Raw genomic sequence first — 57,671 nt, 5'->3', positions numbered from 1 at the left:
ATAATATTTCACATATAAAATCTGTGTCCAGTGTGCACAGACACAAATCCCGTATGTGAAAATTTTTCACACTTTTTTCTTATCTTAAATTATCTTAAAGCACAACCATCTTGGACGGCTCGTCTCTCTTTGCTACCGACAGGTCAAAATCAAGGTCTTTTAATCCCATCTCCTCCCACAACTGACATTTTACTGCTTCAAATGCAAGCTGCGGATAGTTGTTTTCTTTTGACAGATGTGCAAGAAATGCATATTTTAAATTTTTATTTATCACCTTGCACAGCAAACTTCCTGAATCTTCATTTGATAAATGACCGTATTCACTCAATATCCTACGCTTAAGCTTATACGGATATTTTCCGGCTTCAAGCATACTTATATCATGGTTTGCCTCAATAAACAAAACATCTGTATCTTTTAAATGGTCTATCGTATAATCATCATACTTTCCCAGATCAGTAGCTATGCTCGTCTTATGTCCCTCCGCCGTAAGCGTATATCCTACCGGGTCTGCGGCATCATGCGATGTTGAAAATGGCATTACTGTTATCGCTCCCATAGATACCGGCTCATCAGCGTGTACCTCAAAAAGATGATTCATTGAAATAATGCCTTTTTTATCCTTAAGCCTTATTGCATCGAGCGTTCCACCTGTTGCATAGACAGGTGTATCAAACATCTTGACCATCATATTTATACCCTGAATATGATCACTATGTTCATGTGTTACAAATATTCCGTCTAGCTGTTCAGGAGCAACACTAATCTTTTTAAGACCTTCGACTATCCTTTTACGGCTCACTCCCGCATCTATCAGAATATTTGTGTCACCACTGCCAACATATGTACAGTTTCCACTGCTGCCGCTGGCAATACTGCATACTCTCATTTCTACCTCATTTCTATGCTATATCCCATCTTTTATTCTTCGTTCTCACGCATAGCAAGTCTGTGCAAAGCACAAATCTTGAGTGTGAAAATTTTAATTTCATACTACCCACTGAATTACAACAGCATCACCATCATTTACCGGTGTCATAAAATCTCCATGAACACCATTTACCATTGTTTCAAGGTGGTCGCCATGAGCTACTGAGGTATCTACAGGATAAAAATCGAGTACATCTACAAGAATATATCTTTCTTTTCCCTTCATGATAACAGTGTCACCATTTACGGTAATCGTAATATCATCTACCCCTGCCCGTCCGTTCCTGGCAGTCGATGCAGCATTTTCTTTTTCTGCCGGCTGTCCGTTTTCTAAAACCGATACGGAAGCTGTTTCTTCCTCAGGCTGTACTGTCACTTTCTCATCAGCTATTTCTTTTTTAATATTTTCCATGAAGTTTTTCTGTTCCCCGGCTGTCTCCCCTCCGGTACTGTGAGTCTCGATTTCATTAGCATCCACTCTGCCTGTTTCATCTGTCTTATGTATGTTTTCTTTCAATGTGCTATCATACTTATCATTAACAGTATTATTATCTGATGCTATTTCATTTATTGAATACACAACATCTGTCGGGAACTCAGGTTCACCGTATTTTGCATATAATTCATTATAATTAGGTTCTTCTTTTTTTATCTCGCAGAGAATAGAAAAATTGTCATAAACCTTTGTGTTCATATCAGCAGGAACATTGTTTACATACACCTTTCCGCTATAGATAATGTCCATAAATTCAAATACCTGTTTCAATGTATAATAATCAAGGAACCATATGTCATCACCATCTTTTATATCATAAAATCCTGAAACAAGTTCACCATTTACCGCAACATATCTTGGGCAGACAACTTCCTTATTATTGAATGTAAATTTAATAGTCGATTTATACTCTGGAATATCCTCTATCTCCAAAACAGCATCTTCTCCAACCGTTGACGGCTTTATATCGATTTTTGCATTTTGAATAACCGGTGTATTTATCCCTGCTTCGGCACCATTCATCTTTATCACGCAGGCTTCTCCATGCTTTCCACGAGCCATACGCTTCTCACCGTTCACATTGTAAATAATGCTTTTTCCCCGTTTAGGGAAAAGATCCTCGTTTGGAAATCCGATGCTCATAGCAGCATCTATAATTGCCAGCTTACCATTATCATACAACTTGACTCTCTCATCATTTATATTCACAAATATAAAGTTATTTCGCTGTTCATAATAATTAAGACAGATTCCGACCGGAGTCACAAGAAGTGAATCAACCTTTATATCGTCCTGCATGAATTTAATATTTCCCATAACTTCTGAACCCCTGAGTGCAACTCTTTCTTTCGGAAGTTCAAGAAACTCAGCAAGACTTTCCACAAAGCCTCTGATTTTTCCACCGCCACCTACTACAAAGACCGCACTGACTGACTTTCCACCGTTAAGTTCTATAATCTTACCAGCAATGCTCTTTGTAATTGACTGCACAGCATCTTTCACCACATCCGCTATCTCATCAGATGAAATCTTATATGGCAGTCCCATTATATCGTTAAATTCAACTTCTTCCTGCTCGGTACTCTTGCATTTAAGGGCATCTGCCTCATTAAAATCCGTCAGATAATGTTTTGCAAGGCACTCCGTTATCTCATCGCCGGCACTTGGAATCATGCCATATGCAATAATGCTTCCATCCTTTGTAATGGAAATATCGGATGTTCCTGCTCCTACATCGACAAGTGCGATATTTAATAATCGAAACCTCTCAGGTATTGCAACATTTATAGCTGCTATTGGCTCCAATGTAAGATTTGCAACATATAATCCGGCTCTCTCAACAGCAGTATAAAGTCCGTCAACTACTTCATCAGGAAGGAATGTTGCAATAATCTCACAAGAAATCTTATTACATTTATGTCCCTCAAGATTTGTTATCGCATATCCGTTCTGATAATAATGTTTTACTGAGTAACCAACACAATAAAATTTTATATCATCACTATTTTGTTCTTCTCTAAGCTTTTCATAAGCATTTTCTACACCGAGCATATCAAGTGTATATATTTTCTCAGTCGTAACAACCGTTTCTGAATTAAAATCTATCTCTGCCTCTGCCTCAACAGTCTTGAGCACTCGACCGGCGGCTGCTATACACACATCTTTGTATGTACGCCCGGTCATATACTCAAGTCTGTCACGGATTTCACTGATAGTAGATGCAACCATGTTTATATCATGTATCTGTCCATCCATCATGGCTCTTGTTTCATGTTCTTTTGATGTCTGTGCAACTACGGTAAATCCCTTTGTATCTCTGTAACCTATCGTTCCAACAATACTTCTCGTTCCTATATCAAGACCAAAAACGAGCTGCTCCGGGACACCTTCCATATTTACCTTTTTTACCTCGACATTTCCTGTCTCATCTATCACTATGGAACCCCCTTAATTATCACAATTATCAATATTTTACCAAATAAACAGACATAATACAAGTCTTAAACTCATCCCTTTGCCACACAAAAAGTAACAGTTCATCCTTTTATTATCCACACTATAAATGTGTATGATTACCTTTTTATTTAACCTTTACCGTAACTAATTCTGCTTTTTCAAGTGATGCACAATATACGACTATCGTAACTTTTCCTTTCTTTTTAGCGTGTATCATACCTGTTTCGTCAACCTGCACAACTTTCTTATTTGAAGATACATAAGTTATATTAGGATTATAGGCATTCTTAGGTAATAATGATACTTTTATTCTTGCATATTTTCCTTTTTTCAATGTAATTTTATTTTTAGCCACATTAAAATCGTTAAGTCCTGTAATTTTATCCCATAATACGATATGAATCTTACAACGCACTGCTTTTAAACCTTTTACCTTGGCTGTCACCGTGCAGACTCCCGGTTTTTCTGTGACAACATGAATCGTACCACTTTCATCTACCGTAACAATTTTCTTATCTGACGATTTCCATTTGATGCCCGATATGGCAGCTCCAAATGGCTGAATTCCATATTTCATACTATAATCATCATATGGTGAAAGATATATATCATTATATTGGAATATAAACTTTTTGACAGTATTTGCCTTAGTTTTCTTTTTCCACTTTGCATATAATGTCACTTTCTTATCTGTCAATGTTGTTAAATCATTCTTATCAAACTTAATCTCATATGTTTTTTTGCCCGCTTTTTGTTTATAGTACCATCCACAAAAAATATATCCCTTCTTAGTCGGTTCTTTAGGCAGTTCAACTCCAGTGTCAAATATATAATCTACCGTTGCATATGTTTTTCCATTCACCATAAATACAAACTGTCTGCTTGCACAATAATCATTTATTGAAGAAATATTTTTGTCTATCCAGTCTATTCTCTCACGAATCCACTGTTTTAATCTCTGTTCCTCAGAATCATATGTTATCTTTGCCATATTTTCTGTCGTTTTTCCAATATTCTCATCAATCTTCATGTCATTCACAATATCTTTCAACACATCGTTATTTTCCAGTATATCATCCTGTGAATACATTTTGTTGACATAATAATTCGCTTTTTGTGAAGCATATTGTTTTTGCGAATATGTATCTATGATTCCTCCGTCCTTTATTCCCTCCAACAGTTTTTCTTTTATATAAGGCCATCTTGCCACAAATTTTTTTCTAAATTTTTCATTAGCAAACAACTTTGTAAACCATGCATTTCTATCAAGATTTAAACCTTCAACGCTGTTAGATGTATATTCTGTTGCTCCCCATGCAACATAATCAAAATCCCATAATGGTCCCCAGTATAGTTTTCCATCTCTTTTTTTATATAGGTATGTACTTCCTGATATAAACGCATCACCATTTAACGAAAATTCCTGTACCCAGTAATAGTCTATCGCTGAATCAACATCCATGTAATCTTCATAAGAAACTCCCTTACTGTCTTTAAATCCCCTTCCATATATGGCCGCCTCCGTCTGTTTAAGATAATCTGATATATAGTTATACTGTTCAATATTTGTATAATCTTCAAAATCAGGACTTTCTATTGCAAATGCCATTCCTTTATCCGTTGTTATATTCATCCTATCATCTGCCTTTTCACATGAGAGAAGATAACCGCCTGTTATCGCAGAGCCGCTTGTTACAGCCTTTGATTCATCATCAGCAGACAAATCATCAATATTTACCCTGTTTTTTCCGACGCGTACCTGCTCAGACAGATAATAACTACCAAGATATTTTCCGTTCATAACGACATTTACAAACTCACATTTCGGAGTATATTCAAGTCCGAGCACATTCCCAAGCCAATATGTAAATTTGTTTCTGAGCATTGATATGTCATAATAATTTGCGAGAAGTATCCAGTGTTTGTCAGAACCCATTCCTAACAAATCAGCCTTTTTGTCAAGTTTTAATTTGTATGGTTTTTTGTCAGGTCCCCAGGTTGAATTACCTCTGCCCCTTATATAATCAAGCTCATAAGTCTTTGTAGAAAGTTTCTTATCGGTATATTCTGATTTATACCCTTTAGGAATATCAACAGTCATATTTCCATAACACTCTGTTTGGTGATTTGGATCACCGTTCATTGCAGCTATCGGTGTCTTTGACTCATCAATATCAAGATCGATCATCGGAATATCTTCATCCAATACAAATGTATATTTTAATAATATTTTCAGACTCTTACCTTTATATTCATTTCCATTATTATCCGTAAATTTAAAATATATTTTATGTTTTCCCTTTATCTCATCGGATATTTTTATACATCTATTGTCATCTGTACTCCACGCATTTTTTCTGTTTTGTCTTGTCAGCTTAACTTTTGCAAAACTCTTTGTCGAATCATCTAAATATAAAGAAAGCGTCACATCTCTTTTTCTCTCAGATGTACCTGAAAAAACAAGATATCCGCTTTTATCAGAAAAATCTATCTCTTTTGAAAGCATAAATCTGGCATTTTCAATTTCTTCGGTTTTTCCATCAACAAACAAGCCGTCTGTCTTGTTATCTTTCGACAAAGTCACTTTAGAATTGTCTGTACTAAACTCTTTTGAGTCATAAAGCTCCGTAAAATCAACTTTTTCTCCGGTTTTAATATAATTTTCCCCAGCCTTTGCATAATGTGATACGAAAAATACACTTACAACTGCTAACGCCGTCGTAATCCCTCTTGTTAAAATTTTTCTTTTTTTCATAAAAAAACACTCCTTTCAGATACAGATGCTGATTAGGCGGCTATGAAACATAAACAGCCCCTCGTTAAGGATATGTTAGCATAGACACATTTTTGACACAATATATCTGAAAGAAATGTAATTAATTCTTAAGTATTAACTTCCATAATAGCGTTATATATTTTCTATCTGCCAGTCGATTGGCTCTACTCCGTTTTCTTTAAGAAATTCATTTGTCTGACTGAAATGCCTGCATCCGTAAAATCCTCTGTAAGCTGAAAGCGGACTTGGATGCGGTGCTTTTAATATTAGATGTTTCGGATTTGTAAGCATAGGAATCTTACTCTGTGCAGGTCTGCCCCACAAAAGATATACTATAGGTCTGTCCTGCTCATTTACCGCATTTATGACAGCATCGGTAAAATGTTCCCATCCTTTATTCTGGTGTGAATTTGCCTGGTGAGCCCTTACCGTAAGCACCGTGTTTAACATAAGCACCCCCTGATCCGCCCATTTTTTGAGGTAACCGTTGTTTGGTATATAACAGCCGAGATCGTCATGCAATTCCTTGTATATATTTTGAAGCGACGGCGGTATCTCCTTCTGACTCGGCGGCACTGAAAAGCTAAGTCCGTGTGCCTGATTTACATTGTGATACGGGTCCTGTCCCAAAATCACTACTTTCACTTTTGACAATGGGGTAAAATGAAACGCATTGAATATATCATCTGCCGGTGGATATACAACAACTCTGCTGTACTCAGTCTTAACAAACTCGAACAAATCTTTATAATATGTTTTCGCAAACTCCGGCTTTAAAGCCGGAAGCCAGTCATTATCAATCATTCCCATAACTTTCTTCCTCTTTTCTGTAAATATGTTTAGAGTCTGACACTTATACCCTCTTCTCTAAGATACTTTTTCACCTCATTTATCTCAAGTTCTTTGTAGTGAAAAAGTGATGCTGCAAGCACTGCATCTGCATTTCCCTCTGTAAACGCTTCTTTAAAATGTTCAAGTTTTCCTGCTCCGCCTGATGCGATTACAGGTATATTTACATTGTCAGAAACAGTTCTTGTAAGTTCAATATCATATCCGTCTTTTGTTCCATCACAATCCATACTTGTGAGCAATATCTCACCGGCACCAAGTTCATACGCTTTCATAGCCCACTCAATAGCATCTATCCCCATATCAACACGACCACCATTCTTAAAGATGTTCCAGCCTTTGCCATCCTCTCTCCTTTTCGCATCAATGGCAACGACAACACACTGGCTTCCAAATTTCATAGCCGCTTCAGATATAAGTTCAGGATTTAATATTGCAGCAGAATTTACGGCAACCTTGTCAGCTCCCTCTCTTAAAACAGCCTTAAAATCATCAACTGTCCTTATACCACCACCGACTGTAAATGGAATAAACACCGTTTCCGCTACTCTCCTTACCATATCTATCTTAGTCGCTCTCGCATCAGAAGATGCCGTTATATCAAGAAATACAAGTTCGTCTGCACCCGCTTTCCCATAAGCAGCACCAACAGTAACCGGGTCACCCGCATCTTTAAGATCAACAAAATTTACACCTTTAACAACTCTGCCGTTATTTACATCCAAACATGGAATTATTCTCTTTGTAAACATATATCTACCAAGCCTTTCCTTTGCTGCCTAATCACACCTGTAGTGCAACAGACCACTTTCTTTTCTGTTTCCAATTTCTGCACGATTTAATTTTTTAAACAACTATTTTTACACAACTAAGTATATAATGCTGCCTTGAATTTTTGCATTTACATTACCGTCTGTTTTAACTATCGCATCACATTTTATAATTCACAAAAATTCTTTAATATCTGCAATCCGACATCACCGCTTTTTTCCGGATGAAACTGGCAGGCAAATATATTGCCATGCTCAACAGATGCATGAATGTGTGTTATGTAATCGGTAGTTGCTGCTACATCGTTTTCATTTTCTGCCTGAAGATAATATGAATGAACAAAGTAAACATATGAATTGTCAGAAACACCTTTGAAAAGTCTGCTCCCATCTTTTATCTTAATTGAATTCCATCCCATGTGAGGAATTTTGTACCCATCTTTTTCTGGAAATTTGACTATCTTTCCCGGAAGAAGCCCAAGACCTTTTACGCCCGGTCCCTCCTCACTGCTCTCAAACATAAGCTGAAGTCCGAGACATATTCCTAAAAACGGTTTATTTTCTTTAACTATCTCATGTATTACCTCAACAAGACCAAATTTATTAAGTTTCTCCATCGCATCACCGAAAGCACCCACTCCCGGCAAGATAACTTTATCCGCTTTAAGAAGTTCATTTCTGTCTCTTGTGACTACACACTCCTCACCGAGATATAACAAAGCTTTCTCAACACTCTTAAGATTTCCTGCATCATAATCAATAATTGCTATCATTTCTGTATATCACCTCTGCTGTCATTATTTTGTATGTTAAAAGTGTACCACATACGGGTGGTGTTGTCGATATGATAATTTCTGTACGATAAAGAAATACTTTTGACTATGTTCTCTGCTTTTTCAAACAAAAAAACTCACCGACTTTTTTATACCGGTGAGTTTTTATTTATTTACTTAGCTGCAATAGCATTAACTTTGCTTGTATATTCACTGCTGCCTAAGCTAAGAATATCATATGCCTGTGACTTTGACAGACCAAATTCATCTGACAAAATATCAAGTATCTTATCATAAACACTCGCAAGGTCGTTTTCTATCTCAAGGTCATATGCAGTCTTTTTATTTGCATCATATTTCTTAAGTCCCATAAGAAGAGCGTCCAATGCTTCAGGATATTTTTTGACATTTTCATAGTTCTGATAGGAATCAAGAGCATGCTGAACTTTCATAACAGTCACAATCTTTTTATACTGCTCAGGATTTTTTTCCTTCATGTTTGTCCCTACAGCAGATTCATATGCCTGCGAATATCTGTGCATTTCAAAGTAATTTGTAGCTTTCTTCTTATCCAAACCGCTTCCAAAACTGTTTGTACCGATAATTATTCCGGCGAGTATTATAACTCCAAATACAGCTACTATTGAAACTCCAACCTTGTTAAGTTTTCCTACTACTTCATTTGCAGCAGCTTCTCTTTCGGCTTCTTTCTGTGCCTGCTTTTCCGCCTTCTTTGCCGCTTTTTCCTCCGCTTTTTTCGCTTTTGCTGCAGCTTTCGCCTCTGCCTTTTCAGCCTTCAGCTTTTCTTTTTCTTCCTTTTGCTTTGCTTTCTCAGCAGCCTTTTCTTCTTTTACTTTTTCGGCTTCTTCTTTTTTAGCAGCCTCTTCTTCTTCCTGTTTTTTCTCTGCTTCTGCTATCTCATCCGTGACTACATTTCCAAAAACTTTTTTGAAAATGCTCTGCTTTTCACCATCATCTTCCTTTTCTTCATTCTGAGGGAGTATATTGGATATGTCCTCCTCTTCTTGCATAGGTATATCAGGAATCTCTGATATATCAGGAATTTCTTCATTAGAAACGCTGTCAAGGCTTATAACATCATCAGATGTTGAGTCATCACTAAGCATCCCCAACAAATCAGAAAGATCATCCGTTTTCTGTCCATCACCTGCATCTGACTCTGACTCATTATTTTTTTTCGGCTGTTCTTCTGTATCGTCACCTATAGAACCATTTGCATCAAAATCGTCCAAAAGACCTCCGAGCATATCATCTATAGAACCTGATTCGTCATCAGCTGTTCCATCTTCTGTAAGTGACATTATGTCATTATCTGACTGTTCCTCGTCTGCTCCGTCCTCTGAGAGCGACATTATATCTGCATCTGACTGTTCCTCGTCTGCTCCGTCCTCTGTAAGTGACATTATATCATTATCAGGCTGTTCTTCGTCTGCTCCGTCCTCTGAGAGTGACATTATATCTGCGTCTGACTGTTCTTCATCTGCCCCATCTTCTGAGAGCGACATTATATCTGCGTCTGACTGTTCTTCATCTGCTCCGTCCTCTGAGAGTGACATTATATCTGCACCCGACTGTTCAGCTTCTGCATCTGATTGAGTTTCTATCTCAGCATCTTTTTCTGCTGCAATATCTTCTGACACCTGCGGTTCTTCGACAGTACTATCATCCGTCGCATTATTATCGTCATCTTTTATCTCCGGATATGTAGTTTTTATATCTGACCCGTCAGATAATTCCGATGCTATTCCATCGTCTTCTGAAAAATCTATGTCAGGAAGTGGTATATCAATATCGTCTTCTGACTCATCCTGATGTCCGGACTCATCAAAATCAATAGTTGAAGCCACATCCGAAACTCCTGACAGATCGTCCATATTATCCAACTCATCTATCTGTGGTAATCCCTCAAGTGCTGAAAGATCATCATATTCTGCAAAATCTTCATCTCCTGAATTGTCGCCAATATCCGGATTATCTTCCTGTAAACCTTCCTTTTCAATATTATCTTCTTCTCTCAATCCAATTATCTCCTTGCTTGATTTACCTATTTGGTCTATTCATTTCCAACCAATTTGTCAATAGCAGCAACAAGCTGGCCGATTTCCGGTTTGGAAAGCTGTGCATCCGCACCGAGCTGTTCGCCTTTTATCTTCATTTCCTGATTTACAAGTGATGAGAATATAACTACAGGTATATGATTCATATCACCATTTTCTTTAACCAGCTTGGTAAGACGATGACCATCCATCTGAGGCATCTCAATATCTGTTATAATACATGATACTTTTGAATCAAGATCACCACTTGCATTATATTCCTGAAGTTTATCCCAGCACTCCTTACCATTTGCTGTTGTTGTCAGATTTGTATATCCTGCCTGTTCAAGACAGTTTACTATCATCTTGCTAAGTAATTGTGAATCCTCTGCTATAAGTATAGGTGTTTCATTCCTTGTTCTGTGTGGCATTCTCTCAACATCTGACATTCTAAGTCCCGTCTCAGGATTTATATCTGCTACGATTTTTTCAAAATCAAGAATGATTATAAGTTTTCCATCTATTCTGACAATTCCTGTTGCCATGCCCTCTCCGCCTGTATTTACTGTTGAATCCGGCTTAACTATATCTGACCATGACACTCTATGTATTCCCAAAACACCATTTACATGAAATGCCGTATTTAATTTATTGAAATTTGTAACTATATACATATCTCCTGTCGGTGTTTCAGGCTTTGGCAGATGAAGACACTCTGCAAGATCTATAATTGAGATAATCTCATCTCTCGGCATAAATATACCTTCTATGCGTGGATCAGCATTCGGTACAGGCGTAGGTGTCTGAAAAGAAATAATCTCCCTTATTTTTGCGACATTTATTCCATAGTAATTGTTTGCAACACGAAACTCTAATATTTCCAGTTCATTTGTTCCACTCTCTAATAAGATTCCTGTTTCCATATCCTTACCTCCAATATCTTTTCACATTTGTAAGTTTATTTATTTAATATTTACCTGTGCCATCATATCTTTGTTGGTTACTTCCAAAAGAACATTTTTCAACTTTGTACCCGAAGGAATTTCAAATACAAGTATCGAATTTACACTTTTTCCTCCAGCTACAGTTTTCTTTATAAAATGAATGTCCTCGTTTGCAATAGTTAAAAGCGGAGTGTCCATATCTTTACCATCAACATTTAAAACATATGAACTCTTATTTTTTGTCATATCAATCTTTTTGTTTTGTCCGGAAGTATTTTTAAATTTTATATTAACAACAAACAGCTTTTTACCCTTGTGTGCTGATATATCTGATACCCCCGTGCTGATAGCACTGTCATAGTTATAACCGGTTACTTTTGCTTTAAATCCAGATAAATTCATAGCATCACTAAGTGATACCGACTTTTGCTGCGGCTCTGATGACTCCGTTGGATTATCTGAATTTAAAGGTGTGACCGGCTGCATGGTACTACCTATCTCCGGCGAAGCTGTCGGTTTCGGAACTGCTGTCGGCTGTATCTGAGGAGTTGCCGTCGGTTCTTCCTGATAATTATCATTGTCTAACTTCATATTATATGTATAATTTTTATCACTCTTTAACAGACTATCTGCCATATACTCTGCTATCGCATTATTCTGATCTTCTGTCAATGTCTGAACACTCGCACATCCTGTCAGACAAACTGCCGTGGCTGCTGCCACAATGAACATCCCTTTTCTCATATTGTCCCTCCGTGCTTTATACACATTGCAAATGAGTATTCTTACTTACTGTCCACATTTTGCTGTGAACTGTAATGATTTTCCGTCATTACCACCCATTTTTCATCTTTTTATATAATACCACATTTGTGACATTATCGTCAACGAATATGTGCTCCATTATTAATTTTCTATATCAAGCTCAAACCAGAACTCTACTCCATCCTCATGATTGAGTACACCGCACTTTTGATTCATTGATTCCATTATTGCCTTTACGATTGACAAACCTATGCCGCTTCCACCGTACTCTCTTGTTCTCGCTTTATCTACTTTATAAAACTTTATCCATATTTTGTCGAGTTCCTCCTCCGGAATACATTTTCCGGTGTTAAAGACGCTGACTCTAACAACTTTATCCGTTTTTTTCAGGCTTACTTTTATTTTTTTCTCGCCATCAACATGATTTATCGCATTGCTGACATAATTCGTAACTACTTCTTCTATCATATATTCATCAGCCCAAACATAAATCTGCGGATAATCATCTATCTCTATCTGTGCCTCTTTTTGTTTTGCAAGAAGAGTTGCTGAATTTATTACCGTCCTTACAACCTGAACAATATCAAAATGTTCAAAATTCACCTGGTTATTTCCAAACTCTATCTGATTTAATGTGAGAAGCTTCTTTACCATCTTATTCATTTTATCAGCCTCGTCCATTATAACTTCGCAATAAAATTCCCTGCTCTCACTGTCATCATTTATATTATCATAAAGACCTTCCGCATATCCCTGTATAAGTGCAATAGGTGTTTTAAGTTCATGTGATACATTTGATAGGAACTCTTTACGCATTTCGTCTATCTGTATCTTCTTTTCAATATCCTTTTGCAATTCATTGTTTGCTGTCTTTAATTCTGAAATCTTTTCTTCTAGATTTTCCGACAATGTATTTATGCTGCTGCCCAGTACACCTATCTCATCATGTTCTTTAACCGGATATCTTACTTCAAAATTAAAATCTGCCATCTTCTGTGCTATCTCTGTCAGTTTTCTGATTGGCTTCGTAAAATTATTTCCTATAAATACCATCAGAATCACACCGGATATTATAACACCAACACCGACATAAAGAAGAAATGAATTAAATATACCTATATTTTCTGCCATGCTCTGATAGTTCGTACTTACATATACAAAGGCTCCCGAATCAAGCTTGCCAAAAAGTTCAATATAATATGAACCTATCCTCTCATCAAGTACCTTATATACACAATATTCATTTTTCACATCAATAAGATTACGCTTTTTATCCCTGACATAATAACTTTGTGAATCCTCAATACCAACAACATAATCTTTAGTTTTGTCTATAATGTTCTGCCTTTGAAATTCAGTAATAACTTTTTCACTTGGATAATCATATTGATAATATACTTTTCCAAAAAAATTGTTCAGTCTGAATATATACACACTGGATGTGTTATTCGCAGACATTATTTCAAGATTAAGCGTCGAATCGTCCGATAATCCTGTCGACTCTCCACTACTGTAATCCTTATCTTTATTTACTATTGAATTTGCTTCCTCATAGCATTCTTCAAGCATTGATACTTTGCTGTGCTGATAATAAGAGGGCAGAAAAAACCTGTTCATAAACCATATTGCCGCCAATGTAAATCCCAACATTCCTATCATTATCAATATAAGCTTAGTACGTATGGATTTAATCCCATAAAATCTTTTTTGTCTTTTCAACTCCATACCTGACACCTCCGTTAAAAGCTATATTGCAAATTTCCTAAGATACTTCAAATTTATATCCCATTCCCCAGATTGTCTTTATGTATTCTCCTTTTTCGCCAAGCTTACTACGCAATTTTTTTACATGGGTATCTATTGTCCTTGCATCTCCGAAATAATCATAATTCCATACATTATTTAAAATGCGTTCTCTCGACAGTGCAACACCCTGGTTTGTCACAAAATATGTAAGCAGTTCAAACTCTTTGAAACTTAATTCAATTTGCTTTCCATCAATCTTAACCTCATGTGCAGACTGGTTTATACAAATTCCACCTACCTCTATATCTCCATCATCAAGAGCATTTGTTCTTCTTAGTATTGCCTCAACCCTTGCAACAAGAATCTTAGGACTAAATGGTTTTGAAATATATTCGTCTACGCCAAGTTCAAAGCCAAGAAGTTCATCTTTTTCGTCACTTTTTGCCGTAAGCATTATTATAGGTACCTGAGAATATTTCCTTATTTCTCTTACAACTTCCCAGCCATCCATTTTAGGCATCATAACATCGAGCAGTATAAGTGCTATATCTTTATTTTCATAAAACTTATCTACAGCCTCTTCTCCGTCACCTGCTTCTAAAACATCGAAATTACTTTTAACTAAGAAGTCCTTGACAAGCTTTCTCATTCTCGCTTCATCATCAACAACCATAATTTTCAATTTTTCCATAATAACCCTCTTTTCTGCATATGTTTTTGATACCGGTAAAATTTTACCCTTACTTATTTTTCAATCTTTCTTCTTTTTCCTGTATCTCTTTTTCTCTCTTATCTAGTGCTTTTTCTTTATCACTTAAATCCTGCTCCCATTTTTCATACTTGTCGATTAATTCATTTTCCATATTTGATTTATAATCAGTGAAATATGTAAATACAGAATACTTTGACTTCACTGTTATGAATATGACTGCTATAAGCAATATGCATAAAAAAACAATAGCCATATTTTTTATTTTTTTTCCTGCTTTTTCCGCTTCATAAGCATTTTTATATTTCTCCACATTTTTTTCCAGCACATCTTTGTCCGTAATACTTTTCCCTGACATTTTTTCTTTAACTCTCGGCACAACCGGTACATATGCCAGTTGGTTTTCTTTAACTATTCCTGAAGAAAGAAGTCTTTTTCGCATATTTTCTATAAATTCAAGTCCAATAACCGTCTGAAACGACTTTTTTTCCACAGCTTTATTATATATTTTTAAGACTGCTTTCATATCAGACATATTTGAATTTGCGACAAGATATTCTATAGTTTCTTTTTCCTTGCATGCTCTCTCATAGTCTTTTCTTGTTGAAAACACAAATCCGTCAAGTATAAATCTTTTATCATCTCTCATACTTTATCCCCCATGTCTGCACACTATGCTTTTAAACTGTCAAACTTATCATTGTAAACAGTTTTAATTTTTTCCATATAATTATATCATAAATTTGTGTTTATCCGGTGATTATTTTGACAATTTCCTCAACTTTTGAAACAATATAATCGGCACCCGCATCTTCTAACTCACCTGATTTTGCAAAGCCATAATAAACACCAAGAACATCTATTCCACAATTATGTGCTCCTACTACATCATGTTTTCGGTCACCTACCATAAGCACTGATTCCTTTTCAGCATCCGTTATCCCAAGTCTTTTTAAAGTTTCCTCTATAACACTCTGTTTTGTATTTCTGACCGCATCAAATGTGCTTCCTGTTATTTCTTTAAAATATTTCTTCAGCCCGAAATGTTCAATAATCCTTTTTGCTGTCTCCTCTGGCTTAGATGTTGCTACTGCCAGTATATACCCGTTTTCTTTTAATGTCTTTAACATTTTTTCAATTCCATCATACGGCTCATTTTCAAAAAGTCCGGTAACATTATATCTCTCCCTGAACTTTGTCGTTGCCGCTTCTGCTTCTTTTTCTGACATTTTGCTTATTGTCATAAATCCTTCCGTAAGCGGCGGACCTATAAATTCAAGCAGTCTGTCAGTTTCAGGAATTTCCCATCTGGCTGCTTCTAATGCATATTTAACACAATTTGTTATTCCCTTACTTGAATCAGTAATTGTACCGTCAAGGTCGAATAAAATATATTTATACATAAATTTATACCTCATTTTGTTTTTTTCAATACTTCATATAAAATAAAAAGAGCCCGGGAAGGCTCTTTTTATCGGATAACTCGTGTTATCCAGCGTATAATAGGGTGGGAGTAGAAAGTTTTCACTTTCTGAAACAAAATTATAATCATTAAATATGTCCAAATTATGTCCAAATTGTTAATATGTCGTTCATATTTTAGTTTTTATTAAATTATTTTTATATTTGTTGTTAAATTGTATAAAATCAACCAAAAATGTGTACTACTCAACATTTTTTGATTGATTTTTGTTAAAAATTGTGCAATACTGTTTTAGGAATGTTTTACAATTTTTGTGTATCTTTAATATATATTTTGGGATATTTACATAGATATACATTATATTTAATCTTTTACCGGATACAAACATTCAAAATATTATATATTTATTCAGGAGGTTTTTTTACAATGGCGTTAAAAAATCAGTATCTTATTGACTTACTTGAAACAGTAAAAAAGAGAAATGCAGGCGAGCCTGAATTTATCCAGGCAGTTATGGAAGTATTTACTTCACTTGAACCTGTTGTTGAAAAAAGACCTGACTTAGTAGAAGCAGGTGTATTTGAAAGAATCGTTGAGCCTGAAAGACAGATCATTTTCCGTGTACCTTGGGTAGATGACAATGGTAAAGTACAGGTAAACAGAGGTTTCCGTATCCAGTTCAACTCTGCTATCGGACCATACAAGGGAGGTCTTAGACTTCATCCTTCAGTTTACAGTGGTATCATTAAATTCTTAGGTTTTGAGCAGATCTTCAAAAACTCACTTACAACACTCCCTATGGGTGGTGGTAAAGGTGGTTCCGACTTCAATCCTAAGGGTAAGAGCGATGGAGAAGTTATGCGTTTCTGCCAAAGCTTCATGACAGAACTTTGCAAACATATCGGTCCTGACTGTGATGTTCCTGCTGGTGATATCGGAACAGGTGCAAGAGAAATCGGTTATATGTTTGGACAGTACAAGAGACTCCGCAATGAGTGGTCTGGTGTTCTTACAGGAAAAGGACTTACATACGGTGGTTCTTTAGCACGTACAGAAGCAACAGGATTTGGTCTTTGCTATTTCACAAATGAAATGCTCAAGGCTAATGGTAAGAGTTTCAAGGATCAGACAGTTGTTATCTCAGGTTCAGGTAATGTAGCTATCTATGCTACAAAGAAAGCTACAGAATTTGGTGCAAAAGTTGTTGCTTTATCTGATTCAAACGGATATGTTTATGATCCTGATGGAATCGAGCTTGAAATAGTTCAGCAGATTAAAGAAGTTGAAAGAGGACGTATCAAAGAGTATGTTGACAGAACATCCCACAAGAATGCTACATATACAGAAGGATGCAAGGGTATCTGGAGCATTAAGTGTGATATCGCACTTCCATGTGCTACTCAGAATGAGATTGATGGCGAAAGTGCAAAACTCTTAGCTGAAAACGGATGCTACGCAGTATCTGAGGGTGCTAATATGCCTTCTACTCCTGAAGCTATTGATGTTTATTTTGCAAACAATATGCTTTATGGACCAGCTAAAGCTGCAAATGCAGGTGGTGTTGCAACATCAGGTCTTGAGATGAGCCAGAACTCTGAGAGACTTTCATGGACATTTGAAGAAGTTGACAGTAAACTTCACAACATCATGAAGGAAATCTTCAAGTCTTGTGACGAAGCTGCTAAAGAATTTGGTATGCCTGGTAACTACATGGCAGGTGCTAATATTGCCGGATTCCTTAAAGTCGCTGAAGCAATGAAGGCTCAGGGATGCTGCTAATCATTTAGCTTTTCTCATATATTAATATAAAAAAACAAGCTCCTCATTATAAATATTGAGGGGCTTGTTTTTTTATTACATGAGCAATTATCCTATTTATATTTATTTTTTTCTCTTTACATTTCATTCTATACTTCTTTTTCTCTATTTATTTTTTACTTACATTTTGTTCTATTTTTATTTTCATCTTTACTTGTCATTTTATTTTTTTAACTTACCACTTATCTTTGATGTGATTAAGATAGTGCATCCTGTCTTTCTCATACTTAGCTTTTGTTTCCTTATCTCTTGCCTGCTTTGATATGGCAAATTTTCTCCGCTGTGCTTCTTCATTTTTAAAAATATTCATAATCCCTTTACTTGTATCTTCGATACATTCTTTGCAATATCTCCCTATCGGAAAAAGTGCACCGCACCTCTCGCATCTTGCCGCCTCTTTTAATTCCCCAGGCATTTCAAGTCTGCCTTTCTCAAGAAGCATATCTATTACTTCAAGTTTTACCCCAGTCTCCACTGAAATCTCAACTGCTGGTGCCGGACCATTTTCATCAATATATTTTTTTATCAATCCAAAATCATCATAATAATCTATATGACATCTTTGACATACATATCTTCCACTTCCTTTAAAATACAATCTTGCTCCACATCTTTCACATTTTGTCGGAATATTCTTTTCTATTTGCTCCAATATATCGTCTCTGTCGTATCCCATTTTTTACGCTCCCTTGTAAACTTTAATCGTCAAACTATCGTACGCTTACGCATCTAAATAGCTCTCATTTTTAAGCCTATCTAGTATATAATTGACCGTATCCCCGCAGAATTTAAGTATGCTATTATAATCAAGAAATTTACTATTTTCTTCAATATGTTTTTCTTCAAAAAAATACTTTATTATCCATCTGCGGCTCTTGTCAAGCTCCTCTTTTGTTATCATATTTTTTATATAATAATCTCTAGTTTCTCTCAATATCTTTTCTGCCTCTGAAAGCTCCGGCATCTCTTTAACAAGTTTAAAATCAACAAGATCCGTATCCTTGTTAAAATATACAAAAGTTTCTCTATCACGCTCTGTCAGACCTATTTTACTAATATTTTGAAAATATTTTGGTCTTTCGTATAAAATAAACCTTTTGTCTGTCATCATGTGAGTAATATAACCAAGATATAGTCCTGATGCCACTCTTTCATCCTCGCAATGCTCTCTCCAAAAGTCAGCCATTCTTTTTTCAAACAACTTTATCGTTCCGTTTTTCCCAAAATCACCATCGGGTATTCCATCCCTAAAATGTGTATGAAGCTTCATGTTCCTCTCATAATTTTTTCTTTCCATTATCCCATCAGGACATATGTTACCCGCAATAAACATATTTTTATCAAAATGAATATTGCTGCCGTCTGCCAATCTTATCTTATAACCATTTTTTTTGATATTTTCAGCAATCCTGACTGCGATAACAAGATGAATCATCGTTCCTGCCATTGTCATTCATCCTTCCTTCTTATTAATGCTATTGATTTCCATTTATTAACACATAGTCATATGGACATTCGCACTCCACTATTCTACTTGCTCATAACACTATTTGGTTATTTACTTAGCATCACTTATGTTATTATCTATCCTCCTAAACACCGTGTCAATGTTTTATCTTCTCAACATACGCTCTATCAATGCTCCTCCATTCTCATTAAGCCACTTTTTATAATTTTTGTAATCAGGCATATACCTTTCAACTTCCTTCCAAAACTTTTTGGAATGGTTCATCTGCTTTAAATGACAAAGCTCATGCACGACTACATAATCCAGCACCTTGTCAGGCATGAGCATTAAAAGACAATTAAAATTCAAATTTCCTTTATTGCTGCAGCTTCCCCATCTTGTTTTTTGGTTTCTTATCGTAATCCTGCCATAAGTTATTCCCATTATCTCTGCATAATATTTTACTTTGTCAGGAATTACCGACAATGCTTTTTGACATAATTTCTCTATATCTGCATTTGTAAGTGCCGGTTCTTTTTTCTGCTTTTTAATTTCTTCTGCCTTAAAATACATCTGTACAAGGTGCTTCTTTATCCAATTCTGTTTCTCCTCAACAAATTTCATGATTTCATTTTGAGGTATTTTCTCAGGGGCTCTCACAACAACTCTCATATCCGGTCTTATTTCTATTGCAAGCATTTTTCTTTTACTTCTTATTACTTCTATATGTGTTTTATCATCTAAATCCATTTTTTATATTTGTTCTCCATCTCCAGCATATGCATATTATTGATAGTTTTTTTGTAACAAAAAAAGTCCTGATAATATCAATATTTTCAAGACTTTCCATTTAAGCTGAAAATGGGACTCGAACCCACGACCCCTTCATTACGAGTGAAGTGCTCTACCAACTGAGCTATTTCAGCACTGCCTTAATAGTTTACCTTATTTTTCTGTTTAGGTCAAGTATCTTTTAAATATTTTATAACATATTTTTAATTATTTTTTCAATTCTATGATTTCCTGCTCGGTAAGTTTCCGGTAATTTCCCTTTTTAAGTTTGCTGTCAAGAATAAGACTTCCCATGCTCACCCTTTTCAGATATGTAACTGTCTTGCCAAGTTTTTTCATCATTCTCTTGACCTGGTGAAATTTTCCTTCATGTATTGTCAGATAACATGATGATATATTATTCTGAATATCTGTTTTTAATATTTCCATTTTTGCAGGAATTGTATTTTTCTCTTCACCTATATCAAGACCTTTTTCCACTGCATCCACATCAGCATCATCAAGTATTCCTGAAACTTCAACATAGTATGTTTTTTCCACATGATTTTTGGGAGCTAATAATCTGTGAGCCAGTTCTCCGTCATTTGTTATAAGTAAAAGTCCCTCTGTATCTATGTCTAACCTCCCTACAGGAAACAGGTCCTTTTTTTCCGATGAACTTATTATATCCACAACTGTCTTATGCTCCCTATCTGTTGTTGCCGATACAAATCCTTTGGGCTTATTCAACATATAATATTCATACTTATTATATTTAATCTGCCTGCCATCTACCCTGACTATTGATAATTTCTCGTCAATTTTAGTTTCAGGCTTTTTTACCTCATTTCCATCTACAGTTACACTTCCTGTTCTCACTATCTTTTTTACTTCACTTCTTGTCCAGCCGGACATTTCAGAAAGGAACTTGTCTAATCTTATCATGTCAGTCTCCTAAATCGGGCTGAACACTCATGTCCAGCCCGGTTCACTTCAAATTTACTCATTGTTGCATAGTTTTGACTGCCGAAGTCAAGCTTGCAATAAATAACAAATCAATGATATGCCATTTTTACAGTCTGTCATAAAGTTCGGCATACTTCTGTGCTGACTGTCCCCATGAAAAGTCTTTAGCCATTCCTCTGTCAATAATCTTATTCCACTCGCGTTTACGGTTAAAATATACATCCTTGGCATAACGGATAGTATTTAACATCTCATGAGCATTATAATTGCAGAATGAAAAACCTGTTCCAGTTCCCTCATATTCATTGTAAGGTTCTACAGTGTCTTTAAGACCACCAGTCTCACGCACGATAGGAACTGTTCCATATCTAAGACTCATCAACTGACTAAGTCCACATGGTTCAAAAAGTGACGGCATCAGAAATGCATCACAAGCCGCATATATCTTATGTGAACGCTCATTTGAATAATAAATATTCGCTGACACTCTGTCATGATACTTCCACTCAAAATGACGGAATAAATGCTCATATTTTTCTTCACCTGTTCCAAGCACGACAAGCTGAGTATCCTCCGCACAGATTTCTTCTATGACATAATCTACAAGATCAAGACCTTTCTGGTCTGTAAGTCTTGAAACTATTCCTATCATAAACTTCTTATCATTTTCCTCAAGTCCAAGCTCTCTCTGTAAAGCCCTCTTATTCTTTATCTTTTCGCGTCTAAATGTTTTTACAGAATAATTTTTGTAAATCAAAGGATCTGTTTCCGGATTATACTCATCATAATCAAGACCATTTACAATACCTACAAGCGAATTTTCTCTCGCACGCATAAGTCCGTCAAGTTTTTCACCGTAAAACGGCATCTTTATCTCCTCTGCATATGAATCACTGACTGTTGTTACCAGATCAGCATAAACAATTCCACCTTTAAGATAATTTGCATCTCCATATGCTTCAAGTTTGTCCGATGTAAAAAACGAAGGTTTTATCCCTGTTATATCCTTAACCTTTTGCAAATCCCATACACCCTGAAATTTAAGATTATGTATAGTCATTATTGTCTTAATATTCGTATAGAACGGATTTTCCTGAAACATATCATGAAGATATACAGGAATGAGTCCTGTCTGCCAGTCATGACAATGAATAACATCCGGATGAAAATCAAGACTTGGAAGTGATGACAATGCAGCCTTGCAAAAAAATGCAAACTTCTCAATATCTTCGTGTATATAACCGTATGGTTTTGGTCCTGCAAAATAAAATTCATTATCTATAAAATAAAATGTAATGCCATTATGCTGCAGTTCCATGATTCCAACATACTGTTTACGCCATGCCAGGTCTATGTAAAAATGTGTTTTGTAAACCATCTTGTTTTTCCACTCATCCGGAATACATGCATATTTGGGAATCATAACCCTTACATCGTACTTTTTCTTATCAAAACATTTAGGCAGTGAACCGACTACATCTGCCAATCCTCCCGTCTTGATAAACGGAGTACTCTCCGATGCTACAAATAAAATATTCTTCAATACAACCAACCTCCTTTGCCAATGTTTATATATATTATAAACCAAATCAGCGGCTCTGAAAAGTATTTTATCTGTTAAACTATCATTTTCCTGTTCATTTTATATTCAAGGCGTATTTTATCAGAAATCAATGCGACAAACTCTGAGTTGGTAGGTTTACCTTTGCCCGAACTTACTGTGTATCCAAATAATTCTTCGATTGTATCAACTTTTCCCCTGCTCCATGCCACCTCTATAGCATGTCTTATCGCTCTCTCTACACGGCTTGATGTAGTCTTATGATTTTTTGCTATCGTTGGATATAATCTCTTAGTAATCGCACCAAGCATCTCATCATCATTAACTGACATTATTATTGCATCTCTTAGATACTGATACCCCTTTATATGTGCCGGTACTCCTATCTCATGGATTATATCTGTTACATCTGCTTCAAGATTATATGATTTCTTTAACATGTTTTTTCCATTTTCATATACTGTATTTATCACATGATTTTGTGCACTCTCCTCGTTTACTGCCGTTCTAATTCTCGAAAGTACCATCTGAGTATCAAACGGCTTTAAAATATAATATGCTGCACCAAGTGCAAACGCATTTTCCGTTACGCTTTCCTGGCTGACAGCCGAAATAACAATTATCTTTGGAACCGAAGTTATTTTTTTCTTCTCTTTAAGTCTCTCCATAACACCGAGTCCGTCAAGTCTTGGCATTATAAGATCAAGTAAGACGACATCCGGATTATGGATTTCGATTTTTTTAAGTGCCTCCTCACCATCTGCTGCTGTCGCAATCACATCCATATCTGTTTCTTTTGTAATAGCATCCTTAAGTAAATTTACAATTCTACTGTTATCGTCAACTACTAATACTTTGATGTTGTCCATATTTACCTCCAAATTCGACTTTTTGTTTTTCTTCTTCTAGATATTATGCCCTATCACATCATAATTCAACGATAAACACGCTCTACATTTCGACCTTTAAATGCTGTTTTTCTTACACTTTACTATATATCTTCATGTTATTACATAATCTGACAACATCATTCTACTATTTACATCAAATCAATATTTCACGAAAGCATCCTTTCAATAAAAATCCCATATCCCTTTACCGGGTCATTTACAAAAACATGAGTAACAGCACCTATAATCTTTCCATTCTGTATGATTGGTGAACCACTCATCCCCTGCACGATACCGCCCGTTTTATTTAAAAGTCTCTCATCAGTAACTTTTATTACCATATCCTTATTTTCTTTTGAATTTTGATATACACTACACACCTCGACTTCATATTTATCTGTTACTTTGTCTAACTGACATAATATATATGCCTTTCCTTTTTTTATCTCCTGCTTTAATGCAATGGGAAGTGCAGTTTTTTTCTGATATATATAAGCTGTCTCACCGGCTGTTATTTTTCCCTTTATACCTGAATTTGTATTGCTTATGATGCTTCCCAGACGGCATCTGTCAGACAATTCCACGCTTCCTGATATTTGTCCGGGACTTCCTTTTTTGCTCGGTATAACCGTGCTTACATCTGCCTTATATAACCCTCCTGCCGATATATCTACTAAAAGTCCCGTATCTGCATCTGCTATGCCATGACCTAAAGCGGCATACATATTATCCTTAGTAACATATGTTATCGTTCCTATCCCCTCTGTATCTTCTCTAAGCCATGTCCCTATCTTAAATTTTCCGTCATCCGCTTCAATACACTTCATCTTTACGAATATATTTTCATTTCCTCTGCGGATTTTCATCCGTATTGAAGCTTTATCTTTGTTTTGCAATATACTTTCTATATCATCTATTGATGAAACTTTCTTTCCATCGACCTGGTATATATAATCACCCGTCTGAAGTATATTTTTTGCCGGACTGTACTCAACACCATCCTTTCCACGCACATTTGCCGTCCCAAGAACCATTACTCCCCTCGCATTTACATAAATGCCTACCGCCCGTCCCGACGGCATTAGTTTTTGTTCTTTGACGACATTAAACTTAATATTCTTATAATGTATAATGCCAAACAGCTTAAGTTCTGCTTTGCAGCTTCCATAACTTTTTCCCGCTGTCACTCTCATCATACCGTCCGTTCCCGGATTGCTCATAACTTTTATGCAGGTATTTGAAGTATTTTCACATTTAACAGGAAGATTAAAATCAAATGATTGCTCAGAATTTGCAACTATGTTTATATCTGTAGGTATTTTACGGTCAAGATACCAAATATAGTATAATACCGATACAACTATATCCAATACCAGTACCCCGATAAGAAACAACTGATAATACTTCTTTTTCTGCATCTTTATATCCTCCAACAAAAAGTATATTTCCAATTTTTGTTTTTGAAAATATACAATATTTATATTTGATATAATCCGCAAAATACAAAAAAGTATTCAAAAATATTAAAACTGTTCATTAACATAAAACTGTCCAAAATATTTTCTCGTCTTAAAATGCTGTTATTAAAATATATTTTCTTTCTAAAACTCTTTATGCCGTGCGACTTACTTTTTTATAATTTATTTTTTCAATATCTGCAAGCTGTTTCATCTCTCTTGCACTCTCAAGTACGGCATCGGTAATCTTTGCTCCTCCGAGTATTCTTGCTATCTCCTCTACTATCTCATCACCCTCTAACTGCCTTATGACTGTACTCGTCTTATTTAATAAATTATTTTTTTCAATAAGATAGTTATGATCTGCCATTGCAGCTATCTGTGCAAGGTGTGATATACATATAACCTGATGTGAATGACCTATAAATGCCATCTTTTCAGCTACTTTCTGTGCTGTGCGTCCACTGATACCAACATCTATCTCATCAAATATTAATGTACCTATCGAATCATGTTCGGCTAGAACGGCTTTTATTGCAAGCATGATTCTTGAAAGTTCGCCACCTGATGCAGCCTGACCGATTGGTTTTAAATCTTCACCGGGATTTGTGGAAATCATAAATTCAACTTCATCTTTTCCTTTTGAACTAAACTCATCAAGTTCCCTGACTGCTATTTCAAATTTTACCTGCAGGAAATTTAAGTCTATAAGTGCGTCGGTTATCCTCTTTTCAAGTTCGGCAGAACACTTTTTTCTAATTTTTGAAATACTCTCTCCGAGTTTCTCCAGCTTAATTTTATATATCTCTATCTTCTTTTCGAGATTTGCCCTATATTCTTCGTATGCTTCATATTTTTCAAGTTTATTTTCAAGGTCTTTTGCATAATTTTCAACCAGTTCAGTTGTCGCACCATATTTTGATTTAATTGTCCTGACAAGATCAAGCCTCGTTTCAACTTCTGCAAACTCCTCACCATTTTCATCCATATCAGACGCATATTCCTGCAAATCCCTGTTAAAATCCATGATAAGTTCATCAATATCTGCTATCTGTCTCGCCAGCTCCTTAAGTCTTTCATCATAACCGCTTATCTTTGCTAATATATGGGAACTTCTTCCAAGCATCTGTGACACGCTCTGACTGTCACCGTAAGAATCTTCTACAAGTGAATACACCTCATTTATACCACTCTTTATCTCATTTGCATTTGAAAGATAACGGTATCTCTCCTGAAGCTTTTCCTCCTCACCCTTTACTAAATGTGCCTGTTCTATCTGCTCCAGCTCATACCGTATAAATGATACTTCTCTAAGTCTTTCTTCCTCTGACATTTCTTTTTCTGAATACTTGACAAGCATATCCTTATACTGTCTATACATTTCTGAAAACTCCATGTCTCTCCCACACATTTTTTCTGCCGCATATCTGTCAACAATCTCCATATGTTTATTCTTATACAGTAATGACTGCTGCTCATTCTGGCCATGAATATCTATAAGTATATCGGCAATACTTTTAAGCATAGAAACACTTACCGTCTCACCATTGACCCTGTTTATAGTGCGGCATTTAGTTATCTTTCTAGATATTACTACGACATCCTCCTCTAATGTAATCCCCAGCTTTTCAAGACTGTTTATCTGTTCACTGTCCTCAGCTAAAAATGTAAGTTCCACGAGTGCAAACTCCGTACCTGTCCTGATAATATCCTTTGAAACTTTTCCACCAAGTGCAATATTTATAGAACCGATAATGATGGACTTACCGGCACCGGTCTCTCCTGTAAGAACATTAAGTCCCTCGGAAAATTCAACTTCGATCTCATCAATAATCGCAAGATTTTTCACATGAAGATTAAGTAACATGGATACTCCCCCTTTATATTGTACTGAACATATTTTCGCTCTTGTTATATGGATAATATCACACTGAACGCCCGTTTGTCAAGAACATATTTTCGTTTTAATTCATAACAATTCACCCCCCAAAAAAATTGACAATACTGTGAATAAACTCAACTATTGTCAATTTTTTTCCGCTTAACTGCTGCACACAAAAAGAAAAGTACCACACAAAACTATAAGTTTTATATGATACTTTCCCTTAAATCATATATTAGATATTAATGCGTAATACTTTATTCTTACATCATATCTTATCGTTTATTGTTGTTTACTGAAGAAACATTTATCTGGCATCCTACCTTGCATCCGTTTACATATGCATATATATATGCCGTTCCCGTTCCTTTCGCAACAACCTTACCATTTGTTACTACCGCAACTCGTGTATTTGATGAATACCATGTAACTGTATCTGATGTACCATGAACTATCAATGTCTCTGTATCATACTGTCTGAGATTGAGAACTGACTTGTTCATCGCAACTACATTTACATTTACCGTAGATGTTACACCACTTGTCGCAAGTATTGTGATAGTCGCATTACCTGTTCCTACCGCTGTTATATTACCCTTTCTGTCCACTGTTGCAACTCTCTTATTATCACTTGAGAACTTAATACTATCTGAAGTATCAGATGGAAGCACTGAGTATGACAGCTTCATCTTATCTCCACGCTTCATCGTTACATCCTGCTGTGCAATAACAATACTTGTAACCGGTACAGGCTCAACTACCTTAACAAAACATCTTGCTTTCTTATTGCTTCCATCTGTAGTAGTTGCAGTTATGTACGCATCGCCCTCTGCAATACCCCAGATTTTTCCTGAACTGTTTACCTGAACAATCTTGTTATCTGAACTTGTCCACTTAACACCCTTAACAGATGCAGATGCAGGTTTCAATATAGCATGGAGCTTTTTGCTTCTTCCTACATAACATACTGTATAATTTGTATTAAGTCGGATACTTGATACCCTCCTTATTACTCTTACTTTACAAGAAGCTTTTGCATGAATTGCATCTTTAGTCATTACAGTTACTCTTGCAACTCCGACACGCTTTGCTGTTATCTTACCGCTGCTTGATACTTTTAACACACGCGAATTTGAACTTTTCCATGTTACGCCCGGAAGCTTGCCCGCATTAGATTTAACAGTAGCTTTAAGTTTGTATGACTGATTCAATCCTATACGGATATTACTCTTGTTGAGTTTTACCGTTGTATGAAGTTTTCTTACCTTAACCTTACATTTTGCTGACTGTCTATATTTTGTAAGTGTGCATGTAATAGTACATGTTCCTATCTTTTTAGCCTTAACCTTTCCGGAAGAACTTACTGTCGCAATACTTGTATTTGATGATTTCCATGTTGCAGTTTTGTTTGCTGATTTTGGTTTTATAACCTTTTTTGGAGTAAAACTGTGCCCCAATGCAAGCTCTCTTGTAGAAGGTGACAATTTAAAATCAACTGCCTTTTCTACATGAACTGCTACAGTAGCATTAAAACCTCCATCTTCTGCAGTACACTGAACAATAGCATCTCCCGGTCCGACACCTGTTACAACTCCCTTTGAATCAACAGTAACAACCGTCTCATCAAGAGACTGGTAAATTACATTCTGGTTTGTTGTATCTTCCGGAGTAAACTGAGGTTTTATCGTAAATTTCTTTCCACATACGATATTTTGTGTAACCGGTGTAACTTCAAATCCCGTTGCTGAAACAGGTGCTTTCTCAACCGTTACGATACAGGTTCCCGTCCATACACGGTTATCATTTGTCGTATCTTTATATGTAGCAGTTATTACGGCTGTTCCTTCCTCGACACCAGTCACGACACCATTGGCATCTACTGTTGCTTTTGTCTCATCTGAAGTTGTCCATGTAACATCTCTGTCTGTAACATTTTCAGGTGTAAACACAGGTGTAAGCTGTAATGTCTTTCCAATATAAACAGTATCCTCATTTGGCACTATCGCAAAATCCGTTGCCGATACCTGCGAAGAAGTTACATAGACCATACAGGTTATGGCACCCTCCTGACCTAAATCCTCGGCAACACAGCTAAGCATTGCAACACCTTCTTTGACACCTGTTATAACACCTTCTTTTGACACGGTAAATATTGTCGTGTCTGATGATGAAAATGTAACATTACTGTTTATATTCTCACTTGGTGTAAACTGAACATCTACAGTTTTCGACGAGCCAACTGAAATATACTCAGCCTTTGATCCAAACGCAATAGAAGTAAGCCTGTTTCTTACATTTACTACTATCGTTGCCGATGCTGTCGTGTGATTGTCATCTGACTGTGGGAGAACTGCTGTTGCTTTAATCGAAGTAGTTCCCGGACCTACTGCCGTAATCACTCCTTTATCATTCACTGTAGCTACTTTAGTGTCATCTGAGGTCCATGTCATTCTTGTATCAGATGCGTCTTCAGGTTGATATGATGCAGTTACCGCATATGTATCACCTTTTATCATATTAAGACTTGATACATCGGTTGTTATCTCTGTCATTGGTCGTGACTGGATGATAAGATGACAGGTTGCATACATATTAGCACTCTGCACCCTGATATACACATCCCCTTCTCGTTTCATAGAAACCTTTCCCGATGAATCTATCTCAGCAATATCTGTAGGATTCACATCTGAAAGTGATGTTCCCTCTACACTCCACTTAAAGTCTGTCTCTTTCTCTGTTGTGTCTGATGGGCCAAAAATAGCTTTCATAAATACATATTTTTCTGCAAGTGTAGTCGTATATGTGTCATACTGGACAACTTCTTTTGTTTCCTGATCGACAACACCTATCGCAAGCTCCGTAACAGGCTGCGTTACGGTTATCTCACAAGTCGCATAAACATTATTGTCAGGATTAAGTGCTGTAATCACTGTTTTTCCCGCTTTAAGTGCAGTAAACATTGCTGATGGATTAGTCGTACCTGATATCTGTTCAATAGTACCTACTGACGGATCAGAAGAAAGCCATATAAGATTTCTTTTCTCTGTCAAATCTGTTGCTATAATGCTCTGCTGTCCCTGCTCTATAGTCAGAGTGTCAGGAACCATATGGAATTCTTCTACACTCTTTCTTACTGTTACATTACACTTTGTGGTAAGCGTAACACCGTCAGGACTCGTCCACGAAAGCGTTACCAGCACCGGCGTATTTGCCGGAGTTTCTTTTTTGGCTACTATCGTTGCATACTGCCCGTTAGGTTTAACCGTTATATATTCATTTGAATCATCCGAAGGTTCCCATTTAAACTGACTTGTTTCTGTTGTGACATCTTCGCCAAATGTACCATAGAGCTGCTCACTTGAGCCTATCGCCATATCAATGCTCGACACATTCATTGAGAATGTCTGCATTACAGTTATGTTTACTTTTACTGTTTCTAATGTATCATATTCCGGAATATTTGTATTTGCTGACTGCTGTGGATTTTTTGTCACTATCAATGTTGCTTTTCCTGTCGACTTTGTAGTGATATTCCATGATGCATTATCAAAGTCAATTATTTTACTGCCATCTATTCCTGCTGAAACATCTGTATATATTTTACCGTTAAAGTTTTGCGTCAATCCTTTTAATGAAATATTAAATGCATCTGTCAAGTCATAATGACCACCAATATTTATGGTAACATTTTTTTCTTCATAATTTGTCTTGACCTGTACTCCACCTGCTATATTTACAGGATCACAGTGATATTTTTTTCCTGTTGAAACTTCAAGGTTTTCAAATCCCGGATAAGTATCAGCTACAAAGAACTGTACGACATATGTTTCTGCCTTTGCCTTGAGCTGATATTTTTTAAGTGCAGGATACCATACAAGCTCAGCATCATCCTTATCCTCTGAACCGGTATTTCCAAGTGAATCTCTTATCAATACTTTTTTACCTGTATTGCCACCTACTTCCTTTGAAATAACCCAGATAAGTTTCTGGCTTATAGATTCATTCGGATTACTGTCAAACTTTGCCTGACAGTCAAGGTAATCGCCTGTTTTTACAACAAGTGACTGCGTATAAACATCTGAGTTTACTATCTTTCCGTTTCCGGTACCTGTACCATCCCCTGATTGATATATGACCTCGGGTCTTACATATACCCATATCTCATCTGTATCAGACTTAGTCATATCAGTATCCTGATATGTGACCGTCAGCTTTGCTTTACCCGGACCTGTTGCCACTATACCATTATTATCAATCTTAACAACATCCTTATTACTGGTATTCCAGCTTCCTTTTGTAGCATCACCGAACATAAGATTAAGTTTCTGACTCTGCGAACTATCGGTAGCATCCGTACCAAATTCAAGCTTTGTTTCCGTTTTTCCGTGATAATCCATGATGATTGCTTTACGCTCATCGGTATCAAAAATCTTGCTCATCTCTACACCGGTAGATTTTACGAGATACTCGTTCACGGAGAACATTATGTTTATGGTAAATGTAAATGTTTTTGAAACATTTTTTCCATTTATATTCTCAGTAATGGTAAGCGTCAGACCGACCGTACCATATTGAACTGCCTGAGTGTAAAGTGTACTGTTGATTCCGGTAGTCGTCACTTCAGCACCATAAGTTCCCGGAGTAGAACCAATCTGTAATTTGGTTGAATCCAAACTCTGCCATGTGTATGTCGTATTGCTATCCTGTGCTCCCGATGCACTTAACTGATCCTGTTTTCTACGCATGGTGTATTCCTGACCTGATGTCATCTGTCTGCCGGTGCTGTCAAGAACAACATAATCGCGGTCGTCATCTGCCGCCCTTGATGTAAAATGTGCTTTTGCCGCAAAGCCAACCACAAAAACGAACATAAGCATAACTGTCATTCCCGCCATGGTCTTCCATTTTTTCTTAATCTTATCCTTTAATCGATTCATAGTTCCTCCCCTGACTCAATCCGTCTTTTTATTTCTATCGGCATAAAAAGCACAAATTATTACATTCGGAAAGTGAAACATCCTGCATAAACTTTATGATTATGCACTATGTTTACTCATCCCAGTTATGAAAAACATCCTGTACATCGTCATCTTCATCAAGAAGATCAAGTGTACGATTAAGCTGTCTTATATCATTTTCATCCGTCAATGTGACATAATTTTGTGGAATCATCGTAACTTCAGCACTTGCCATAGGATAATTTTCTTTTTCAAGAACCTCTCTTACTGCTGAAAAATCCTCTGGTGCCGTGATTATCTCATATGCTTCTTCCTCGTCTGAGAAGTCCTCAGCACCCGCATCAAGTGCAAGCATCATAAGCTCATCTGCATCAACTTCTATATCATTGTCCTCAAGTTCCTCTTTAGAAATGATTATCTGTCCCTTCTCATCAAACATATACGATACACACCCCTGCGTTCCTACACTTCCGCTTCCCTTTGTAAAAGCATTACGAACATTACTTGCAGTTCTGTTCTTATTGTCTGTAAGAGCCTTAACTATGATAGCGATACCACTCGGACCATATCCTTCATATGTAACTTCCTCGTAATTTACTCCGTCACCGTCACCTGCTGCCTTTTTGATACCTCTGTCAATAGTATCATTTGGCATATTGTTTGCTTTAGCTTTTGCGATAACATCACGAAGCTTGCTGTTATTTTCAGGATCCGGACCGCCATCTTTAACTGCTACTGCAATCTCTCGACCGATAATAGTAAATATCTTACCTTTTTTAGCGTCGTTTTTCTCCTTTTTATGTTTAATGTTTGCAAATTTTGAATGTCCTGACATTTCTCTATTTTCCTTTCTTTAATAACATAATATGATAATTTTCCACCATAACTAATTTATTTTAGCATTTTTCCGGCACTCTTGCAACCTTTGGCTACTTTTCTTCTTTTAAAAGCCTGTCTATCTTTGTCATGACTACAGGCACTTCACCCACGGAATGAACGGCACACATGACCGTATCGTCTCCTGCTATTGTTCCAACAACACCGGGCACTTCCAAATTGTCTATTGCCGCCGCTATCGCCATTGCCATGCCTGAAATTGTTTTTATAACAAGTATGTTTTCAGCCTGATCCATCCACAAAAAACCGTCTTGCAATACCCTTACATACTTATTGTAAAGATTTGTCTCTTTCTCCTGAAGAAGTGTGTATTTCTGGTGAACACCGTCAACAGACACCTTTGTAAGTTTTAACTCCCTTATGTCTCTTGAAATCGTCGCCTGCGTCACTGTAAAGCCCTCCTGTTCAAGCCTTTCTCCCAGTTCCTCCTGCGTTTCTATCTGATATTTGCCTATCAATTCTATTATCTTTGATCTTCTTTCAAGCTTCATATTCTCCCCCCTGATATTTTTTAGGATTAACCCTGTAAAAAACCAAACTGATTATTACAATTCACCGTTTAACTTTTCTCTCATCCTCTCGTAGAAGCCTATATCTGATAATTTTATCAGCTTCGTTGTCGCATGAGGAACTTCGAGTACAAGCCTGTCACCTGTTGAAAGTTCTCCTATCGTTCTCCCGTCAGCAGTTACCATTGCAAGGTCGACACCTACATCCTTTGTCTGACCTATCTCTAATGTTATATTTTCCGCAGCATCGACAACAAGACTTCTTTTATTTAGGGAATGTGCACATATCGGAGTTACGACCATCGCCTTTAAATTCGGTACCATAACAGGTCCTCCTGCCGAAAGATTGTAGCCTGTCGAACCTGTCGGTGTCGATATTATAAGACCATCTGCACGGTACACATCTGCAAGCTCATTTTCAAGATAAACTTTTACCGTTATAAGCCTGCCGCTGCCCCTTTTGCTTACCACTATATCATTTAACGCATAACATGACGAACGGCTGTCCGGCTGTTTAAAGTATGATATTTCCTTTAGCATCATCCGTGACTCTATCGTATAATCACCCTCAATAAGCTTGTCAAGTGCATCAAATACATCTTTATACTCAACCTCTGTGAGGAAACCGAGATTTCCGGTGTTTACTCCTATTATAGGAAGCTCCGTATGCACAAGGTCTATCGCCGCCTGTATCATCGTTCCGTCACCACCGAGTACAATAGCACATTCCGTCTTGTCGTCTATATGTCTTATATCAGTAAAATGTCTTATTCCTGCCGACTGTGTCAGCTTGTTTTCAAGTATCGTGCATACGCAGGCTTTATTTTCAAGATATTTTTTTATCTCAGATGCCTTCTCATAATTATCCTTTTTATCACTGTTAGTTATAATACAAAAAAATGTCATTTTTTTGCTCATTAGAGACTCTCCTTTGCAGTCGTCATACTTTTTATAAATTTATATATCTAATTTCAGATGTGCCTGCTCTACCGTTTCCTGTGCAAGCTTCTCATATTTTTCACTAAATATTTCCTCTGCCTTGCTTTTTTCTTCCTCGGTAATATCACATACAGTGTCAGTTCTGTTCGTATCCTTTTCTATGTAGAGAAGATATTCTATATTTCCCTCAGGTCCTTTTATAGGTGAAAAGTTAAGTTCAAGTACCTTAAAGCCTATTGCCATAGCGTATATCATGACATTTTGTACTACTTCAAGATGTACTTTTTTATCTCTCACCACACCTTTTTTTCCAACCTTATCCTTTCCGGCTTCAAACTGAGGTTTGATAAGACATACTACTCTGCCGTTATCCGCCAGCAGATTTCTCACCGGAACAAGAACTTTTGTCAGCGAGATAAAAGCTACATCTATTGAAGAAAATCCTATATTATCAGGCACATCCTCATGTGTTACATATCTGATGTTAGTCTTTTCCATTGACACTACTCTCTCGTCCTGCCTCAATTTCCACGCAAGCTGGTTTGTTCCAACATCTATCGCATACACTTTTGCGGCTCCGTTCTGAAGCATACAGTCTGTAAAACCGCCTGTCGATGAACCTACATCCATGCATACCCTGTCTGCAAGCGGCACCTGCCAAAGTTCCATTGCTTTTTCCAATTTGTAACCGCCCCTGCTGACATATTTCATCGGAGTTCCTTTTACTTCAATCTCCACATTCTCATCAAATGTACTTCCTGCCTTATCTTCCCTCTGTTCTTTTACAAACACATTTCCTGTCATTATTATCGCTTTCGCCTTTTCTCTCGATTCCGCAAAACCTCTCTTTACGAGAAGTACATCAAGTCTTTCTTTTTTCTTATGCTCTTTCATGCTGCCTCCAATTAATCATTTACCATTCAAACCTGCTGTATAAATAGTGTGTTGCATCATTGATACAATGCACCTGTAAAATCCATTATTTTTTCTGCTATACCCTCTGCATCTATCTTATATTTCTTCTTTAACATTTCAACACTTCCGTGCTCGATAAATTTATCCGGCAGTGCTATATTTCTTATAAATGGCATCTGCGGTGCATTTTCCTGATACCAATGAGAAACACTCTCTCCAAAGCCGCCTGTGAGGATTCCCTCCTCCATCGTTATTATATAGCGGTGGTTTCTGCCTATATCAGAAAGCATTTCTTCATCAAGTGGTTTTACAAATCTTGCATTTACTATAGTCACATCAATGCCATGCTGCAAAAGTATTTTTCTAACTTTTACAGCAGTTTCTACCATACTTCCGACAGCAAGCAGTGCAATATCAACACCGTCAGTTATTTTTTCACTCTTTCCGTACTCTATTTTTGTGTCATATTCCTTAAGTCCCGTATATGCCTTCCCTCTTGGATACCTTATTGCTATCGGACCGTCAAACCCTGCCGCAAATTCAAGCATTTTTTCTAATTCCAAAACATTTTTAGGTGCCATAACCGTCATATTGGGCATACTGTTAAAATATGATATGTCAAACATTCCCTGATGTGTCTCGCCATCACTTCCGACAAGCCCTGCCCTGTCAACTGCAAATATTACCGGAAGTCTGCCAATACAGACATCATGGAGAATCTGGTCATATGCCCTCTGGAAAAATGTCGAATATATTGCGACAACCGGTTTCATGCCTTTTGAAGCCATGCCTGCCGCAAAAGTAACAGCGTGCTCCTCCGCTATTCCGACATCAAAAAATCTGTCGGGAAATCTTTCTGCCATACGGTTTAGTCCTGTTCCTGACGGCATTGCCGCAGATATTGCAACTATTTTTTCATCTTTATCAGCAAGTTCAACCAGCTTTCTGCTGAACACATAAGTATATGTCAAATATTTTTCTTTATTTTTAAGTGTTCCGTCACTCGGCTTAAAAGGTGCAATTCCATGAAAGGCTGACGGATCTTCCTCAGCCGGAAGATACCCCTTTCCCTTTTTGGTACAGACATGAACTATCACGGCTTTTTGCATTTTTGAGGCACTTTCAAATGCACTTACCATCTGTTTTACATCGTGCCCGTCTATAGGTCCGATATATGTTATCCCCATATCTTCAAACAGCATACCCGGAACAAAAAGTCTTTTGACTGCATCCTTTGCACCCTTGATACTGTCAGCAAGTGCATTTCCTATATGTGATTTTCTCAACTTTGTCTCAACATCCTCTTTAAACTCCGTATAATTGGTGCTTGTCCTGATATTTCCCAGATATTTTGACATTCCACCTACATTTTTAGATATAGACATCTGATTGTCATTGAGAACGATAACCAGATTGGATTTCAATCTCGCCGCATTGTTGAGTGCCTCAAATGCCATTCCTCCCGACAATGCTCCGTCACCTATAACAGCAAATACATTATTTTTTTCTTTTTTAAGTTCCCTTGCTTTTGCCATTCCTATTGCGAGACTTATAGATGTTGAACTGTGTCCCGTATCAAATGCGTCACAATTACTTTCACTTCTCTTTGGAAATCCACTCATTCCTCCAAACTGTCTGAGTGTGTCAAACCCCTCTTTTCTGCCTGTAAGAAGTTTGTGCGTATAACTCTGATGCCCTACATCCCACACCAGACTATCATTTGGAAAATCAAGACATAAGTGAAGTGCCATTGTAAGCTCGACTGCACCGAGATTTGACGCAAGATGACCGCCTGTCATGCTTATCTTGTGAACTAAAAACTGCCTTATCTCTTTTGCGAGCAGCCTGTACTCTCTAGGGTCAATCTTTTTTATATCATTCGGCTCGTTTATCTGATTTAATAATCGTCCCACTTTACTCTCCATTCTACTGCTTCTCTTTTTATAAACAGTAATCTATTTTCTTCTGTTTATCAGCTTTTCTGTCAAAGTATATAAAAACTCATTTTTTACTTCTAATGTATCAAATATCGAAAGTGCCTTTTCAGAATATTGTTTTACATCACTGTGAGCCTTTTCGATACCATAAAGCGATACATATGTAATCTTGTCATTTTTTTCGTCACTGTGCACCGGCTTTCCAAGCTCTGAGGTTGTGCTTGTAACATCGAGTATATCATCCTGTATCTGAAATGCCATTCCTATGTTTAGTCCGGCTTTTTCCATAAGCTCTATGTCTTTGTCATCTGCTCCGGCAAGTGCCGCGCCAACCATAAGTGATGCTTCTAAAAGTGCACCCGTTTTTAATCTGAAAATAAAATCAAGCTGATCTTTATCAGGCTTTTTCCCCGTCAGTTCAACATCGACAACCTGTCCTCCGACCATTCCCGTTATTCCAGCCTTTTTTGCCAGTATCTCCAAAGCCTTAACGGCACTGACCTTATCCCTGGCAGCCATAACACCTTTAACAGCCGTTTCATAAGCATAATTTAACAAAGCATCACCGGCAAGTATTCCCATATCCTCACCGAACACTATATGGGTTGTCTTTCTTCCTCTCCTGTACTCATCATTGTCCATAGCCGGCAGGTCATCATGCACCAGCGAATATGTATGAATCATCTCTATCGCAGCCATAAACGGTTCAATAACTTTTTCGTCCTTACCGCCAAACATTATATATGACTGGTGCATCATCATCGGACGAAGTCTCTTTCCCCCCGCCATAACACTGTACTCCATTGCATCATATATAGTTTTCTGATATGACGGTGTTTTAGGAAGATAATTTTTTAAAACCTCTTCTATATATGAAATAATTTTTTCCTGCTCTTTCTTAAAACTATCCTGTTCCATTAACTCCATCTTCTAGTCCCCCTATTCATCATCAGTTTCAACAACCGTCAGTTTCTTTTCAACTTTATCTATCGTCTCATTACATTTTTTAATGAGTTTCATTCCATCTTCATATTTTTTAAATGAATCCTCAAGCGAAAGTTCTCCACTCTGTAATTCAAGTATAATATCATCCAGACTTTCAAAACATTCCTCTAATGACATTTTCTTTGCCGCCATATCTGACCTCCAAATCTCACGCTTTTTCTTTCGACGAGATAACAGCCTTTGCATATCCGTCTTTAAATGCAAGGTTTATCCGTTCGCCCTTATCTATATCATCTACTGAATTTATATTTTTTCCGTTTTCATCCGACACATACGCATAACCGCCCTGCAGCTTATAAAGAGGTGAAAGACCTTTCATTTCCTGTACATACAGTTCTAACTGATGTCTTGACGATATAAGTTTCTGCTTCATAAGTCCCTCTATTTTTTCCTGCATATCAGTAAGATACATTCTGCGCTCATTTATAAGATTTTGCGGACTTTCATGTGAAAGCATCGTCATATACCGGGCAAGTTTTAATTTTTTTATCTTTAATATATTTGCCATCTGCCAATTCAAAGAATATTCTGCTTCTCTTAAGGCAATGACCGTCTCACGATACGAATACACTGCAAGCTCTGCTGCCGCAGACGGTGTCGGTGCACGAAGATCTGCCGCATAATCAGCTATCGTCGTGTCTGTCTCATGCCCTACCGCACTTATCACCGGCTTTTTGCAAGCTGCTATAACTCTTGCAAGCTGCTCATCATTAAATGCCTGTAGGTCCTCTATTGAACCGCCGCCTCGTCCTATTATTATCGTATCAACATCCGTTTTTTCAAAATATCTTATCCCTTTTATAATAGTATCTGCTGCCCCTGTTCCCTGAACTTTGGCGGGATATAAGATTATCTGCACATACGGATTTCTCCTCTTTGAGACATTGCATATATCCTGTATGACTGCCCCTGTTCCCGCCGTGACAACACCTATCTTTTTTGCATAAGACGGTATCTTTCGTTTTCTTGTATCATCAAAAAGCCCCTCCGCTAAGAGACGCTTTTTCAACTTCTCATATTCTTCATACAGCTTTCCTGCTCCCTCTTTTGTTATGCTCCTTGCATAGAGCTGGTATTTTCCGTCTCTCTCGTAAACACCGATATTGCCGTCCACAACAATACTCTGCCCTTCCTCAAGGGTAAACAAAAGATGTTTCCTCATGGATGCGAACATTACGCATGAAAGCTGCGATGCCCTGTCCTTTATAGTAAAATAAATATGTCCCGATGAATGATATTTACAATTTGACACTTCACCTTTCACTGAAATATTATTTAACATATAATCTCTTATAAACATATTTTTTATATACATATTTACCTGAGATACCGAACTTACCTGTCCCATCTTAAAACCTTTCTTATTCTACAAAAAGGGCAACATCAGTATGCTGCCCTTATAAAGAAATTTAAGCTACTCTGACACTTCTTTTACAACAGATGCAAGTATTCCGTTGATAAAACCAGATGCCTTGTCTGCTCCATATGCTTTTGCAAGCTCTACCGCCTCGTTGATCGCAACCTTGTTTGGAACATCCTCAACATAAAGCAGTTCATAAACTCCGAGTCTGAGTATCGTAAGCTCAGATTTTGCAATCCTGTTTATCGTCCATCCGTTTGCTTTTTCCTCTATCTTTGCGTCAATATCCTCTAAATTTTCAACAAGTTCATTGAATTTATCCCTGAGTTCTCTTTTATCTTTTTCATCTGCCATTTCTAAATCTTCAAGATAAATCTCAATCTGCGTCCTAAGTGACTCCTTATCATGAAATTCAACCTGAAAAAGCATCTTATACAAATTTTCTCTTATCTGTCTTCTAGTCATATATAACTCCTTAATTTTATGCGTCAAGATTTACGCCGGCTACTCTGACATTTACGCCTGACACTTTAAGTCCGGTCATAGTCTCTATCTGCTGGCTTACTCTGCTCTGTACCTGTTTTGAAATTTTTGGAATACTATAACCGTATTTTACGATTATCATCATATCTACATGAACACGACCCTCATTCATGAGCACACGAACACCTTTTGTATTTTTAACGCCAAATTTATTCATGCCCGCCATAGAATTTACACCCTCGACCTCGGTAGCCGCAAGTGCTGCTATAACAGACACAACATCAGAAGCAATCTTTACTTCACCTATATCTTTTTTTTCCATAATGATGTCTTCTGTCATCTGTTCTTTTGCCATAATGTTTACCTCCTTCACTATACAAAACAGTGCATTATAAATTGCTGCTCACGATTTTCCCGCAAACAGCAACCGTTATGGTACTATTATAGCAAAATCACAGACTTTTGCAATATTATTTGACATTTACAGGTGTAATTACTATTTTATCAGCCGTAATGCCTGTTTTTCTTTTAACTATATCCTCTATCTGGGCTATCTGTTTATTTGTAAGCCCCTCTGAACTAACAATAACATCTGCATTCCCACTGCTTATGCTCACCATTGCATTTTCAAATCCTTTAGCCTGCAGCATAAGCTCTGCGGCATTTTCTTTTTCTGAAATCTTAGTCATGGCTGCCACCTGTTTAATTGCACTCTTTTTGTCAGCAGATGCAATCTTATCATCATTTATTATGTTCATAAGTGTCTCTTTATTTTTGGCTCTGGTCTGCTCCCTGTTAAGCTTTGACGATGCAAAATAATCAGAACCTATGTTATTTGAAACCATAACGGCCTCCCCCGGATTTTCCTCAGATGCCTGAACCTCGCCGCTGTCTGCCAATTCATAACCATCCTCTGAAGAAGCATCATCCTTTGACGATGCACTTTTCTCTTCCTTTGCATCAGAATCCGATGCCTGTTCATCCTCCGCCGAAATATCAACTGTCGTATCCTTAACCGTCTCCGGAACCACAGTTGTCTTAGCCGAAATACCATTCGTTGTAATCTTCTGCCCCGTAAAATTCAAATAACCTGCTGCAATTATCATCAAAGCCAGTGCCGTGATGACTATTCCGTTTTTACGACTTGATTTACTCATAATATAATCCCCATTTCTGCACACATATATAATATATATCAAGTTTGTGTCAAGTGTGCACAGACACAAATCTTGCGTGTGAAAAATCTTGCATATATGGATTTTTCACGCTGTCATTCTTGTTATTTTGATTTTATGTGACTCAATGTCAAATAATGCCCCTATCATCTCAATTATCTCACTGTCTTTTTTCCCGCCGTCCGCACCCTCGCACACGACAGCAACTCCTGCTATCTTAGGTGCGGTGACACTGACAACATATGGGTTTTCATCACCATTATTTTTTATTAGCACGCTCTCACTTTTTTTGCTGACCGAGTCTGTGTCTTTTCCCTTGTTTTCTCCTGTCTCCGTATCTTTAAGTGCAACCTTTTCCTCAGATGAAGCAAGCGTTACCATCACTTTCACCTCTCCCACCCCGTCCATACTCTCAAGCATCGTCTTTAACTTAATTTCCTGTTGTTTTGCATATTTGTTCATAATATCAAGTGCGTCATCTTCACTAAGTATATTTTCATTTTCCGTATTTTTTCCACTGTCACTCTCCTTTACCACACTGCCGCCGTCATACAGACTCCCGGCAAGTATCACAACACCACATATTATGATAATAACTATTCTGCCTATGCCAAAATCATGCATAAGACTTCCTTTTATTTTTTCTCCTGATAAATTTTTAAGCTTATCCTTTATATTTATTTCCAAATCTTCACCTTCCCCCCGTCAAGCATGTAACTGTCACATATATCATTTTTTAGCCTTTTCTCGTTCTTATCAAGTTTATCCCTGCTCCCTGATATATCTGAATATGCTGCCACTGCACCATCTTTCATGCTGACATTTACCATGACTATTTCAAGCTCCTCGTCAGACATTTTTGTCTCAACATCAACGCTTTTGCAGTCAACGCCGTCTTTTTGTGCCATCTTTTTTATCTGCCCCTCAATCTTTGACTCACACTGTCTTACAAGCACATCCCTCATCTTTCCGTCGGCTGTTTTTATACTGCCTATCGAATCCTTTATTTCTAAGCTATATATGTTTTTTTGCAATATATCGTAATAATCATTATCGCTGCTCAAAAAATCTATAAAAGGCGTTATTACTATCAATATCATTATGAGTCCACAGAAAAATTGAAAATACTGTTTATATTCATCCTTGATAATAAGTCCTTTTAAGACAGAAGTTATGATAGTAAAAACCAAAACATTACAAATAATTTTTTCCATATTCATTTGGCATCCCCATTTCATACTAATTCACATTCCTAACACACTTTTTTCATATTAACTTTGTGTCAATATGTACAGACATAAATCTTGTGTATTAATTTGTCATTGTACTTATGACTGCTATTGATATTGCAAAAAACATCGCCGCAAGTCCCACGGCATATGCCAGAAGTTTTATTGCATCAGAGGTCATCGAAAGACATTTGATTATCCGCTTGTCTGACACAGGCTGCAACACAGCCGAAAGCCCCTTATATGCAAACTCCGATACCCACAGCCTGATTAGCGGCATTGCACATATGATAATAAGCACAACTATCCCAGCCACACCGACTGCATTTTTTACAAGACTTCCTGCCAGAAGCACCGAACTCGCCGCACTGCTTATCGTATTGCCTATTCCCGGCACCATGCTGCCAACCTTTACCAGTGCGGAATTTTTTGCCTCTGCTGCCAGCGGTGCAATCATTCCCTGCACGACATTTACCCCCATTAACACGACTGACATCGTTTTCATAGAAAAACTCAATATATCTTTTACAAACTCTGCCATCTTTGAAAACATTTCCTCCTCTGACAACTGGTCTGCTATCCGAAGCCAGAAATATATCTTTACACCCGGCAGCACAAACTTCAACAATATAAAATCAGCAACCGTCAGCATAAGAAGTGTTATCTGGTAATAACCGGTCCCAAGTCCCGCCCCTTTTGTAAATGACAGACAGGTAAAATATGTAGGGGCAAGAACTTTCATAAAATCAAATATCTTTGTAAGCGTCTCCTCGGCTATTGTACTTGTCCGCATAAAAGAAACCGAAAGTACAGAAAAAAACAAAACATATATTGTATAAAATCCCATCTGTGCCACTCGCTTTCCCTGAAGCAGCTTTGAAAAGTTTGTTATCACGGCACCCGACAAAGCTATGAGTATTATATTTGTGTATAAACTCTTTTCATCATTAAGATTTGATACTATACCATCTGCTATCTGTTTTAATATGTTATTGAAATCTATGCCCTTTCCCGAATTTATTGTCTTTCCGACAAAATCCCCAAAATCAAAGGACTGGTTTTCAAGCAGCTTATCCATCGTACTCTGTATATCCCCTGACGATATTTCGTCCATAATGCCATTATATAATTCTTCAGCATCGACGCTCTCCACACCTTTTCCTCCTTTAGACCGTTTATTTAACACTACCATAGAAGTTCTCCACTTCTATTGCGTAGAGTAATACATAGATACAGAATCTTTATTTTCCCATAATACTGCTTATCGTCTCAAACAATGTTGTGATTATCGGCATACTAACTGCAAGTATCATTATCTTTCCGAAAAATTCAAGCTGATTTCCTATCGCACTGTACCCTGAATCACGGCAGAGTGATGCTCCAAACTCTGCAATATATGTAATCGAGATAATCTTAAATAATATACCGAGATATACTGACTGTTCTCCCATATATTTATTTATCTTTGTTATCACCCTGATTATCTCAGCAATCTTCGATACCGCACAGCCGAGTATAAGCATACACCCGCTTATAATTATCAATGTTGAAAACTCAGGTTTACTTTCTTTTAAAGGCAGTGCGAGAAAAACCGCCATCACACCTATTATCGCTATTTTAAGCATATTTTCTCATCTTCCCTATCTTATTTTGTCAATTTTTTGATGCACTTTCTTTTTTTATTTTGACTGCTTTTTGATACATTAAATATTTTCCAAGTCAGCCATTTTACCCTATTGAAAACAATTTTTCCACTGTTTCAAACAACTGCTCTATATACGGAACTATCCATAAAAATACAAGTATAAGTCCTGCAAGACTCACCAAAAAAGCCTGTTCATCCCTGCCCGAATGTTTTAGAACGGTTCCAAGCACCGATACAAGTATTCCGACCGCTGCAATTCTAAAAATTAAATTTATAGTCATTTATCTCCCCTTTTAAAAAAGACATATTCCCGCCATCAGGCCTGATATAAGTCCCATAAAAATACATACTTTTTTCTGCTCTCTCATTTTTTGTCTTGCATCTGAAATATTGCCCTCTATTCTTTTTTCGTACATCTTTATCTCATTTATCTGTGAGTATATGTCAAGTGTTCCAAAACTCTCCCCAAAACGATATATTATATTTTTATCCTCAGCACTCAAAAGTTCCCAGTATTTGTACCCATCAAGATACTCTTTCCAAAATGTCCCTATAAGCCCCTCATTCTTATATTTAGTCTGCTTTGACATCTCACCCCAGAATTTTTTTCCATATACACTCATATTTTCAATGCGGCTGCATATCTGCGACATACTTTCCGCTGAATAATTTATCTCCCCGGCTATCTCAATAAATATGGTCTGCCACTCCTCCAAAACCCTGACACGCAGCATATACCTCTCCCATGCATAAATGCCTGCCATAACACCTCCTGCTGCCAGCATTAGAAATCCTGCCAGTTTTACCGTTAATATATAACATTCCCCCTGTCATCAAATATTGCAGCTATCTGTCCCATCTTTCCTCTTTTCAGGACAATATAACGCTTAAATCTCCGTTTTCTCACAAGTTCACCTATCACCGGCTTGTTTATCACCTCATCCATATCAAGACCATGAACGGTCGCTATAACATTTATCCCACAGTTCATCACATACTCTATCGCCGCCGCATCATCCTTTGAGCCAATCTCATCGACCGCCACTATCTCTGGTGCCATAGAGCGTACCATCATCATCATGCCCTGCGATTTTGGGCAGCCATCGAGCACATCCGTACGGCAGCCTATGTTATTTTGCGGACATCCTAAATGACAGGCACCTATTTCTGAACGCTCATCCACTATTCCTACCGTCATCCCCCTGTCAATCTCACTTCCATCAGCCGCTATACGCACAATGTCTCTCAAAAGAGTCGTCTTTCCGCATCTCGGCGGTGAGATTATAAGCGTGTTAAAAAATTCACTCTCATCCCTAAGATACCTCATCACACCTCTTGCACAGCCTATTACTTCATGGGACACTCTTATATTTATAAAAGAAATATAGCTTATATTTCTTATCTTTCCGCTGTCCCATATAATCTTGCCTGCTACTCCTACCCTGTGACCGCCCTCAACAGTGATAAAACCCTGTCGTATCTCCTCCTCAAAAGCATATCTTGAATAATTGCTTATATAGACCATTGCTTCTTTTATCTGTGCACAACTCACCCTGTAGCCGTTTTTTCTCTCTTTTGTCATCTCACCTCTGCACGAAATAAAATATTCCATGGAGTCGTACAATATCATAATTGGCATATTCACACGCAGCCTTATCTCCTGCAATTTTGAAAACTCAATATCACAAAACTTAAAAAGTTTTCTTATGTCAAGCGGCAGAAGTTTTATTATCTCATCTTTCTTTTTGTCCACCGTATCACCTCCATATCTGACATAAAACAAAAATACATCCCCCTAGTGTAGTGACATGTTGCTATTACACTAGAACTGTACAAAAAACTACTGCCAGTCATATTGCGTTTGTATGAACAATAACCGGCAACTCATCTACATCTTGTCTGTATAGTTACATTTATATGTCCGTCCCTCTTAAATATGTTATTCACTCTCAATTATGTTAAATTTAATATTGCCATTCACACTTAAATGTCTAAATTTTCCAATATTTAATCACCTGATGTAACAGTTCACCTGATTGCTAAACATCAACAAGTTTATTGCTTATATTTATTAAATGCTGTATTATAATGATGCTGAAGTTTTTTACGCCCTTCTCTTTAGTGCCAGATATATAAACTGCCGCCATATATTTACAGATGTAAAAAACTAAATTTGATTTACAGCAAAAATATTATCATCCAAAGACTTGAAAGTGAGGTTACAAAATGGAATACGGATTAATTGGAGAAAAACTCGGACACAGCTATTCAAAAGAAATTCATGAAAGTCTCGCTGACTATACATATGAAATACATCCGGTCAGCAAAGAAGATTTTAATGATTTTATGAGTAAACATGAATTTAAGTCGATAAATGTCACTATCCCTTACAAAAAGGATGTAATTCCTTATCTTGATGAACTTGATGAAAATGCGAAAGCAATCGGAGCAGTAAATACTATAGTAAATAAAAACGGAAAACTTTACGGACACAATACTGATTTCTCAGGGTTTATGTATATGCTCAAAAAGCATAATATCAAGATAGATGGTAAAAAATGTGTCGTACTCGGTGACGGCGGTGCATCAAAGGCTGTTGTAGCAGTCCTAAAAAAAATGGGAGCAAAAGAGGTTATCATCGTCGATATTATAAAGACAGATTCAGCAATTACTTACGATGAATGTTTTGCAAAACACACAGATGCAGAATTTATAGCAAATACAAGCCCTGTAGGTATGTTCCCTAAATGTGACGCTTCACCTGTTGACCTTACAAAATTTCCTAAATGCGAAGCAGTTGCAGATGTTATCTACAATCCGCTTGAAACCAAACTTGTTGCACAGGCAAAAGAACTCGGAATGACAGGTGTAAACGGTCTTGAAATGCTCGTCGCACAGGCACTTTACGCCGTAGAATTTTTCCTTGAGAAAAAACTTGATGAGGCTGAGATAGATAAGGTTTACAAAAAAATATATACAGATAAACTTGCAGAACAGGAAAAATAATTTCTGCTTTTATATCGACATAACAAAACCCAACAGCAATGCCTTTTAACATTACTGTCGGGTTTTCTATATTTTATCAACATATGCTATAGATTATATTTATCTTATTTTGCATATCCATTCGGATGATTTTTATGCCACTTCCATGCTGTTGCAATTATCTCTTCTAGGTCTGCGTGTTCAGGTTTCCAACCAAGTATGCTCTTTGCTTTTTCGCTCGATGCGATAAGTTTTGCCGGATCTCCTCCACGGCGTGGTGAAATAACTGCCGGAATAGGATGTCCCGTCACTTTTCTTGCTGTCTCTATTACTTCTTTTACAGTAAATCCTACACCGTTACCGAGGTTAAAAACATCACTCTTTCCTCCGTCCATAAGATATTTAACAGCAAGTATATGTGCCTGTGCAAGATCTGTTACATAAATATAATCTCTCACGCATGTACCGTCTTTTGTATCATAATCATCACCGAAAATGCTTATTGATTCTCTCTGTCCGTTAGGTACCTGAAGAATAAGCGGAATAAGATGTGTCTCAGGATTATGAGCTTCTCCTATTTCGCCGCTGACATGAGCTCCACAGGCATTAAAATATCTGAGTGCAACATAATGAACACCATGTGCAACATCTGTCCACTTCATCATTTTTTCCATAGAAAGTTTTGTCTCTCCATATGGATTTGTAGGCTCTGTCTTGTCCGACTCAAGAATAGGAATACTCTCAGGCTCTCCATAAGTTGCTGCCGTTGAAGAAAATACGATTTTCTTAACATCATGTTCTACCATACTCTGAAGAAGCACCTTTGTACCATAAAGGTTATTGTCATAATACTTCAACGGATTTGTCATACTCTCACCTACAAGTGAGTTTGCGGCAAAATGAATGACTGCATCTATTTTTTCATTATCAAAAACACTGTCAATAAACTTCTTATCTCTTATGTCTCCCTGATAAAACTTTGCTTTCGGATTTACAGCCTCAATATGTCCCGTCTCCAGGCTGTCAGCTATAACTACTTCTTCCCCTGCATCCACAAGCTCGCTGACTGTATGTGAACCAATATATCCGGCTCCGCCTAATACTAATATTTTCATGAAAACCTCCCTTTCTGCGATATAAACCGCAATGCAACATTTTATAATTCCCTGAGTAATAATTATATTCCAACTGCTTTACTATGTAAAGTTGAAATCCCTTAACATTTTCTTACTGTAACAATTCAGCTATAAAAAATTAACAATGCCAAGCTTATTTATAGAATTATAAATATAACAAGTTAAAGCCTAATCTGTTACTTTTAAAATCTGTCAAGTTCATCCAATAAAACCTGCTCAGATAAAATTTTTACTGACTTCATTCCAAATTTAACGGCTCCCTCAACATTTTCTGCCCTGTCATCAAAGAAAATACTCTCGCTCCTGTCAATCCCGTATTTATCGCATAATGCCTTATAAATATCCTCTGCCGGCTTTGCTTTATGTATCATATAAGAGACCATAAGTCCGTCAATATCATCCATAAAATCAGCATATTCCGTGTGCTTCTTAAACAGTGATTCAGGATAATTCGACAAAATATAGATTTTATATCCTTTTTGTTTTAATTCATGAACCTTTTTCCACACTTTCGGTCTTGGCACCTGCATATATTCACCATGTCTTATAAACCATCTGATAACATCCTCATCACCAGGATATTTTTTGCAGAATATATCAGCAATCTCCTCATCAGACTTTATACCAAGGTCAAAAAGATCCCATGTCCTGTCAGGATCATTAAACATCTGAGTTCCGACTCTTATGGCATTGTCCTCGTCAAGACCATAATCCATAAACATCTCTTTCCATCTGTAATCAAAAAGCACTCCGCCTACATCAAAAATAAGATTTTTAATCATATCCTTATAACCCTTTCTAATATACATCCATTTATTTAATTACAAAACTAATTATCTAATTTCCGATTTTAAAACTACATATCTATACATTTTTTAATCATTTTCTTCTTTATTTATACATTGCCATTTAAAAAAATTATTTAATACTTCAAACATAACAATCTTTATTCTATTTTCTCAATCCTTACACTGCTGTTTACAAGACCATCTTTCCATAACATAACATAAACATTAAATTCCACACTGTCACAGTCATAGACAAACTGTTCTTCTTTATATACAACAGCTTCCATACCGGCTTTTTCCAACTCATTTTTTCTATTAACAGCCTTATCCAGCAATTTTTTATTTCTTTCATCAAGGCTTTTTCCAAAACTTCTGTCTGGATAAACTGCTGCCGCTTCTTCTATGTATTTCATAAGTAGTTGTATTACCTTTTTATGCTCTTTTCGCCTAAAAAGTTTAGCCATTTTTTTTGCATTTTTTATAGTCGGATTTTCTCCATATTGCAAAAGTTTTTCTTCTAATTCAGTGTCCCCTGCTTTTTTAGCAATTTCCATCATAAAATTATTAGCATCTTTAGATAGATGCCATTTATCCTCAAGCGGCACCTGATAGATATCAGGAACACAAGGATAATTGCAATAATTCAGCGGTGGAAACTGCTTTAAAGATGCTATCTTTAATTCATTGTCAGTGCAGGATTCTTTTCCTATATAGCACATCTTATCCCAGACAATAGCCACCTGATACTCAAGCACACGCAGATGTTCATAACCCTTTATCCAAAAATGTCCTATTTTCCCATAATTATAATAATAATTTTCAAGTTCCACATCATCAAAAAAGATTAAAAAATATGACTGTTCCTGCTTAATTATAAGTACATAACCCTCTTCTCTCTTTTCAAGTTCAATATCCGTAAACCCCTCAAATTTATCATTGTATTCACCGGTGTATTTTGCATTTTTAAATACCAAAAAACTTTCAACCGTATCATTCATAAGATAAATAATACGGAAATCTCCCCTGCCATTTTCATCAATAATATTTTTCTCATCAAGCTCAACAGGCTCAAACATTCCCTGCTCAATGAGCATATTTAATTTATCTATATTGGTCAGATTCACCTTATCTTTGCTCCCTCTTTACTTTTTATATAAGTTTTACGCATAAATCTTTTTGCGTATTTGTAACCTACGCGTTACTTATGTGTTACCTTTAGACCCTTTTTAGCACGCCTTTACAGCAACTTGCACAAAGGGCGCAATCCTTGAAAACACGGGGTTTCCATAGAATTACGCCCTTTTAAGAAATAAATTGAATTAAACTCTCTTAAGATATTCTCCTGTACGTGTATCGATACTGATACGGTCTCCTGTCTCTACGAAGAGAGGTACACTCACCTGTGCTCCTGTCTCTACTATGGCAGGCTTAGAAGCACCCTGTGCAGTATCACCCTTAAATCCAGGCTCTGTCTCTGTAATCTCTAACTCTACAAAAAGAGGCGGCTCAATAGCAAATACCTCACCATTGTGCGAAAGCATCTTAACCATCTCATTCTCTTTAACAAATTTAAGAGAATCACCAACCTGATCTGCTGTCATATCAATCTGGTCATATGTTTCTGTATTCATGAAATGATACATATCGTCTGCATATAAATACTGCATTTCCTGACGCTCAATGTGAGCCTGAGGACATTTCTCAGTTGGACGGAAAGTTTTCTCAACAACACCACCATTTTTGATGTTCTTAAGCTTTGTTCTTACGAATGCAGCACCCTTACCAGGTTTTACATGCTGAAACTCGATTACCTGATATACATTGCCTTCAAACTCAATAGTTAAACCATTTCTAAAATCTCCTGCTGATACCATTATCAAAATCCTCCTTAATGTGTGACTTCTGCGTCCCATTGTCTGCATCATAAAATGCGACAAAACTCTTTTACTATTTTATCCTATTTTTCAACTTATTTCAAGTATTTATTTTTCAGAAAATATAACATCTATGCCAATAGCATCGTTTCAAGCCTATTGCCTTAGCAAAACTAATATATAATACAATAACAATTAACTATTCCATTTTGGACATCGAATTCTCTTTTACTCTGGCAAAACTATTATATTAAGTAACAAAGAAAACACATTATGCATATTGATATTATAACCAGTTAGATTGCGAGTATTACCTGATGAACCGCGTTGCTTCTGTTATAAAACTCGATTATGCAAGAAAACAAGGACTTACGGGCAAAAATGTAGGTATTGCAGTTATGGATACTGGTATCAGCCCTCACCCTGATATAGTATATAATGATGGTCCTTTTGTTTCATTTTTTGATACCATAAATCACCAAAACAGACTTTATGACGATAATGGACACGGCACCCATGTCGCAGGCATAATAGCAGGAAATGGCATGATGTCTAATAAATTATATGAAGGCATTGCACCAGACTGTAAACTTCACATAATAAAAATACTTGACAAAAATGGTGAGGGAAACATTAAAAATGTGATGTCAGGAATCAACTGGCTATTAAAGAACAAAGACAAATACAATATACGGATTGTAAATATTTCCGTTGGAAGCGTATCCATAAAAAAATTTGATGAAAATTCTCCTCTTGTAAGGTCGATAAATACACTTTGGGAAGCTGGATTAATTGTCGTAACGGCTGCTGGAAACAATGGTCCGGCTGATTATACCATAGGTGCTCCCGGAAACAGCAGAAAAATAATCACCGTAGGGACATCTGACACTGTTTTTGGTAGACTTTCGCATGATTTTTCAGGTCGTGGTCCGACATCAAATTGTATAAAAAAGCCTGATATAGTAGCCCCGGGACTTAATATCATAAGTTGTAATAACAAAACAACCCCTGCCCTATACATCCCCAGAAGCGGAACTTCAATGTCAACCCCTATAGTAAGTGGATGTATTGCACTTCTATTAGAAAAATTTCCTTATATGACTAACAAGGATGTAAAACTCCATCTGAAACGAAATGGTATTAATCTCAAACTTCCACACACTAAACAAGGATGGGGCCTAATACGCTGTGATACGCTGTTAAGGTAAAAAGGGCAAAACCAGCGTTTTGCCCTCCAAGAATTGCTTCGCAATTCTCATTGGTGTCACGCTACTTTACGAACTTTTTACTACTATATGTAAAAAAGACTATTGCAAATCGTAAAATCTAATATGCAACAGTCTTTTTACTTTTATTTGTTTTCGTTTTCTTCTTCTGCTTTTTTCGCTAAAATCTCATCAAGTTTCTTAATAAATTCACCTATATCATTCTTAGATAACTGTGCATCTGCTCCAAGCGACTCGCCTTTTTTCCTCATTTCTTCATTTATTAACGATGAGAAGATTATAACAGGAATATCCTTTAAATCAGGATCATTCTTGATAAGTTTAAGCAATCTGTGTCCATCCATCTGAGGCATCTCAATGTCAGTTACAACACATGCAACATTTTCCTTAACGGTTCCTTCTTCTTTATATTTCTGAAGAATCTTCCAAAGCTCCAAACCATTATTTGTAGGAAGAATACGTGTATAACCGGCTTTTGACAAACCATCATAGATAAGTGTACTGAGAAGCTGTGAATCCTCTGCATATATAATAGGCTGATTGTTTTTTCTTCTATCTCCAAGTCCATCAATATCTTTAAGGTTGATACCCACATCTGGTGTGATGTCAGCAACGATTTTCTCAAAGTCAATTAAAATTACAAGTTTATCATCAATATTTATAATACCTGTAGTCACTCCCGTCTTTGCATTATTTATCATGCTGTCAGGCTTTATAATCTGTGACCAGTTTACTCTATGTATTCCGACAACTCCATTTACATGAAATCCTGATAACAGACCATTAAAATTTGTAACAAGAAACATATCCTTTGATGTATCAGTCTCTTCTTTCATACCAAGACATCTCGCCAGATTAATGATTGATATTGTTTCTCCTCTGGTACTAAATGCCCCCTCTACATTTGGATGTGCCTTAGGTACCGGAGTAAGTGGCTGGTATGTCATAATCTCCTTTACTTTAGCAACATTTATACCATAATAATTGCCACCGACCGTAAATTCAAGTATCTCAAGTTCATTAGTACCGCTTTCTAATAATATATTTGTATCCATTATTGCCGACCTCCTCAGCTTTTCTTCTTATTATTGCAAAATGTCTGTATATACAAATATGCAAACTTTAATAATCATATATATTATATATTACATTATTAGCACATATTTGTAAACCGTCACAATCGACATAATAACGGTTAATAATGGATATTAAAATCAAAATGCTTCTATATCATATCCGCCCTTAAATATTTTTCCAGCTTCGAACCTATTACCCCATTTCCGTTTTTTCCATTCACCTTTGTAGTTTATACTATCACATCTTCCATACCACGATTCTATACATACAAAAGGTGCATTTTTCTTTGGTGGTGACCATAAAACAGAAATCGGAGCTGTTCTTACCCTCAAACTTTTGAATCAGCCTCCCATAAAAATTGCTGCTATCATTTTTTCTTATCAAGGACTTATCTTTTTGACATATCCTGTCTTTCGTATTAAAATATTATACAGTCACTAACATGCATAACTAATGTATGATGATCATCAATAAGGGGGAACTAATATTAATGACTACCAAACCATATAATAAAGATAATCTTATCCTGATAGGTATGCCGGGTGCCGGAAAAAGTACAATAGGCATTGTTCTTGCAAAAATTATTGGATATACTTTTATAGACTCGGACATCATTATTCAAAATGAAAAAAATATGCTTTTACACGAACTTATTGACAAATATGGTCTGGATGGTTTCAACTCGATAGAAAATGAAATCAACTCTAAAATAAATACTCACAAAAGCATTATTGCAACAGGCGGAAGTGCTGTTTACGGTAAAGATGCCATGACACATTTAAGCTCAATCGGTACCGTTATTTATCTTAAACTTCCCTACGAGGAAATTGAAGAACGTTTAGGGGATTTGACCAAACGCGGTGTCTCAATAAAAAAAGGACAAACTTTAAAATCGTTGTACAATGAACGCATAGTATTATATGAAAAGTATGCTGATATTATTATTGAGTGTTCTAATAAAAAAATTGGACGAATAGCCGAAGAAATAAAGACACTTTTATTTTAGATAGCATAACTATCTTAGTTAATATAATTATTAAAAAAATTATTCTACAATAAATCCATATAAAATTCTCTACTGAAATTTTATATGGGTTTATTGTAGAGATTTTTTTATTTATTATATATGGTTTATTAAATAATAACGAGCAATATTTACATTATATAATGTTCAAAAGCAGACAACAATATATATAAACATACAACAACTATATCTCCATTCATGTATATAGAACTTATATTGTTTATTCATAAAATAAGAATAATAAAAAAAGAAACCTTACGGTTTCTAAATTACTGATATCTTCAAAACTGTATATTGAATATTTCGACTTCCTTTTGATTGCAAGAAGAATCTTCGTTCTATACTCAGATAAATGACTTTCTGTCATATATTTATCCTCGTTACACTCAAGCACTTGAGCTCCATGTCATTCGTATGCTTCGCATACTTCATGTCATTCCACTCAAATACCGGTCTGACTACAAGTCAAATCTGAAAACAAGTTTTCACTTTGCCTTGTCTGTCATCCCTGTGCTCTCGTTCTGAACTCAATTTATTGAGTTTATTTGGTCAAGCCCTCGACCTATTAGTGACAGTCAGCTACATGTGTTACCACACTTCCACCTCTGCCCTATCTACCTCGTCGTCTTCAAGGGGTCTTACTGGATTACTCCAGGGATATCTTATCTTAAGGGGGGCTTCACGCTTAGATGCCTTCAGCGTTTATCCCTTCCAAACTTGGCTACCCTGCTATGCCATTGGTATGACAACAGGTGAACCAGCGGTTCGTCCAGCCCGGTCCTCTCGTACTAAGGCCAGCTCCTTTCAGATATCCTACGCCCGCGCCGGATAGGGACCGAACTGTCTCACGACGTTCTGAACCCAGCTCGCGTACCGCTTTAATGGGCGAACAGCCCAACCCTTGGGACCTGCTACAGCCCCAGGATGCGATGAGCCGACATCGAGGTGCCAAACCACTCCGTCGATGTGAACTCTTGGGAGTGATAAGCCTGTTATCCCCAGGGTAGCTTTTATCCGTTGAGCGATGGCAATCCCACTTTCATACCACCGGATCACTAAGTCCTACTTTCGTACCTGCTCGACCCGTCGGTCTCGCAGTCAAGCTCCCTTCTGCCTTTGCACTCTTCGAATGGTTTCCGACCATTCTGAGGGAACCTTTGAGCGCCTCCGATACCCTTTCGGAGGCGACCGCCCCAGTCAAACTCCCCGCCTGACGTTGTCCCCCGACCGGCTTACGGCCGCAGGTTAGAAACCCAATACTGCAGGGGCGGTATCCCAACAGCGACTCTGTAGCAACTGACGTCACTACTTCTCAGTCTCCCGCCTATCCTGTACATGCAGTATCGAATCCCAGCATCAAACTAGAGTAAAGCTCCATGGGGTCTTTCCGTCCTGGCGCGGGTAACCAGCATCTTCACTGGTACTTCAATTTCACCGGATGCATTGTCGAGACAGCGCCCAAATCATTACGCCTTTCGTGCGGGTCGGAACTTACCCGACAAGGAATTTCGCTACCTTAGGACCGTTATAGTTACGGCCGCCGTTTACTGGGGCTTAAGTTCGCACCTTCGACCAAAGTCTAAGCACTCCCCTTAACCTTCCAGCACCGGGCAGGCGTCAGCTCATATACTTCACCTTTCGGTTTCGCATAAACCTGTGTTTTTGCTAAACAGTTGCTTGGGCCAATTCTCTGCGACCTGCTTGCGCAGGCACCCCTTCTCCCGAAGTTACGGGGTCATTTTGCCGAATTCCTTAACAATGCTTCTTCCGTCGGCCTTAGGATTCTCTCCTCATCCACCTGTGTCGGTTTACGGTACGGGTTCATAATACACAATAGCGGCTTTTCCTGACAGCTTCTCCACACACTTCGCTACCCTTATGTTCGCTACGCTTCACTCTCTTGCATTATATGAGGGATTTGCCTCTCATACTGCTCCTTAGCTTGCACCGGTCTTTCCATTCCCGGCTTGTGCTTCGCCTCTGTGTCCCCACATTTCTGATATTATGAAGTACAGGAATCTCTACCTGTTATCCATCGACTACGTCTTTCGACCTCGCCTTAGGCCCCGACTTACCCAGAGCAGATCAGCTTTACTCTGGAAACCTTAGATATTCGGCCGATAGGATTCTCACCTATCTCTCGCTACTCATTCCGGCATTCTCTCTTCACTGAAATCCACTGCTCCTTTCGGTACAGCTTCGTCTCTCAGCGAATGCTCCTCTACCAATCATGCAAGCATGATTCCACAGCTTCGGTGTCGTGTTTTAGCCCCGGACATTTTCGGCGCAGGAACTCTCGACTAGTGAGCTGTTACGCACTCTTTGAATGAATGGCTGCTTCTGAGCCAACATCCTAGTTGTCTTCGAATTCCCACATCCTTTTCCACTTAACACGCACTTTGGGACCTTAGCTGGTGGTCTGGGCTGTTTCCCTTTTGACTACCCAACTTATCTCGTGCAGTCTGACTCCATCAGAGCATCTGGCTGGCATTCGGAGTTTGATATTCATTGGTAGGCTTTGACGCCCCCGCAAAAATTCAGTGCTCTACCTCCAGCAGACTCCTGACAGGCTAGTCCTAAAACTATTTCGAGGAGAACCAGCTATCTCCGAGTTCGATTGGAATTTCTCCCCTATCCACACCTCATCGCCACCCTTTTCAACGGATGTGCGTTCGGTCCTCCACCACCTTTTACAGCAGCTTCAACCTGGACATGGATAGATCACCCGGTTTCGGGTCTATGTTATGTGACTTAACCGCCCAGTTAAGACTTGGTTTCCCTTCGGCTCCACACTTTCCGTGCTTAACCTTGCCACACCACATAACTCGCCGGACCGTTCTACAAAAAGTACGCGGTTGCACTCGTAGGGTGCTTCCACAGCTTGTAGACACAGGGTTTCAGGTTCTCTTTCACTCCCCTCCCGGGGTTCTTTTCACCTTTCCTTCACAGTACTATGCGCTATCGGTCACTAAGTAGTATTTAGCCTTGGGGGGTGGTCCCCCCGACTTCCCACAAGGTTTCTCGTGTCTCGTGGTACTCCGGATACTGCCGCTGTCTTCCGCTTTCAAATACGAGGCTTTCACTCTCTCTGGCAGGCTTTCCCAAAACCTTTCTTCTAGCTTCTGACTCACTTATGCAGTCCATGACCCCGGAACGCACGCGCTCCGGTTTAGGCTCTTTCCCTTTCGCTCGCCGCTACTTAGGAAATCGATGTTTCTTTCTCTTCCTCCGGGTACTTAGATGTTTCAGTTCCCCGGGTTCCCCTCCATACGTTATGTATTGGCGTATGGATGACTGAGGTTTGCTCAGCCGGGTTTCCCCATTCAGATATCTGCGGGTCAATGGATATTTGCTCCTCACCGCAGCTTTTCGCAGCTTATCACGTCTTTCTTCGGCTCTTAGTGCCAAGGCATCCACCCTGCGCCCTTATCAGCTTGACCTTCATTGTGCTCTCACACAACTGAACGATTCTGATTCTCATATGGATGATATAGCGTTATCACCATATTTATTAGTTTGCTTT

General features: G+C 37.4%; 50 protein-coding genes, 1 tRNA gene and 1 rRNA gene. 4 read left to right on the top strand and 48 right to left on the bottom strand.

Annotated elements, in window-relative coordinates; all coding sequences use genetic code 11:
• Positions 1 to 94: 94 nt before the first annotated feature.
• From DWZ63_RS06550 to DWZ63_RS06490, 13 genes are all read right to left on the bottom strand, one after another.
• Entirely contained in the window at positions 95 to 889 is a 795-nt protein-coding gene (locus DWZ63_RS06550) for an MBL fold metallo-hydrolase (protein ID WP_022015084.1), read from the bottom strand.
• A 99-nt stretch (positions 890 to 988) separates the two neighbouring features.
• On the bottom strand, positions 989 to 3,361 hold the full coding sequence (locus DWZ63_RS06545) for a cell division FtsA domain-containing protein (RefSeq protein WP_055941338.1): 2,373 nt from the start codon (positions 3,359 to 3,361) through the stop codon (positions 989 to 991).
• Positions 3,362 to 3,506: 145 nt separating this feature from the next.
• Positions 3,507 to 6,137 carry a CotH kinase family protein gene (locus DWZ63_RS06540; RefSeq protein WP_118499192.1) on the bottom strand — a complete coding sequence of 877 codons (2,631 nt, stop codon included), beginning with the start codon at positions 6,135 to 6,137 and terminating at the stop codon, positions 3,507 to 3,509.
• 153 nt (positions 6,138 to 6,290) lie between these two features.
• Positions 6,291 to 6,968: a uracil-DNA glycosylase gene (locus tag DWZ63_RS06535; protein ID WP_118499190.1), complete on the bottom strand. Its 678-nt coding sequence runs from the start codon at positions 6,966 to 6,968 to the stop codon at positions 6,291 to 6,293.
• 29 nt (positions 6,969 to 6,997) lie between these two features.
• A complete protein-coding gene (hisF, locus tag DWZ63_RS06530) occupies positions 6,998 to 7,759 on the bottom strand; it encodes an imidazole glycerol phosphate synthase subunit HisF (RefSeq protein WP_055941333.1) in 762 nt (253 codons plus the stop codon).
• Positions 7,760 to 7,944: 185 nt separating this feature from the next.
• Positions 7,945 to 8,550, bottom strand: coding sequence for an imidazole glycerol phosphate synthase subunit HisH (gene hisH, locus DWZ63_RS06525; RefSeq protein WP_022015089.1), 606 nt, complete (start codon positions 8,548 to 8,550; stop codon positions 7,945 to 7,947).
• Positions 8,551 to 8,723: 173 nt separating this feature from the next.
• Positions 8,724 to 10,589, bottom strand: a complete 1,866-nt coding sequence (locus tag DWZ63_RS06520; protein ID WP_118499188.1) for a hypothetical protein — start codon at positions 10,587 to 10,589, stop codon at positions 8,724 to 8,726.
• A gap of 35 nt (positions 10,590 to 10,624) precedes the next feature.
• On the bottom strand, positions 10,625 to 11,530 hold the full coding sequence (locus DWZ63_RS06515) for a chemotaxis protein (protein ID WP_118499186.1): 906 nt from the start codon (positions 11,528 to 11,530) through the stop codon (positions 10,625 to 10,627).
• Between the two features lie 39 nt (positions 11,531 to 11,569).
• Positions 11,570 to 12,295, bottom strand: coding sequence for a DUF4352 domain-containing protein (locus DWZ63_RS06510; protein WP_118499185.1), 726 nt, complete (start codon positions 12,293 to 12,295; stop codon positions 11,570 to 11,572).
• Positions 12,296 to 12,457: 162 nt separating this feature from the next.
• Positions 12,458 to 14,041: a HAMP domain-containing sensor histidine kinase gene (locus DWZ63_RS06505; protein WP_118499183.1), complete on the bottom strand. Its 1,584-nt coding sequence runs from the start codon at positions 14,039 to 14,041 to the stop codon at positions 12,458 to 12,460.
• Between the two features lie 37 nt (positions 14,042 to 14,078).
• Complete coding sequence (locus tag DWZ63_RS06500; protein ID WP_022015094.1) at positions 14,079 to 14,753, bottom strand: response regulator transcription factor; 675 nt, start codon at positions 14,751 to 14,753, stop codon at positions 14,079 to 14,081.
• A 49-nt stretch (positions 14,754 to 14,802) separates the two neighbouring features.
• Positions 14,803 to 15,420 carry a hypothetical protein gene (locus tag DWZ63_RS06495; RefSeq protein WP_022015095.1) on the bottom strand — a complete coding sequence of 206 codons (618 nt, stop codon included), beginning with the start codon at positions 15,418 to 15,420 and terminating at the stop codon, positions 14,803 to 14,805.
• A gap of 100 nt (positions 15,421 to 15,520) precedes the next feature.
• The gene (locus DWZ63_RS06490) at positions 15,521 to 16,174 is read right to left on the bottom strand and encodes an HAD-IA family hydrolase (RefSeq protein WP_055941324.1); all 654 of its coding nucleotides are present in this window, start codon (positions 16,172 to 16,174) and stop codon (positions 15,521 to 15,523) included.
• Between the two features lie 446 nt (positions 16,175 to 16,620).
• On the opposite strand from DWZ63_RS06490, the gene gdhA reads away from it, so the two are divergent.
• On the top strand, positions 16,621 to 17,973 hold the full coding sequence (gene gdhA, locus DWZ63_RS06485) for an NADP-specific glutamate dehydrogenase (RefSeq protein ID WP_055941321.1): 1,353 nt from the start codon (positions 16,621 to 16,623) through the stop codon (positions 17,971 to 17,973).
• Between the two features lie 214 nt (positions 17,974 to 18,187).
• On the opposite strand, the gene DWZ63_RS06480 is transcribed toward gdhA, so the two are convergent.
• The 28 genes from DWZ63_RS06480 to spoIIIAA form a co-directional block, all read right to left on the bottom strand.
• Entirely contained in the window at positions 18,188 to 18,688 is a 501-nt protein-coding gene (locus DWZ63_RS06480) for a TFIIB-type zinc finger domain-containing protein (protein WP_118499181.1), read from the bottom strand.
• A 45-nt stretch (positions 18,689 to 18,733) separates the two neighbouring features.
• The gene (locus tag DWZ63_RS06475) at positions 18,734 to 19,465 is read right to left on the bottom strand and encodes a zinc dependent phospholipase C family protein (RefSeq protein WP_055941317.1); all 732 of its coding nucleotides are present in this window, start codon (positions 19,463 to 19,465) and stop codon (positions 18,734 to 18,736) included.
• A 159-nt stretch (positions 19,466 to 19,624) separates the two neighbouring features.
• Positions 19,625 to 20,209 carry a SprT family zinc-dependent metalloprotease gene (locus DWZ63_RS06470; RefSeq protein ID WP_118499179.1) on the bottom strand — a complete coding sequence of 195 codons (585 nt, stop codon included), beginning with the start codon at positions 20,207 to 20,209 and terminating at the stop codon, positions 19,625 to 19,627.
• Between the two features lie 103 nt (positions 20,210 to 20,312).
• Positions 20,313 to 20,385: transfer RNA gene (locus tag DWZ63_RS06465), tRNA-Thr, on the bottom strand.
• 73 nt (positions 20,386 to 20,458) lie between these two features.
• On the bottom strand, positions 20,459 to 21,175 hold the full coding sequence (locus DWZ63_RS06460) for a pseudouridine synthase (RefSeq protein WP_055941167.1): 717 nt from the start codon (positions 21,173 to 21,175) through the stop codon (positions 20,459 to 20,461).
• A 127-nt stretch (positions 21,176 to 21,302) separates the two neighbouring features.
• Entirely contained in the window at positions 21,303 to 22,739 is a 1,437-nt protein-coding gene (gene glgA / locus DWZ63_RS06455) for a glycogen synthase GlgA (protein WP_055941165.1), read from the bottom strand.
• 74 nt (positions 22,740 to 22,813) lie between these two features.
• Positions 22,814 to 23,626 carry a sporulation transcription factor Spo0A gene (gene spo0A, locus DWZ63_RS06450; protein ID WP_022015103.1) on the bottom strand — a complete coding sequence of 271 codons (813 nt, stop codon included), beginning with the start codon at positions 23,624 to 23,626 and terminating at the stop codon, positions 22,814 to 22,816.
• A gap of 188 nt (positions 23,627 to 23,814) precedes the next feature.
• The gene (gene spoIVB / locus DWZ63_RS06445) at positions 23,815 to 25,065 is read right to left on the bottom strand and encodes a SpoIVB peptidase (protein WP_118499177.1); all 1,251 of its coding nucleotides are present in this window, start codon (positions 25,063 to 25,065) and stop codon (positions 23,815 to 23,817) included.
• Between the two features lie 193 nt (positions 25,066 to 25,258).
• On the bottom strand, positions 25,259 to 26,971 hold the full coding sequence (gene recN / locus DWZ63_RS06440; protein ID WP_118499175.1) for a DNA repair protein RecN: 1,713 nt from the start codon (positions 26,969 to 26,971) through the stop codon (positions 25,259 to 25,261).
• A 290-nt stretch (positions 26,972 to 27,261) separates the two neighbouring features.
• Positions 27,262 to 31,923, bottom strand: a complete 4,662-nt coding sequence (locus tag DWZ63_RS06435) for an Ig-like domain-containing protein (protein ID WP_118499173.1) — start codon at positions 31,921 to 31,923, stop codon at positions 27,262 to 27,264.
• Positions 31,924 to 32,035: 112 nt separating this feature from the next.
• On the bottom strand, positions 32,036 to 32,779 hold the full coding sequence (locus DWZ63_RS06430; protein WP_022015107.1) for a YebC/PmpR family DNA-binding transcriptional regulator: 744 nt from the start codon (positions 32,777 to 32,779) through the stop codon (positions 32,036 to 32,038).
• A 94-nt stretch (positions 32,780 to 32,873) separates the two neighbouring features.
• Positions 32,874 to 33,332, bottom strand: a complete 459-nt coding sequence (gene argR, locus DWZ63_RS06425) for an arginine repressor (RefSeq protein ID WP_022015108.1) — start codon at positions 33,330 to 33,332, stop codon at positions 32,874 to 32,876.
• Positions 33,333 to 33,386: 54 nt separating this feature from the next.
• Entirely contained in the window at positions 33,387 to 34,268 is an 882-nt protein-coding gene (locus tag DWZ63_RS06420) for an NAD(+)/NADH kinase (RefSeq protein ID WP_055941159.1), read from the bottom strand.
• Positions 34,269 to 34,307: 39 nt separating this feature from the next.
• Positions 34,308 to 35,183: a TlyA family RNA methyltransferase gene (locus DWZ63_RS06415; RefSeq protein WP_022015110.1), complete on the bottom strand. Its 876-nt coding sequence runs from the start codon at positions 35,181 to 35,183 to the stop codon at positions 34,308 to 34,310.
• 56 nt (positions 35,184 to 35,239) lie between these two features.
• Positions 35,240 to 37,129 (bottom strand): 1-deoxy-D-xylulose-5-phosphate synthase, encoded by a 1,890-nt coding sequence (gene dxs / locus DWZ63_RS06410; RefSeq protein ID WP_118499171.1) that lies wholly within the window; start codon positions 37,127 to 37,129, stop codon positions 35,240 to 35,242.
• A gap of 30 nt (positions 37,130 to 37,159) precedes the next feature.
• Positions 37,160 to 38,059, bottom strand: a complete 900-nt coding sequence (locus tag DWZ63_RS06405; RefSeq protein WP_118499262.1) for a polyprenyl synthetase family protein — start codon at positions 38,057 to 38,059, stop codon at positions 37,160 to 37,162.
• 21 nt (positions 38,060 to 38,080) lie between these two features.
• Complete coding sequence (xseB, locus tag DWZ63_RS06400; protein WP_022015113.1) at positions 38,081 to 38,278, bottom strand: exodeoxyribonuclease VII small subunit; 198 nt, start codon at positions 38,276 to 38,278, stop codon at positions 38,081 to 38,083.
• Between the two features lie 16 nt (positions 38,279 to 38,294).
• Positions 38,295 to 39,494 carry an exodeoxyribonuclease VII large subunit gene (gene xseA, locus DWZ63_RS06395; protein WP_055941154.1) on the bottom strand — a complete coding sequence of 400 codons (1,200 nt, stop codon included), beginning with the start codon at positions 39,492 to 39,494 and terminating at the stop codon, positions 38,295 to 38,297.
• A gap of 66 nt (positions 39,495 to 39,560) precedes the next feature.
• Positions 39,561 to 39,971, bottom strand: coding sequence for a transcription antitermination factor NusB (gene nusB, locus DWZ63_RS06390; protein ID WP_022015115.1), 411 nt, complete (start codon positions 39,969 to 39,971; stop codon positions 39,561 to 39,563).
• Between the two features lie 16 nt (positions 39,972 to 39,987).
• Positions 39,988 to 40,344, bottom strand: a complete 357-nt coding sequence (locus DWZ63_RS06385) for an Asp23/Gls24 family envelope stress response protein (RefSeq protein WP_022015116.1) — start codon at positions 40,342 to 40,344, stop codon at positions 39,988 to 39,990.
• Between the two features lie 115 nt (positions 40,345 to 40,459).
• The gene (locus DWZ63_RS06380; protein ID WP_055941152.1) at positions 40,460 to 41,146 is read right to left on the bottom strand and encodes a SpoIIIAH-like family protein; all 687 of its coding nucleotides are present in this window, start codon (positions 41,144 to 41,146) and stop codon (positions 40,460 to 40,462) included.
• A 105-nt stretch (positions 41,147 to 41,251) separates the two neighbouring features.
• Positions 41,252 to 41,851: a hypothetical protein gene (locus tag DWZ63_RS06375; RefSeq protein ID WP_055941150.1), complete on the bottom strand. Its 600-nt coding sequence runs from the start codon at positions 41,849 to 41,851 to the stop codon at positions 41,252 to 41,254.
• Entirely contained in the window at positions 41,842 to 42,378 is a 537-nt protein-coding gene (locus tag DWZ63_RS06370) for a stage III sporulation protein AF (protein WP_182431450.1), read from the bottom strand. Before DWZ63_RS06370 ends, DWZ63_RS06375 begins: the two co-directional genes overlap by 10 nt.
• A gap of 97 nt (positions 42,379 to 42,475) precedes the next feature.
• Positions 42,476 to 43,585: a stage III sporulation protein AE gene (locus DWZ63_RS06365; RefSeq protein WP_118499169.1), complete on the bottom strand. Its 1,110-nt coding sequence runs from the start codon at positions 43,583 to 43,585 to the stop codon at positions 42,476 to 42,478.
• A gap of 49 nt (positions 43,586 to 43,634) precedes the next feature.
• Entirely contained in the window at positions 43,635 to 44,018 is a 384-nt protein-coding gene (locus tag DWZ63_RS06360; protein WP_118499167.1) for a SpoIIIAC/SpoIIIAD family protein, read from the bottom strand.
• Between the two features lie 103 nt (positions 44,019 to 44,121).
• Positions 44,122 to 44,319: a stage III sporulation protein AC gene (gene spoIIIAC, locus DWZ63_RS06355; protein ID WP_022015122.1), complete on the bottom strand. Its 198-nt coding sequence runs from the start codon at positions 44,317 to 44,319 to the stop codon at positions 44,122 to 44,124.
• Between the two features lie 12 nt (positions 44,320 to 44,331).
• A complete protein-coding gene (locus DWZ63_RS06350) occupies positions 44,332 to 44,838 on the bottom strand; it encodes a stage III sporulation protein AB (protein WP_270467372.1) in 507 nt (168 codons plus the stop codon).
• 8 nt (positions 44,839 to 44,846) lie between these two features.
• Entirely contained in the window at positions 44,847 to 45,791 is a 945-nt protein-coding gene (spoIIIAA, locus tag DWZ63_RS06345; RefSeq protein ID WP_022015124.1) for a stage III sporulation protein AA, read from the bottom strand.
• Positions 45,792 to 46,264: 473 nt separating this feature from the next.
• On the opposite strand from spoIIIAA, the gene DWZ63_RS06340 reads away from it, so the two are divergent.
• Positions 46,265 to 47,044 (top strand): shikimate dehydrogenase, encoded by a 780-nt coding sequence (locus DWZ63_RS06340; RefSeq protein ID WP_118499166.1) that lies wholly within the window; start codon positions 46,265 to 46,267, stop codon positions 47,042 to 47,044.
• Positions 47,045 to 47,148: 104 nt separating this feature from the next.
• Here DWZ63_RS06340 and galE read toward each other — a convergent pair whose 3' ends face one another.
• From galE to efp, 4 genes are all read right to left on the bottom strand, one after another.
• The gene (galE, locus tag DWZ63_RS06335; protein WP_118499164.1) at positions 47,149 to 48,138 is read right to left on the bottom strand and encodes a UDP-glucose 4-epimerase GalE; all 990 of its coding nucleotides are present in this window, start codon (positions 48,136 to 48,138) and stop codon (positions 47,149 to 47,151) included.
• A 203-nt stretch (positions 48,139 to 48,341) separates the two neighbouring features.
• Complete coding sequence (locus tag DWZ63_RS06330; protein WP_243020504.1) at positions 48,342 to 48,941, bottom strand: HAD family phosphatase; 600 nt, start codon at positions 48,939 to 48,941, stop codon at positions 48,342 to 48,344.
• A 164-nt stretch (positions 48,942 to 49,105) separates the two neighbouring features.
• Positions 49,106 to 50,071, bottom strand: coding sequence for a DUF3878 family protein (locus tag DWZ63_RS06325; RefSeq protein WP_118499160.1), 966 nt, complete (start codon positions 50,069 to 50,071; stop codon positions 49,106 to 49,108).
• Between the two features lie 195 nt (positions 50,072 to 50,266).
• Positions 50,267 to 50,821 (bottom strand): elongation factor P, encoded by a 555-nt coding sequence (efp, locus tag DWZ63_RS06320; protein ID WP_022015129.1) that lies wholly within the window; start codon positions 50,819 to 50,821, stop codon positions 50,267 to 50,269.
• A 317-nt stretch (positions 50,822 to 51,138) separates the two neighbouring features.
• Here efp and DWZ63_RS06315 point away from each other — a divergent pair, with 317 nt between their 5' ends.
• A complete protein-coding gene (locus DWZ63_RS06315; protein ID WP_118499158.1) occupies positions 51,139 to 52,029 on the top strand; it encodes a S8 family peptidase in 891 nt (296 codons plus the stop codon).
• Positions 52,030 to 52,172: 143 nt separating this feature from the next.
• On the opposite strand, the gene DWZ63_RS06310 is transcribed toward DWZ63_RS06315, so the two are convergent.
• Positions 52,173 to 53,102, bottom strand: coding sequence for a chemotaxis protein (locus DWZ63_RS06310; RefSeq protein WP_118499156.1), 930 nt, complete (start codon positions 53,100 to 53,102; stop codon positions 52,173 to 52,175).
• Between the two features lie 159 nt (positions 53,103 to 53,261).
• Positions 53,262 to 53,456 (bottom strand): hypothetical protein, encoded by a 195-nt coding sequence (locus DWZ63_RS06305; protein ID WP_055941138.1) that lies wholly within the window; start codon positions 53,454 to 53,456, stop codon positions 53,262 to 53,264.
• A gap of 158 nt (positions 53,457 to 53,614) precedes the next feature.
• Between DWZ63_RS06305 and DWZ63_RS06300 the strand changes: the two genes are divergently transcribed.
• Entirely contained in the window at positions 53,615 to 54,130 is a 516-nt protein-coding gene (locus DWZ63_RS06300; protein WP_118499154.1) for a shikimate kinase, read from the top strand.
• Between the two features lie 563 nt (positions 54,131 to 54,693).
• Here DWZ63_RS06300 and DWZ63_RS06295 read toward each other — a convergent pair.
• Positions 54,694 to 57,588, bottom strand: a 23S ribosomal RNA gene (locus tag DWZ63_RS06295).
• Positions 57,589 to 57,671: the final 83 nt, after the last annotated feature.

Source organism: Clostridium sp. AF34-13 (assembly GCF_003477845.1).
Classification (GTDB): Bacteria; Bacillota; Clostridia; order Lachnospirales; family Lachnospiraceae; genus Butyribacter; species Butyribacter intestini.
Note: the sequence above shows the minus strand (reverse complement) of the source record. Positions and strands in the feature narration are given on the sequence as shown.

What these genes read in the sequence shown, in the direction of transcription:
- DWZ63_RS06550 (WP_022015084.1), bottom strand. Translation starts at nt 889, where the DNA reads ATGAGAGTATGCAGTATTGCCAGCGGCAGCAGTGGAAACTGTACATAT.
- DWZ63_RS06540 (WP_118499192.1), bottom strand. Translation starts at nt 6,137, where the DNA reads ATGAAAAAAAGAAAAATTTTAACAAGAGGGATTACGACGGCGTTAGCA.
- DWZ63_RS06535 (WP_118499190.1), bottom strand. Translation starts at nt 6,968, where the DNA reads ATGGGAATGATTGATAATGACTGGCTTCCGGCTTTAAAGCCGGAGTTT.
- hisF (WP_055941333.1), bottom strand. Translation starts at nt 7,759, where the DNA reads ATGTTTACAAAGAGAATAATTCCATGTTTGGATGTAAATAACGGCAGA.
- hisH (WP_022015089.1), bottom strand. Translation starts at nt 8,550, where the DNA reads ATGATAGCAATTATTGATTATGATGCAGGAAATCTTAAGAGTGTTGAG.
- DWZ63_RS06515 (WP_118499186.1), bottom strand. Translation starts at nt 11,530, where the DNA reads ATGGAAACAGGAATCTTATTAGAGAGTGGAACAAATGAACTGGAAATA.
- DWZ63_RS06510 (WP_118499185.1), bottom strand. Translation starts at nt 12,295, where the DNA reads ATGAGAAAAGGGATGTTCATTGTGGCAGCAGCCACGGCAGTTTGTCTG.
- DWZ63_RS06505 (WP_118499183.1), bottom strand. Translation starts at nt 14,041, where the DNA reads ATGGAGTTGAAAAGACAAAAAAGATTTTATGGGATTAAATCCATACGT.
- DWZ63_RS06500 (WP_022015094.1), bottom strand. Translation starts at nt 14,753, where the DNA reads ATGGAAAAATTGAAAATTATGGTTGTTGATGATGAAGCGAGAATGAGA.
- DWZ63_RS06495 (WP_022015095.1), bottom strand. Translation starts at nt 15,420, where the DNA reads ATGAGAGATGATAAAAGATTTATACTTGACGGATTTGTGTTTTCAACA.
- DWZ63_RS06490 (WP_055941324.1), bottom strand. Translation starts at nt 16,174, where the DNA reads ATGTATAAATATATTTTATTCGACCTTGACGGTACAATTACTGATTCA.
- gdhA (WP_055941321.1), top strand. Translation starts at nt 16,621, where the DNA reads ATGGCGTTAAAAAATCAGTATCTTATTGACTTACTTGAAACAGTAAAA.
- DWZ63_RS06480 (WP_118499181.1), bottom strand. Translation starts at nt 18,688, where the DNA reads ATGGGATACGACAGAGACGATATATTGGAGCAAATAGAAAAGAATATT.
- DWZ63_RS06475 (WP_055941317.1), bottom strand. Translation starts at nt 19,465, where the DNA reads ATGACAATGGCAGGAACGATGATTCATCTTGTTATCGCAGTCAGGATT.
- DWZ63_RS06470 (WP_118499179.1), bottom strand. Translation starts at nt 20,209, where the DNA reads ATGGATTTAGATGATAAAACACATATAGAAGTAATAAGAAGTAAAAGA.
- DWZ63_RS06460 (WP_055941167.1), bottom strand. Translation starts at nt 21,175, where the DNA reads ATGATAAGATTAGACAAGTTCCTTTCTGAAATGTCCGGCTGGACAAGA.
- spo0A (WP_022015103.1), bottom strand. Translation starts at nt 23,626, where the DNA reads ATGGACAACATCAAAGTATTAGTAGTTGACGATAACAGTAGAATTGTA.
- spoIVB (WP_118499177.1), bottom strand. Translation starts at nt 25,065, where the DNA reads ATGCAGAAAAAGAAGTATTATCAGTTGTTTCTTATCGGGGTACTGGTA.
- recN (WP_118499175.1), bottom strand. Translation starts at nt 26,971, where the DNA reads ATGTTACTTAATCTTCATGTGAAAAATCTTGCGATTATTGATGAGATC.
- DWZ63_RS06435 (WP_118499173.1), bottom strand. Translation starts at nt 31,923, where the DNA reads ATGAATCGATTAAAGGATAAGATTAAGAAAAAATGGAAGACCATGGCG.
- DWZ63_RS06430 (WP_022015107.1), bottom strand. Translation starts at nt 32,779, where the DNA reads ATGTCAGGACATTCAAAATTTGCAAACATTAAACATAAAAAGGAGAAA.
- argR (WP_022015108.1), bottom strand. Translation starts at nt 33,332, where the DNA reads ATGAAGCTTGAAAGAAGATCAAAGATAATAGAATTGATAGGCAAATAT.
- DWZ63_RS06420 (WP_055941159.1), bottom strand. Translation starts at nt 34,268, where the DNA reads ATGAGCAAAAAAATGACATTTTTTTGTATTATAACTAACAGTGATAAA.
- DWZ63_RS06415 (WP_022015110.1), bottom strand. Translation starts at nt 35,183, where the DNA reads ATGAAAGAGCATAAGAAAAAAGAAAGACTTGATGTACTTCTCGTAAAG.
- dxs (WP_118499171.1), bottom strand. Translation starts at nt 37,129, where the DNA reads ATGGAGAGTAAAGTGGGACGATTATTAAATCAGATAAACGAGCCGAAT.
- DWZ63_RS06405 (WP_118499262.1), bottom strand. Translation starts at nt 38,059, where the DNA reads ATGGAACAGGATAGTTTTAAGAAAGAGCAGGAAAAAATTATTTCATAT.
- xseB (WP_022015113.1), bottom strand. Translation starts at nt 38,278, where the DNA reads ATGGCGGCAAAGAAAATGTCATTAGAGGAATGTTTTGAAAGTCTGGAT.
- xseA (WP_055941154.1), bottom strand. Translation starts at nt 39,494, where the DNA reads ATGGGACAGGTAAGTTCGGTATCTCAGGTAAATATGTATATAAAAAAT.
- nusB (WP_022015115.1), bottom strand. Translation starts at nt 39,971, where the DNA reads ATGACTAGAAGACAGATAAGAGAAAATTTGTATAAGATGCTTTTTCAG.
- DWZ63_RS06385 (WP_022015116.1), bottom strand. Translation starts at nt 40,344, where the DNA reads ATGGCAAAAGAACAGATGACAGAAGACATCATTATGGAAAAAAAAGAT.
- DWZ63_RS06380 (WP_055941152.1), bottom strand. Translation starts at nt 41,146, where the DNA reads ATGAGTAAATCAAGTCGTAAAAACGGAATAGTCATCACGGCACTGGCT.
- DWZ63_RS06370 (WP_182431450.1), bottom strand. Translation starts at nt 42,378, where the DNA reads ATGGAAAAAATTATTTGTAATGTTTTGGTTTTTACTATCATAACTTCT.
- DWZ63_RS06365 (WP_118499169.1), bottom strand. Translation starts at nt 43,585, where the DNA reads ATGGTAGTGTTAAATAAACGGTCTAAAGGAGGAAAAGGTGTGGAGAGC.
- DWZ63_RS06360 (WP_118499167.1), bottom strand. Translation starts at nt 44,018, where the DNA reads ATGCTTAAAATAGCGATAATAGGTGTGATGGCGGTTTTTCTCGCACTG.
- spoIIIAC (WP_022015122.1), bottom strand. Translation starts at nt 44,319, where the DNA reads ATGACTATAAATTTAATTTTTAGAATTGCAGCGGTCGGAATACTTGTA.
- DWZ63_RS06340 (WP_118499166.1), top strand. Translation starts at nt 46,265, where the DNA reads ATGGAATACGGATTAATTGGAGAAAAACTCGGACACAGCTATTCAAAA.
- galE (WP_118499164.1), bottom strand. Translation starts at nt 48,138, where the DNA reads ATGAAAATATTAGTATTAGGCGGAGCCGGATATATTGGTTCACATACA.
- DWZ63_RS06330 (WP_243020504.1), bottom strand. Translation starts at nt 48,941, where the DNA reads ATGATTAAAAATCTTATTTTTGATGTAGGCGGAGTGCTTTTTGATTAC.
- efp (WP_022015129.1), bottom strand. Translation starts at nt 50,821, where the DNA reads ATGGTATCAGCAGGAGATTTTAGAAATGGTTTAACTATTGAGTTTGAA.
- DWZ63_RS06315 (WP_118499158.1), top strand. Translation starts at nt 51,139, where the DNA reads ATGAACCGCGTTGCTTCTGTTATAAAACTCGATTATGCAAGAAAACAA.
- DWZ63_RS06310 (WP_118499156.1), bottom strand. Translation starts at nt 53,102, where the DNA reads ATGGATACAAATATATTATTAGAAAGCGGTACTAATGAACTTGAGATA.
- DWZ63_RS06300 (WP_118499154.1), top strand. Translation starts at nt 53,615, where the DNA reads ATGACTACCAAACCATATAATAAAGATAATCTTATCCTGATAGGTATG.